The organism is Hyphomonas sp. NPDC076881, from assembly GCF_050269995.1.
Taxonomy (GTDB): Bacteria; Pseudomonadota; Alphaproteobacteria; order Caulobacterales; family Hyphomonadaceae; genus Hyphomonas.
This window is the reverse complement of sequence record NZ_JBNNJJ010000003.1, coordinates 222,919-277,425: the sequence shown is the minus strand read 5'-3', so window position 1 is coordinate 277,425 and position 54,507 is coordinate 222,919. Positions and strand designations below refer to the sequence as shown.

Here is a 54,507-nt window from a genome sequence, read left to right as displayed (position 1 = left end):
GAAGGTTTGAGCTTCTATACAATTCTAAGCTGACAGCTTCTGAGGACTATGGCGTGCGCATCTTATCATTCTTTTCTTTACTTAGTTTCCTTCTAGCGTGCTCACATTCTCTTGTTGGAACTGCGCAAACTTCCCTTGGTGAGCCCACGCTGTCCAACTCTGAGCCCCCGACTTACTCCACCGAGGGAATCTTTGCTTATTTGGAGATAAGCCCAGAAGACGTGGTGCTATTCCGTGAAGAGCTGGCAGACGCACGTTCTCAAGATCGAAAAACTTATCTTGAAGAAAAAATGGGCCATCTCATAGCCGCTGTTGGCAATGCCAAAGCCTTCTCCAGACCGACTGACGAGTACATGCAGGGCATTTCAAGCTTTTGCTCTACTTTTAACATCTATCTCTCAGAACAATCGCCTGACGATATGGAGCAGCGCCTCGCGGACGCCAAACTCTTCATCATTGAGTCACTAAAGCGGGCAAGCCACAAAGAGCCTATACGAGAATTTGCAGAGGAATACAGAGCAGAAGGAAATCTGCGGTTAGCTGGAGAGTACGCGAAAACGGCGGATGCTCTGATGTCATCATCGGAAGTGTATGCGACCCATGTTCTATTTCTTGAGGATGGAAGGGAACACTGGGGTAACAATCCAGAGTTCATTGAGTCATCAACGCGCCTATGCGTTAAACAAGCCAGTGTTCAGCGAGATACCAATGAGCTCAATCGAGGTCGCCAGTAGCAGCACACCAAAACGCAGATTGCCAAAGCGCGCGTGAGACAAGGTATAGAGTTGGGCTTCAGATGATCGATACGATCGAAATTATATCGCAGTTTCTGAAGAAGGATTGATCAACTTCCCAACCTACCCTTTCCATCGTCACACTCGATGGCCGAAGGCCATCTGAGTGCCCAGCATCTGACCTGACCGGTTGCACCAACGGAAACGTTTGGAGATAGGCCCTCAGACGGGCTTTGCCCGTCGAGGGTGACGCACACGGAAAGGTTTGGAGATTTCTAAACCCCCGCCTCTTTCCAGCCGCCACGGTCCGTCTGCTGAAAATAGCGTGTCACCAATCCCGCATCTTTCGCCGCCTTGAACTGGGCGCGGGCTTTGTTGCGGGTTCCGGTGTCGGCGTCCTCGAACATCACCATGCAGCGCTTGAAGGGGGCGTCTACTGGCGCTTCGGTGCCGTCCATCAGCATCAGGGCGTCTGCATTGTTGGCGTTGGCGAGCTTGGCTGAGAGCAGCACCGGCTGGCGGGCCACATCCAGCCCCGGCGCATCGGCCTGGCCATGGGGCAGGAAGGAGGCGTCCTCAAACGTCCAGAGCACGGCGTCGAGCTTGGCGAGGCGCTCCGCCCGCGGAGAAACGGCCAGCACGCGCCAGCCAACTTCGAGGCATTTCTGCAAGAGCGGCGCGGCCGCCTCTTCCAGCGCGCTGCGCGAGAGATGGTAGAACCACCATTCGGGGGCCTGGTCTATGGTCATGTGTATGCCCCCAGCCTACTCCCGGAAAAGATCACTATGGGTTCCGGCGCGAATGAAAACAATCACGCCAGACCTTCCCGCAGAGTCGTCCACTTTATAAATCAACAGGAAGTCGCCACCGACATGGCACTCCCTGTATCCCGCCCATTCGCCTTTCAGAGAATGATCCTTCCATGCGGCATCCAGCGGGGCATCATTCGCAATGAGAAGGAGCATCACTTCCTTGAGGCGGTTCATGTCATAACGGCCAGAATTGGAAAGGCGTTCCCAATCTTTTGAGAACGCCTTAGCATAATCACACGCGCGAGGATGTTTCGCCCGTTTAGCGCTCTTAGCCATCCAGACCCGCCACCAACTCGTCACCATTGGTAAAGCGCGCCTTGCGCGTTTCAATGATGCCGTCCGCTTCAGCCATGGCTTCACGGGTAGCGGTGTTGGGAACTTTCAGTTCGAGCGGAAACGCCTGATCCGCGATGATCCGGTGGAACAGCAGACGCACGGCATCAGACGCTGTCAGACCCATTGCGGCCAAAGCGGCGGTGGCTTCCGCTTTGATCTCATCGTCCAGACGAATGTGGAGCATTGAACTACCAGCCATCACGACCTCCGTATCTCATTTGAGATACATATGCCGATTAGCGGGTTATTGCAAGGCGCCCGATCGAGGCCCCCGCCTCAAGCGGGGGCTCTCGGAATTTGCTCAGGCCGGTTACGCCTCGTAGTTATCCACAATCCAGCGGCTGAGCAGGCGTGGGCCATAGCCCGATGCCCAGCTCGGATCGGTGGGGGATTTCTCGCCTTCGACCCAGGCAACGCCCGCGATGTCGAGGTGGGCCCAGCGTACGCCGTCTTTGACAAAACGCTTGAGGAATTGCGCCGCCGTGATCGAGCCGGCCGCGCGGCCGCCGATATTGCGCATATCTGCGAACTTCGACTTGAGCAGCGAATCGTATTCCGAGCCCATCGGCAGGCGCCACACGCGCTCGCCCTCGGCCAGGCCCGCCTTGGTCAGCTCGTCGGCCAGGTCATCACTGTTGGTGAAAAGGCCGGCATGGTGATGGCCGAGGGAGATGACGATGGCGCCGGTCAGCGTGGCGAGGTCCACGATGGCTTTCGGCTTGAAGTGTTCCTGCGCGTACCAGAGCACGTCACACAGCACGAGACGGCCTTCAGCGTCGGTGTTCTGCACTTCGATGGTCTGGCCAGAGGCAGAGCGCAGGATGTCACCGGGGCGGATGGCGTTGCCATCGGGCATGTTTTCCACAAGGCCGATGAGACCGACGACGTTCACCTTGGCTTTCGCCTGGGCCAGCGCGCGGATGGTGCCGGTGACGGCGGCCGCGCCGCCCATATCGCCGCGCATCTCTTCCATGCCGGGGCCGGGCTTCAGCGAGACGCCGCCCGTATCAAAGCAGACGCCCTTGCCGACGAGGATCACCGGATCCTCGCCCGGCTTGCCGCCATTCCATTTCATGATGCCGAGTTGGCTTTCCTTGACCGAGCCCTGGCCGACGCCGAGCAGCGCGCCCATGCCAAGCTTGGCCATCTGCTTCTCGCCGAGGACTTCCACTTCCACGCCCAGATCGGCGAGTTCCTTGATCTTCTCGGCAAAGCTTTCCGGGTGAAGGTCGTTGGGCGGCATGTTGACGAGATCACGCGCCAGATAGGTGCCATCCGTGGCGGCATCCAGCAGGATAAAAGCGGCCTTGGCGGCCTTGGGATCGTCACACACGATGGTCAGGCCCGAAAGGCTGGGCTTCTGGTCGGATTTGAGTTTGGTGAAGTAGCTGTCGAAGCGATAGGCGGCGAGCTTGGCGCCTGCGGCGACACGGGCGGCTTCCTCAGCAGTGTGCACGGTGATGGAGGCCGATTTGAAGCCGGAGGAGGCAAACGCTTTGATGAAATGGGCGCCGATATTCTCCAGGGCGCGGGCGTCGCGCTTCTTCGGCTTGCCACCGCCCAGCACGACGGCGCGGCGCGCGTCCGACCCCTTGGGCAGCACAACCGCCACCTGCTGGCCAACCTTACCGTCGAATCGGCCACCCTCGATGGCTTCGGCGATCAGGCCGCCTGCGGCCTTGTCGAGCGCTTCTGCGCTGCCCGGCAGACCAGCCCCTTCATCTGCAATGAAAGCGGCGATGTCGGCCTTTGCGGCTTCTGCGAATGTAATCTTCATGTGTGGAAACTCCGTTTGGAGCGGAAACTAAGCATCGACGCGCCAAGCGCAACTCGTTAGCTAGAGAAATGCTGCCAATTCCGGTTCGATTTCTGGACGCTAGAGTGCCCGCGCCCCGCTTATGACCAAGATCCAGCTGCACCTCTTCCGGCAGGTCCTGCAGGCCGTGCTGATCATCGTGGGCAGCCTCGTGATGGTCGCGCTGCTGGCGCAGGGATTGTCACGAACCGATGTAATCCTGGAAAACCGGCAATCGGCGCTCACATATTTCTATATTGTCATGCTTGGCTCGCCGCAGGTGATTGCCCTGCTGTTGCCGCTGGCGCTGTTCGTCGCCGGGGTGTGGTCGCTGAACCGGATTCACAAGGATTCCGAAATCGTGGTGGCGCAGGCCGCCGGGATGACCCGTTGGCAGGTGGCGTCGCCGGTCTTGCGGCTGGCCGTGGTGTGCATGCTGGCGCATATGTCGGTGAACCTGTGGGTTCAGCCGATGTCCCAGCGGGCGATGCGCGAGGCGGTGGCCGATGCGCGGGCAGACCTTGCCGCAGCCCTTTTCCGGGCCGGTCAGTTCACCTCGAATGGCGAACGGCTCACATTCTATGCGCGCGACCAGGTGGGCGGGGAACTGCGCGGCGTTTTGATCTCGGATATGACCGATCCGGACTATCCGACCGACATTCTCGCCCGGTCGGCGGCTTTGGTGACGGTGGACGGGCACCCCACCCTTCTCTTGCGCGACGCGCTCAGCCAGCAGCTGGATGCCAACCAGCAGCTCTCGGTTCTGGAATTTGACCAGTACATGTTCGACCTGACGGACTTCATGAAGGAAGATTCCGAGCTGGTGCTGAAGGCGTCCGACAAATTCCTGTTCGAACTGCTGTTCGTGGACCGGAAGAATTATTTCGAGAGCAAGGAGGCTGACAGTTTCCTGGCCGAAGCCAATGCCCGGCTCACCTCGCCGCTGCTCAATATCGTCATGGCGCTGCTGGCGATCTTTGCCGTTCTGGGCGGGGATTTCAGCCGGCAGGGCTACAGCAAGCGGATCGGTATCGCGACCGGCGGGGCGATTCTGGTTCTGGTAGTGCATCTGGCGCTGCAATCGGCGGCGGCCGATGACCCACAGCTCAATATCGCCCTCTGGGCAGTGCCCCTGCTGACCAGCCTGATGCTGGGCTGGATCTATTTCGGACGCGGCGCCCGGATCGGGCGCAAACAAAGGATTACCCCGCCCCCGCACGGTTACATACCCGGAGTGCGCGCCTGATGCCCCTGTTTTCCCGCATCCAGCGCTATATCCTGCGCGAGTGCCTTTCCGGCCTCGCGCTGGTGCTGGCTATCCTGCTGCTGGCGATCATGATGATCGACGTGGTGGAACAGATGCGCACGATCGGCAGCGATGTGGAGATCACGCTGCTGGACGCCTTGCGCCTGTCGGCCATGAAACTGCCGATGATTGTCGAACAGACCCTGCCTTTCGCGCTTCTGGCGGCGACGATGATGGCTTTTACCCGGCTGAACCGGCGCTCCGAACTCTCGATTATCCGGGCAAGCGGCCTGTCGGCCTGGCGGTTTCTTACGCCGGTGATCGTGCTGGGCGTGATGCTGGGCCTGTTCTCATCCATGGTGCTGAACCCGTTTACCGCCAGCCTTGCCCAGTCTTATGAGGCTGAACGCGCCCGGTTGCTGAACATTGGCCGGGGCACGGTGGCGGTGGGCGAAACCGGCATCTGGCTGCGTCAGGGCGACGATACCAGCCAGTATGTGATCCATGCGCGCCGGGTTGAAGATGGCGGACGGACGCTGACCGGCGTGAAGATCATCGAGGAGCAGCGTCTTTATAATGGGCGCCAGCCAACCAATGACTTTGCCTTTGTGCGCCGGATCGACGCGCAGCGGGCCGTTTTGAACGATGGCTTCTGGCAGCTCGAGAATCTGGTCGAGAACCTGCCCAACCAGGTGCCGGAACGGCGCGCCACGCTGGCAATCCCGACCTCGCTGGACGCAGTTCGCCTGCTGGATGAGTTTGCCTCGCCCAACACGGTCGGTTTCTGGGAATTGCCGCGCTTCATTTTTGAAACGCGCGCCGCAGGATTGGACACTTCGCGTTATACGATGCGTTGGTTCACTCTTACGGCGACACCCGTGCTATTTACCGCAATGGCCCTTATCGGGGCGCTCGCCTGCCTGCGCCTGCAGCGTCTGGGGGGCACTTCCAGACTGCTGGCAACCGGCGTCATGGCGGCCATTGGGCTTTATTTTTTCACGCAATTTTCCTCCAGCCTGGGGGCAACCGGGGCGGCGCCCGCAGCGGTCGCGGCATGGTCTCCCCCACTGTTCTTCCTGTTCGTCAGCCTGGCCTTCATTGCCTACCGCGAAGACGGCTGACGCTGTCCCGGCCTTGACAGCCCCTGCCGTGGCAGACCATCTCTGCCGCCCTTGAAGAGGTGGACCCCCGCATGAAGCTTGTCGTCGTCGAGTCTCCGGCAAAGGCCAAAACGATCAACAAGTACCTGGGCAAGGACTATAAAGTCCTCGCTTCCTACGGGCATATCCGGGATTTGCCGTCCAAAAACGGCTCGGTTGACCCCGAAAACGACTTCGAAATGGTCTGGGAAGCCGACGCCAAATCCGCCAAGCGGATCTCCGACATCGCCAACGCCCTGAAAGATGCCGATACGCTCATCCTCGCGACTGACCCTGATCGCGAGGGCGAAGCCATCTCCTGGCACCTGATCGAAGCGCTGAAGAAGCGCCGGGCGCTGAAAAAGGACATGGCGGTCGAGCGGGTGGTGTTCAACGCCATCACCAAGAGCGCTGTCACCCAGGCGATGCAGCAGCCGCGCGGCCTGGACGAGGAACTGGTCGACGCCTACCTCGCCCGCCGGGCCTTGGACTATCTCGTGGGCTTCAACCTCTCTCCGGTTCTCTGGCGCAAGCTGCCGGGCTCGCGCTCGGCCGGCCGGGTGCAGTCGGTCGCGCTGCGCATCGTGTGCGACCGCGAGAACGAGATCGAGATGTTCCGGCCGCAGGAATACTGGAACATCGCCGCCGAGCTGCGCGCGCCCGATGGGTCGCATTTCGAGGCCCGGCTCCATTCTCTGGATGGCGAAACGCTGAAAAAGTTCACCCTGGGCAACAAGGGCGATGCTGACCGGGCGCTGGAAATCGTCAAGGCCGGCGGCTATTCGGTCAGCGCGGTTGAGGCAAAGCCGGTCAAACGCAACCCGCCCCCGCCCTTCATCACCTCCACGCTGCAGCAGGAAGCCAGCCGCAAGCTTGGCTTCTCGGCCAAGCGCACCATGCAGGCCGCCCAGAAACTCTACGAAGAAGGCCGCATCACCTATATGCGGACTGACGGCGTCAACATGGCCGAGGAGGCCTATGCCGCCGCCCGCGCCATGATCCAGTCCAACTATGGCGCGCGCTACCTGCCGGAAAACACCCGCCGCTATTCCTCGAAGGCGAAGAACGCGCAGGAGGCCCACGAGGCTGTCCGCCCCACCGACTTCAATCTGCGTCCGGAAGATTATCACGGCGACGGAGACCTGAAGAAGCTCTACACGCTGGTCTGGCGCCGCGCTGTAGCGTCCCAGATGGAAGCGGCCGTGTTCGAGCGCACCACCATCGACCTGATGTCGAAGGACAAGCGCGCGGGCCTGCGCGCCACCGGTCAGGTCGTCGTGTTTGACGGCTACATCAAGCTCTACACCGAAGGCCATGACGCCGGCGATGATGATGACGATGCCGAAGGGCGCCTGCCGAAGATGACGGAAGGTCAGCATGCAGACCTTCTGAAGGCGGAGGCCAACCAGTCCTTCACCCAGCCGCCCCCGCGCTATACCGAAGCCTCTCTGGTCAAACGGCTGGAAGAACTCGGCATCGGCCGCCCATCGACCTACGCCTCCACCCTCTCGACCCTGGAAGACCGCGGCTATGTCCGCATCGAAGGCAAGGCGCTCGTGCCCGAAGACAAGGGCCGCCTTGTCACCGCCTTCCTCGAAAACTTCTTCAGCCGCTATGTGGAGTATGACTTCACCGCCGGGCTGGAAGAAAAGCTCGACGTGATCTCCGACGGCAAGCTCGACTGGAAAGCCTTCCTGCGCGAATTCTGGCAGCAATTCGCTGCCGATATCGACGGAACGAAAGACCTGCGCGTGTCTGCCGTGCTTGACGCGCTGAACGAGGCGCTGGGCGCCTATGTGTTCCCGCGCCAGGACGCCGACGGCAACCCGATCGAGAACCCACGCCAGTGCCCCCTCTGCAAGGAGGGCGAACTGTCGATGAAGCTCGGCAAATTCGGCGCCTTTGTCGGCTGCTCGCGCCATCCGGAATGCAAATACACGCGCCAGTTTTCCTCCGAGGGCGGAGAGAGCGCCGCCATCAACCCGGACGGCAACGAACTTGGCGTTCATCCGGATACGGGCGAAACCATCTTCCTCAAATCTGGCCGCTTCGGCCCCTATGTCGAGATGGCAAATGGGGAAAAACCCAAACGCGCCTCGCTGACCAAAGCGGATAAGGACAATCTGGACGGCTTCACCCTGGCGCGCGCCGTCGAGCTTCTGATGCTGCCGCGCGAAGTTGGTCCCCACCCGGAAGATGGCGAGATGATCCTCGCCAATTTCGGCCGCTTCGGGCCCTATGTTCAGCATGGCAAGACCTATGCGAACCTGAAAGATCCGCGCGATGTGTTCACCATCGGCGTCAACCACGCCGTCGCGCTGATTGAGGACAAGAAAGCCCGCGGCTCCGCCCGCGCCGGCGCGGCCGCGCTCAAAACCCTCGGCGACCATCCCGATGGCGGCGCCATCGAAGTGTTCGAAGGCCGCTATGGGCCTTACGTGAAATGGGGCAAGGTCAACGCCACGCTTCCCAAGGACGTGACGCCGGACGCCGTGACGCTGGAACAGGCTATCGAGCTGGTAAACGCCAAAGGCGGCAGCGCGAAGAAAAAGGCGCCCGCCAAGAAAGCCGCCGCGAAAAAGCCCGTTGCCAAGAAAGCTGCGCCGAAGAAGAAGAAGGCGGCGGCGAAGAAGGACGAGGAATAGCGCATCTCAGCGGGAGGGCAATCGGAATGCCGCATCAACGATCTACCGCATTGACGGGTTCGGCAGGAGAACATTTCGTCGTCTGTGAGTTGTTGAAGCGCGGATATATTGCATCACTTGTGCCCGACGGAGTTCCAAACTGCGATGTGCTCGTCACAGACATAAGTGGCTCAAGACTCGCCGCAATTCAGGTCAAGACACGCTGGAACATAGGCAGCGACGGTGGCTGGCACATGAGCAAAAAGCATGAACACATTTCGGGTGAGCGTCTTTTTTATTGCTTCGTAGATTTCGGCAACTCACCAGATGATCAGCCGAACGTCTTTGTTGTGCCAAGCGAAGTTGTTGCTGATTTGCTAGGCCGAGCTCATCAGGCTTGGTTGTCTTCGCCCGGAGCAAAAGGGCAACAGCGCAAAGACACGGATTTGCGTCGGTTACGCCCAGACTATTCTCAAATCTTAATGGACGATGATCGTTTTCACGATGGTTGGATGGGCAAGTATAAAAGAGCGTGGCATTTGCTTGAACTAAATAAAATCACTGAGTAGCCATTCACCCTCCTTTCAGCTTCACTCTGTCCCTATGCGGAGGAATCTGACCGGAGGCCGCAGGCCATGCCCTTGCCCGCCCTGTTCTCCACCATCGCGCTGATGGCCTCGCCCGCCAGCGGGGCGAGTGCTTATGAGATGGAAGTCTACGTCCGTGGCAAGACGAGCGAGACCGTCTTCCTCGCTCCGCCGGAAATGGCCGCCGCGGGCACGCTGCCCGTCTTCCGCATCTGCTATCACAGCGCCGCCTCCACCCCCGCCCCGGAAACCCTCAGCGTACATATCGGCACGCGGATTCAGCTGCTCTCCCCCGGCAAGTGCAGCTTCTTCGCGGGCGACCAGATCGACCTCGCCGTCTGGAAGGGCGAGGGCACCCTGCGCGCCACGGTCACCCTGCTGCGCTGAGATTGACACCGCCGCTGCCGCAAGCAACCTCCAGCCTTATTGAGTCGTGGGGACATCAACCATCATGATCCGGAAAATCTTTCTAGCCGTCCTTGCCGCCATCGTCGCCCTGCCGCTGGCCGCCCGCGCCGATGTGCCCCCGCCCATCCGGGTCACCGCCAAGGGCAAGGAGGTGGTGCCCGTGCTGGTGAGCCAGCCGCTGCCCCAGGGCGCGCAGGTGCTGTCCACGCCGGTGCTGCAGGTGTGTCATGCAGGCGGCGGGGCGGCCAATGCGGTCATCCTCTCGGGCGATCCGGATTTTGACGAGGCCGACACGATCGAGACAGTGATCGTGCCCGGCCAGTGCGTGTTCATCTCCGCCCGTCTGGTCCGGCTGACCACGAACACCGCAGGCGGCAGCACCGCGATCCTGGTGCAACTGGTGCGCTGAAAAGGCGTTCCGCATAAATTCCCGCGCAATTGCGCCCGAATTACACTATATGCGGCCTCATGAGTTTTCCAGATAGACAGACTGTCCTTGATTTCCTGAGGGAAAATCCAGGCGCAACCAGTAAAGCCGATATTGCCCGTGGCCTGAAAGTGAAGGGCCGCGAGCGCGCCGTGTTGCGCGACGTGCTCAAGGAGCTTGAAGAAGAAGGCAAGCTGGAGCGTACCGGCAAGCGCAGCTTCGCCCAGGCCGACCGGCCCCCGCCGTCCGGCCTCGTCGAATTCACCCGCCTCACCAAAGATGGCGACCTGCTTGGCCAGTGTGTTGGCGATAGCGGCCTTTTCGGGCCAGAGCTTGTGTATGGCGGCCCCTCCGGCAAAAGCCGCGGCCGCGCCCCCGCCAAGGGCGACCGGGCGGTGTGCAAGATTGCGCAGCGGGAGAATGGCGAATGGCGCGCCTATGTCATCACGCTGCTCGAAAAGCGCCTCAGCGACCGCATCGTCGGCCTCTATGAACACGCCCCGCGCGGCGGCCGGGTCATCCCTGCCAGCCGCAAGGAACGCCGTGAACTGCTGATCCAGGAAGGCGACCGCAAGGGCGCCAAGGACGGCGATCTCGTCGTGGCCGAGCCAAAGCCGCAAGGCCGCCGCCAGATGGGCCCGCCGCTGGGCGTGGTCAAGGAAGTTATCGGCCACATCACGGACGCCCGCTCGGCCAGCCTCATCGCCATCTATGCGCATGACATCCCGGTAGACTTCCCCGAAGCCGCCCTGAAGGAAGCGCGCGAGAAGGAACCCGCAGACGTTCCGCGAACGGACCTTCGTGAAGTCCCGCTGATCACCATCGACCCGCATGACGCGCGCGACCATGACGATGCCGTCTGGGCCGAAGAGATGGAAGATGGCGGCTGGAAAGTTATCGTCGCGATTGCCGATGTCGCCGCTTACGTCACCGAAGGCTCGGCGCTGGACCGGGAAGCGGAAAAGCGCGGCAACTCGACCTACTTCCCGGACCGTGTTGTCCCCATGCTGCCGTTCGAGCTGTCGGCGGACGCCTGCTCGCTGCGCGAAGGCGAAGACCGCCCGTGCCTCGCCGTGGAGATGATCTTCTCCAAGGATGGCCACAAGAAACGCCACCGCTTCCTGCGCGCCACGATGCGTTCAGCCGCCAAGCTCTCCTATGAGGAGGCGCAGACCGCGATTGACGGCAATCCGTCGGGCAAGACGGGCGAGCTTCTGGAAACGGTGCTGAAACCGCTCTGGGGCGCCTATGCGGCCGTCTCCAAGGCGCGCGACATCCGCAGCCCGCTCGACCTCGACATGCCCGAGCGCCGGATCATGTTCACGCCCGAAGGCCAGGTTGATGGCATCACCACCAAGGTGCGCCTCGACGCGCACCGCCTGATCGAAGAGTTCATGATCCAGGCAAACGTGGCGGCGGCCGAAACGCTGGAGCAGAAGAACTCGCCGGTCATGTACCGCGTGCATGACACGCCATCTGACGCGAAAGTGGCGGCGTTCGCAGAGTTCCTGCAAACGCTCGACATGAAATGGAATATTGGCGAACGTCCGCAGACGCACAAGTTCAATCGCCTGCTCGCAGAGATACGCGGCGGGGATTATGAAGGCATGATCTCCCAGATGGTGCTGCGCACGCAGGCCCAGGCGATCTATTCGGAAGAAAACCTGGGCCACTTTGGCCTGAACCTTCCCAAATATGCCCACTTCACCTCGCCCATCCGCCGCTACGCCGACCTTGTCGTCCACCGCGCGCTGATCCGGGCGCATGATTTCGGCCCCGATGGTTTGTCGGAGCGCGCGGCCGTGCGCCTTGAGGAGATTGCCGAACACATCTCAATGACCGAGCGCCGCTCGATGGCCGCCGAGCGCGACGCAACCGACCGCTATCTGGCAATCTTCCTGTCAGATAGCGTCGGCGCCGAGTTTGAAGGCCGCGTTACGGGCGTGACGCCGGCGGGCCTCTTTGTGTCGCTCGCCGGGTCTGGCGCCGATGGCTTCGTGCCGATCTCGTCGCTGTCGGATGAATACTGGATTCATGACGAAGCCGCCGTCGCCGTCTATGCGCGCGGCTCGGGCAAAACCTTCTCCATCGGCCAGATCGTCCGGGTACGTCTTCTGGAGGTCACCCCGCTGCAAGGCGGCCTGCTGCTGGAAATGATCTCAGAGCCCCTGCCCGCGCCCGCAGGCCGCAAGGCCGCCCGCCAGGCCATCACCCGCGAACGCGGCGCGCCGCGCGGCCGCTCCGGCGGGGGTGGCGGCGCCGGCCGCAGCAGCGGCGGTGGTCCCCCGCGCCGCGGCAAACCAAAGTTCGACAAGCGCACCCTGCCCAAAGGCAGCAAGGGCAAAGGCAAGCGCCGGTAGGAATATTGGTTTCTCACGCTTCCCTGCAAAGCGGGGGTGAGGCGGAACAGGCATCGCACTGCGATGACCCGCCGAACGACGCGCCACAGCAGCGAGACGGAGGGGCGCTGGAGGCTAACCCAGCGTCACTGTTTTCAAAGGCTGCGGTCCGCCTGTAGGATTGCCATATGTCCGGCATGCTCAAAACTGCGTTCGATAAAGAAGAAGACGGCGATGTCGTCATCAAGGGCAAGCCGAGCCCCCGCCCCAGGGATGCGGCCACGCTGATCCTCGTGCGCCGCGATCAAACCCAGCCCCGCGTGCTGATGGGCAAGCGGGCCGGCACCAACGCCTTCATGCCGGACAAATACGTGTTCCCCGGTGGCCGCGTGGACCCGCATGACGGCAAGGCCCTCGCCTGGGAGGAGCTGCGTCCCGAGGTCGAGGCAAAGCTGCGCCTGCAATCGCGCCGCCTGCCCCGGTCGATGGCGTTGACGGCCATCCGCGAGCTGTTTGAGGAAACCGGCCTGATCATGGGCCGCTCCGCCGAGATGCCGGATGCCTGCCCCATCGGCTGGGAGGATTTCCACAGGCTGGATGTAGTGCCCAATCTGGCCCCGCTGACCTTCATCGGCCGCGCAGTCACCCCGCCTTACCGGCCCCGGCGCTTCGATGCGCGCTTCTTCATGGCCGAGGCCGAAGAGGCCCTGATCGACGAGCGGCCCCCGGTCGACGGGGCAGAGCTCTCCGACCTGCAATGGGTGACGCTGGCTGATGCCATGAAGCTCGACCTGCCCTCGGTCACCCGCTTCATGCTGGGAGAGATTGCCGAGCGTCTGGCCAAGCCCCAGGATGAGCATCGCCCGCCCTTCCTGCGATGGACCCGTACCGGTCACCAGACTGACCGCCTGTGACGCCGGAAGTGCCCGGATTTGTCACGAATTGTCCGGATTTGTCCGAAACTGTCCGCGAATTGGCACAGGACTGACCGTGTCTGCCGCTTGACTTCACCGGGAACCCTCGCCATTAAGCGCGTTTTCCGGATTCAACCCTGACTCAGAAGGGCCGCGCCATGGCCAAACCCGCAACCATCAAGATCCGCCTCAACTCGACGGCTGATACCGGCTTTTTCTATGTGACGAAGAAGAACCCGCGCACGATGACCGAGAAAATGGTCCAGCGGAAGTATGACCCGATCGCGAAGAAGCACGTCGAGTTCAAAGAAGGCAAGATCAAGTAAGGTCTTGTTCCTTTTGGAACTTTTCAAAAAACCCGCGCTTTCCGGCGCGGGTTTTTTCTTTGGGGCTCAAGCCTCCGGCCGCCCGTCATGCAGCTTGCGCGCATCCCGCAGCTTCGGGAACAGGAAGGCCGACAGCCCGGCCACGCCGACTGCCGCGATTCCCCCCGCCACCACGGTAAACACCGGCCCCAGCGCCGCCGCCATGAACCCTGCCCGGGTTTCCCCCAGCTCATTCGATGCCCCGACAAAGATCGAGTTCACCGCATTCACCCGCCCCCGCACCTGATCAGGGGTCCATATCTGCACGAGAATGTCGCGGATGTAGACTGACACCATGTCGAATGCCCCCACCAGCATCAACGCCAGGATCGACAGCCAGGCCAGCGTGGACGCGCCGAATACCGCTGTCGCAAGCCCGAACAGGGCCACGGCAACCAACAGGATCCAGCCGGCATAGTCGCGGATCGGGAACGCCGTGATCAATACAATGGCGATGATCGCCCCCACCCCCGGCGCGGCCCGCAAGAGGCCCAGACCGGCCTCGCCCACATCCAGAATATCCCGTGCATACACCGGCAGCAGCGCCACAGCCCCGCCCAGCAACACCGCGAACAGATCCAGCGTGATCGCGCCCAGCACGATCTTCTCCTTCCAGATATAACTGAAGCCGCCCAGCAGCGTTGAAAGCGTCGTGGGCGTCCGCTCGATCCTCTGGTCAGGCTTGGGAAGCGTCAGGATAAGCACGGCGCCCACGGTCAGCAGGCTCATGGCGGTGCCATAGGCAAAGGCCGGGGAGATACCCGCAAGCAGGCCGCCCGCCACGGGCCCGGCAATCGAGGCCAGCTGCCAGGAGGAGGACATCCACCCCACCGCGTTCGGGAAGGCCTCTTTCGGCACCAGATTGGCCACGAGGCTGGAAGAGGCCGGGCCATAAAAGGCGCGCGCAATCCCAAACACGGTGAGCACGCTCAGCACCGCAACCGGCTGGAACTGGTCTGTCAGGGCGAGGTAAAGGATCGCGCCCGCACAGGCCATCATCAGCAGCATGGAACTGGCCATCACAAGGCGGCGGCCCACCCGGTCGGCCACATTTCCGGTCACCACCACAAGGCCAAGCGCCGGCAGGAACTGCACCAGACCGATCCAGCCAAGCCAGATAGGATTGCGGGTCTCGTCATAGATCTGCCAGCCGATGGCAACCGACAGAACCTGCGTGGAAAAGGACGTGAAGAAGCGCGAGATGAAGTACCGGGTGTAGGACGGGTACCGGAACGCTTCGAAACGATCTGACATGAGCGCGAATAGGCTCCCTCACGGCTGGTCAGCCGCTGTGGGCCTCTGATGCTGCAAAGTCAATCAGGCGGCGATGCTCTCGACGCGGTTCCGCCCGCCGGTCTTGGCCTGGTAGAGCGCGGTGTCGGCGCGGTGCATCAGGTCGTCGATGGTATCGCCGCCCCCCTGAAGCGTGGAAACGCCTGCGCTGACGGTGATGCAAAGATCCTTTGTGCCGCCCAGCACCGGAAACTCCGCTGCAGCCACCGCCTTGCGGATACGCTCAGCGGCGGCGCAGGCCAGATCGCCCGGCGTGTTGGGCATCAGCACGACAAACTCTTCTCCGCCCGTCCGGCAGACGACATCGGTGGGCCGGACATTCGCGCGCAGGCGTTTGCCGATCTCGCGCAACACATCGTCCCCGGCCTGGTGGCCGTGCGTATCGTTGACGGACTTGAAATGATCGATGTCCGTCATCATCAGCGACAAGGGCTGGTTGCCACGCACGGCGCGCTGCATGAACTGCTCAAGCTGGCCGTTCATGTAGCGCCGGTTATGCAGCCCGGTAAGCTGATCGATGACCGACAGCTCGAGGCCCCGGTCCACACGCTGGCGCAGGATATCGATATAGCGTGTGCGGCGCGTCTGGGTGCGGATGCGCGCAGCCAGTTCCTGACGGTCAATCGGGATGGTGATCATGTCACTGGCGCCGATCTCAAGCCCGCGCAGGGCCTTCGCCTTGTCATGCGGATCACAGATCAGAATGACCGAAATGGACCGCGTTACCGGGTTCATCTTGAAATGGGCGATCAGTTTCAGCGGATCGAAGCTGCGGGCAAACAGGGACAGGATCAGCACATCGACGCGCTCGGTCGCCAACTCGCCCATGTCGCCAGCCTCCATGAGGGTCGTGGCCTTGTGCCCCTGCGCGCGCAGGGTGTTGGCAAGGCGGCCGGAGGAACGCGCATCGTCATCCACGATGAAGATGCGGGAGGGCCGGTCGATCTCTTCGCGGCTGAGTTCTTCCATCGCGCCGGAGCGCAGGCCACTTGCCTCCCGCTGGCGGAGCTCGGACGCCACGGTGTTGTACCGCATCAGCGCAGTGATCCGGGAGTTCAGCAGGAAATCATCGACAGGTTTGGTCAGGAAGTCTTCCGCGCCGGCGTCCAGCCCCTTCACCCGGTCTTCCAGCTCGCTGAGCGCGGTTACCATGACGACCGGTATGTAGGAGGTTGCCGGGTCAGCCTTGAGCCGGCGGCAGACTTCATAGCCGTCCATGCCAGGCATCATCACGTCCAGCAGGATGATCTCGGGATGCTCCAGGCGGGCAACTTCCAGCGCCTGTGGGCCGTTCTCCGCCAGAAGCACGGTATGATACTGCGCCTCCAGCTTTGCCTGCAGCAGACGCCGGTTCGCCTCGATATCATCGACAACGAGGATGCGGGCTGTCATGCCGCCGGCTCTTTCGGCATCAGCGCCTCAACGGCGCGAATGAAAGAGGCGATCTGGATCGGCTTGGAGAGATAGCCCTCACAGCCCGCTTCGCGCACGCGCTGCTCGTCAGCGCGCATGGCAAAGGCGGTCACGGCGAGGACAGGGATATGGGCGACCTTCTTGTCGTCCTTCAGCCAGCGGGTGATGTCGAGCCCCGACACTTCCGGCAGCTGGATATCCATGATGATGAGATCGGGAAGCTCCTTGCGCGCAATCTCGACGGCTTTCGCGCCGTCACGGCACTGGAAGGTCGTGAAGCCGTATGCGCCCAACAGGTCGCAAAAGAGGCGCATGTTGAGTTCATTGTCCTCAACAACAAGCACCTTTCCGGATCGCTTCTTGACCATCGAAATCCGATTAGTTGACGATTCGCACGGGCGCGGGTGCGCCAGCTTCAGCTATACTGCAAAATATTAACGCGCCTTTACGCCTGCGGCAGGGCGTGTTTGCGGCAGGCCCCGGAACATGGCAGGAACATATCTGTCATGTCGAGTCTTTGCCGCGATTGCCAGCACCGGAGCGAGGCCGAACTCGCCGCCTGCCCTGCCTGTGGCAGCCGCAGGATCGTGACCCATCCGGCGCTTTTCAGCCTCTCGATTGCACATGTGGACTGTGACGCCTTCTACGCGACCGTGGAAAAGCGGGACAATCCAACGCTCAAGGACAAGCCGCTGATCGTCGGAGGCGGCCAGCGAGGCGTCGTAACCACCTGCTGCTATATCGCCCGCCTTTATGGCGTGCGCTCAGCCATGCCGATGTTCAAGGCGCTGAAACTCTGCCCGGACGCGGTCGTCGTGCCGCCGGACTTCCGGAAATACCGGGACGCAGCCAAAGCGATTCGGGCCGAGATGGACCATCTGACCCCTCTGGTGCAGCAGGTTTCCATTGATGAGGCCTATCTGGATCTCTCCGGAACCGAGCGCCTGCATAGCGCCCCGCCCGCCGCCAGCCTTACCCGGCTGGCGAAGACCGTGGAGCGGGAAGTGGGCGTGACGATCTCCATCGGCCTTTCGGCCAACAAGTTTCTTGCCAAGACGGCCAGCGAACTCGACAAGCCGCGCGGCTTTGCCATCATCGCGCCGGAGGAGGCCGAGGCATTTCTGGCGCCCCACCCCGTCAACTTCCTGCATGGGGTCGGCCCGAAATTCGCCGAGTCGCTGAACAAGGACGGGTTCTACACCATCGAAGACATCCAGCGGGCAGACCTCAAAACCCTGATCCGGCGCTATGGCGAAACCGGCGACTGGCTGAAACGCTGCGCCCATGGACGGGACAACCGAAAGGTAAATCCGCACGAGGACCGCAAGTCGGTCTCCAGCGAGACAACCTTCTTCGAGGACACTGCCGACCTGAACATCCTGGAGGACCACCTCTGGCGCCTCAGCGTGAAGACTGCGGACCGGGCCAAGGCGGAAGGCGTCTCCGGCCGCGTGGTGACGCTGAAGCTCAAGACCGCAGACTTCCACCCGCTGACCCGGCGCCTCTCGCTGGCCGAGCCGACCCAGCTGGCTCAGGAAGTGTTCCGGGCCTCCCGGCCGCTGCTGATCAAGGAGGCGACCGGCCGGGTGAAATACCGGCTGATCGGCGTCGGCCTTTCCGAGCTTTCCGACTACCGGGCAGATGCCGTGGACCTGATCGACCCCAGGATCGCCAAGCGCGCCGCCGCCGAGCGCGCCTCCGACAAGGCCCGCGCCAAATTCGGAACCGGCGCAGTGGTGACAGGGCGCGCTGCGAAACATGTGAAGAAACCTGAGGGCTGACTCTGCCGCCACGGCAGGTTAGGACGGGCGCGAACGCTTTACAGGAGTAGCCCCATGTCCACACCCGAAGCCCGCCTTGATGCCCTTGGTATTGCCCTGCCGACGCCGATGAAGCCGGTCGCCACCTATGTGCCCTTCGTGATCACTGGCAACATGCTGTTCGTGTCCGGCCAGGTTTCCGCCACGGCTGAAGGCCGCATCATGGGCCGCTTAGGCGAGAACATGGAACTCTCCGCCGGCCAGCAGGCCGCGCGCATTTGCGGCATCAACCTGATCGCGCAGGCCAAGGCGGCCGTCGGCGACCTTTCGCGCATCAAGCGCGTTGTGAAGCTGGGCGGCTTCGTCAATTCGGCGCCGTCCTTCGTGGATATTCCGCAGGTGGTGAATGGCTGCTCGGACCTGATGGTGGATGTGTTTGGCCCGGAAGTCGGCGCCCATGCCCGCTCTGCCGTAGCCTGCCCCACCCTGCCGCTTGGCGTGGCCGTTGAAGTCGACGCCATCTTCGAGATCGCCTGATCCCGATGGCCCGCCGCTTTGCCCTGAAGGACTTTGCCTACGCCCATCGCGGGCTGTGGACGAAGGACGGCCTGCCGGAGAATTCCCTCGGCAGTTTCAGGGCAGCGGCGGAAGCCGGCCTCGGCATCGAGTTTGACCTGCGCCCCTCGGCCGATGGCGAGGTGATGGTGTTCCATGATCCGGATCTGCAACGGATGACCGGCGCAGCAGGCGCGTTTGAAACCCTGCCGGCCAGCACCCTCAAGACCCACAATCTGAACGGCGGGGATGAGCCTCTGCCCTCCTTCCAGGATCTGCTCTCCCTCTGGCCGCAGCACCTGCCGATGCTGGCGGAGATGAAAATCGATGGCAGCACCGATCCCGCCGCCTTTGCCCGCAAGGTGGGCGAGCGGTTGATGGACTGGCCCGGCCTTGCCGCGGCGATGAGCTTTTCCGACATCGCCGTGCGCGCGCTGCCCGAGAGCCTGATGCGGGGGCAGCTGATCGCGCCCAGCGCGCAGTATGGCGAAGCTTATTTTGACGCCTTTGCCGAAGCCGCCATTGCTGATGAGATCGACTATCTGGCCGTCCATTACACGGATGCTGCCCGCGCCGCCGCTGCGCTGGAGGGGCGGGATATGCCCTTTGTGGTGTGGACCGTGCGCACAGAGGCAGACCTTGCCGCCCTCAGGCCGCATCAACCTGCCGTGATTTTCGAACACTTCAGCCCGGCGCTGGCGCTGGGCGCGATCGCGCCCTAGATTTGAGGGCCATGGACGCCGCCCTCCCCCAGATCAGCTCTGTTTCCTCCCTCTCGGGAATTGATCCAGCCGAATGGAACGCCGTCGCCAATCCGCCCGGCGCTCCCTATGATCCGTTCCTGACCTGGGAATTACTTGAAGCGATGGAAAGCTCCGGCGCGGCCACCCCGCGCACCGGCTGGCGCGGCGCGCATGTGCTCGTGCGCGATGGCAATGGCCGGCTGCGGGCGGCCATGCCGATGTGGTTCAAATACCATTCGCGCGGCGAATTCGTGTTTGACCAGAGCTGGGCTGAAGCCTGGGAGCGGGCCGGCGGGGCATACTACCCCAAACTGCTGTGCGCGGTGCCGTTCACGCCGGTGACCGGGCGCCGCCTGCTGGTGGGGCCGGGGCCCGACGCCAACGCCTATCACGCAGCCCTGCTGGACGGCGCGTTGCAACTGGCCGAGCAGACGGGCGTATCCTCGATGCACATCAACTTCATCGAGGAGGCCGAAGCGCCCTTCCTTGAAGCGGCCGGCCTGCTGATCCGCACTGACCAGCAGTTTCACTGGCAAAACGACAGATACGGATCATTTGACGATTTCCTCGCTACGCTTTCCTCTGAGAAGCGCAAGAACCTCCGCAAGGAACGCGCCAAAGCCCAGGCCGGGCTTACCTTCCAGCATGTGCGCGGGGCGGAGATCACCGAGGAACACCTCGACATCTTCTTCGAGTTTTACATGGACACCGGCAGCCGCAAATGGGGCTCGCCTTACCTCACGCGGAAATCCTTCTCGATGCTCCGGGAACGGATGGCTGACGATCTTCTCTTCATCTTTGCCTGCGAGGAAGACCGCATCATTGCCGGCGCGATGAACCTTGTCGGCTCAGACACGCTGTATGGCCGCTATTGGGGCACGCTGGACGGGCGGCCGATGCTGCATTTCGAGACCTGCTATTATCAGGCGATTGATTACGCCATCGCGCACGGCCTCAAAACGGTGGAGGCTGGCGCGCAGGGCGGCCACAAACTGGCCCGCGGCTATGGCCCCGTCCTCACCCGCTCTGCTCACTGGATCGCCCATCCCGGCTTCCGCGACGCGGTGGCAGATTATCTGAAGCGCGAGCGCGCGGCGGTTGACGAGGATTTGGACTACCTGAAGGAGAGAACACCGTTTAAGAAAGGGGAATGAGCGGGGCTGTCATTATCAGGAGATGCGCAAGCGCAGAGGAAGCGGCGATTGTCTGCGCCCTGCTGAATGATGCGGGCATTCCCGCGAGTCTTGAAAACTGGCATCATGCAATGATCGACTGGGGCGCCCTTCAGGCATTGGGCGGTGTTGGCGTTCTGGTGCCCGCCGGTCAGTTCGACGCCGCCAGGCGGGCGATCATCGAATACGCCGAGAGTGCCGACGATCGCCTGTCTGCCGAGTTTCCAACACTGGAAGACTACCCGCTGAAACCAAAACGGCTTCGCTACTACATCCTTCTCAGCTACTATACCGGTCTGGCCGCTCTGCCGCTGATCGTCATCCCTGCGTTGATCATAGGGGTCCTCAAAGTCCTCGCCGACGCAAGAATCTACGGTTTTGACTGGTCGCTCATACCCTTGCACTTTGAGTGGAGAAATTGGCTGGCGCTAGCCCTCGCGCAAATAGCCGCCGCAGCTTACTTCCTTGTCCCTCTATCGGTTTTCGTGTTTCTTGCACGCCGGTTCCTGAATCAGAGAGCAAGGCAGAAACACTCCGCATGACCCTTCACGCAGCCTACGATCCCGACAACATCTTTGCCAAAATCCTGCGCGGCGACATGCCGAGCCTGAAAGTGTTCGAGGATGATGTCGCCCTCGCTTTCATGGATGTGTTCCCGCAGAGCGAAGGGCATACGCTGGTGATCCCCAAGGGCGTCCAGGCGCGCAATTTTCTCGATATGCCACCCGACTATCTCGGCAGCTACATGCTCCGCGTGCAGCGGGTCACCAAAGCGGTCGAGTGGGGCCTGAAGCCGGACGGGCTGCGCGTGATGCAGTTCAACGGCGCGCCCGCAGGGCAAACCGTTTTCCACCTGCACTTCCACATCATCCCGATCTGGGAAGGCCGCGAGCTTGGCCGCCATGGCGGGGGCACAATGGCAAAGCCGGAAGAGCTCGAGCCGGTGGCAGCGAAGATCCGCGCCGCGATTTGAACGGTACTTCTAACCCCCTCGCCCCTCTGGGGAGAGGGGGTTGGGGGTGAGGGGCTCGCCCTCTCCAACCATCAGCAGATACGTTGCAATATGCCTCGCCCCCCCCTCACCCCTGCCCCTCTCCCCGAGGGGGAGAGGGGTTCAAGGAAGGAAACGGATCAAATCCCCAGCTTCGCCTTCAGAATGTCGTTCACAGCCTTGGGGTTGGCCTTGCCGCCCGAAGCTTTCATCACCTGGCCGACGAACCAGCCGAGCGTCTGCGGCTTGTCTTTCACCTTGGCAACCTGATCGGGATTTGCGGCGATGATCTCGTCAACCACCTTCTCGATCGCCCCGGTATCGGTGACCTGTTTGAGGCCGTGCTTTTCGACGATCTCGGCTGCCTCGCCCTCGCCCGAAATCATCCGGACAAAGACATCCTTGGCGATCTTGCCACTGATCGTATCATCCGAGATGAGCGCGATGAGGCCGCCAAGCGATTCTGCCGAAACGGGGCTCTGCGAAAGCTCCAGCCCCTCTTTGTTGAGATAGCCGAACAGTTCCTGCGTCACCCAGTTGGCCGCAAGCTTCGGATCGCGCCCCTTGGCAACGATCTCGAAATACTCGGCCTTGTCCGCGTCAGAGGTCAGCACGCCGGCATCATAGCGGGAGAGGCCGTAGTCCTTCTCGAAGCGTGCGCGCTTCTGGTCGGGCAGCTCCGGCAGAGACGCGCGGATTTCCTCGATCCAGGCCTGTTCGACTTCCAGCGGCAGAAGATCCGGGTCCGGAAAATAGCGGTAGTCGTGCGCGTCTTCCTTCGAGCGCATCGAACGGGTCTCGCCTTTCACCGGATCGAACAGGCGGGTTTCCTGATCCACCTTGCCGCCGCTTTCGATGATCTCGATCTGGCGGCGGGCCTCATATTCGATGGCCTGCTGGATGAAGCGGTAGGAGTTCATGTTCTTCAGCTCGCAGCGCGTGCCGAGATGTTTGAAATCGCCCGTCTCGCGGAACTTCTCATACTGGCCAAGGCGGCACACGGAGACGTTCACGTCCGCCCGCAGGTTCCCCTTCTCCATGTCGCCGTCGCAGGTGCCCAGCGCGATGACGATGGCGCGCAGCTTCTTCACATAGGCAGCGGCCTCGGCGGGCGAGCGCACGTCTGGCTTGGAGACGATCTCCATCAGCGCGACGCCCGAGCGGTTGAGGTCCACATAGGTCGAGTTCGGGTCCATGTCGTGGATCGACTTGCCAGCGTCCTGTTCCAGGTGAAGGCGCTCGATGCGGCAGGGGAAGGAATAATCCTCCTTGCCGGGCACTTCGACATCCACCTCTATCTCACCCTCGCCCACGATGGGGTGGGCGAACTGGCTGATCTGATAGCCTTGCGGCAGGTCAGGATAGAAATAGTTCTTCCGGTCGAAGCGGCTGTAGGTGTTGATCTTCGCTTTCAGGCCAAGGCCGGTGCGGATGGCCTGCTCAACGCAGAATTTGTTGATCACCGGCAGCATGCCCGGCATCGCCGCGTCCACGAGGGAAACGTTGCAGTTCGGATCAGAACCGAAGGCCGTCGAGGCGCCCGAGAAAAGCTTGGCGTTAGAGGCCACCTGCGCGTGGATTTCGAGCCCCATGACGACTTCCCAGTCGCCGGTTTCGCCTTTGATGCGGTAGGGGGTGCGCTCGGTCATCGCTTCTCTCAATCAATACCTGCAATTAGGGCGCCCTTCTAACCCCCGCCGGCGGGCCCTGTCGAGATACGCTGACACCGCACCGCGCCCGCCTTTCCAACGCCGCCAAAAAAGGGCTTCAAATTATCCCCGGATGGCGCAAAATCAGCCCGGCCGCACAAGGAGCCGGCCCGGCGATGCTGTTCAAGATGATTCTCGATGGCGCGAAGGCAGAGGAACGGCCGATCGCGCGTGGCTTCCTCAAGCATATTGTGGCGGGATTTGCCTGCGGCCTTGCGCTTGGCACGGCGCTGGTGGCGGGCATATTCCTGAGTTTCAGCCATCTGGAACTCAACGTGCCGTTCGTGTTCGTGGCCGCCATGCTGGTGCAGTTCGGGCCGATTGGCGGCCTGATCGGGGCCGGCGTCTATCTCTCGCGGATCACGGATCGCAGCCGGGGCGAGGCAGAAGCCTCACAAGGCGATGACGATGATGAAGGCCGCCCCGGCGGCGGCACGAAGGCTCCGGTCACGCCGGCGAAGACCGCGTCCTCGCCCCGCGCGCCTAGATCTTCCCCTCTTCCCGCGCCCGCCTGACACGCTCGGCGCGCGCGGCCATTTTTTCCTTCATGGTGGCGGTGGAGGCGGCGCGCGTGGGCGCTTCCGCCTGAGGGGCAGATTCCGGCGCGAGTTGGGGTTCCGGGGCGGCGGGCTCTTCTTCCTGCAACTTGCCTTCCTGGATGAGGCGGCGCCGTCTGGCCGCCACGCGGGCTTCCCGCTCGCGCAGCGCGCGGCTCTTTCCGCCGGTCAGCGAGCCCAGACCGAAAGCAACGGGCTTTTTGCTGCCGCCCTCGCTGGGGATCGCGTCTTCCTGGCGGCGGCGCAGGACATTGGAAATCCGCCACGCCACATACAGCGCCACGGCGATACAGACGGCGATCATCGTCTGCATTTCAGGGGCAAACATGCTGTAGCCGTTCTGGGTAAGCACGCTGGCCATCAGGGTGAACGCAATGCCCAGCGTGATGGCGAAAATGATAAGAAATCGGGTCATAAACCCAATATTACCACCAGCGCTCCGGCTTGGCCACAAAGCCTGCTGCATCTTCCAGGGCGCCGCCCACGCGGAAGCAGGCGCTTTCGTCCAGCGCCTTGCCGATCACCTGCAGGCCAAGCGGCAAGCCATTGGCCGAAAGGCCAGCAGGCACCGCAATGCCCGGCAGGCCAGCAAGGTTTGCCGTCACCGTGAACACATCCATGAGATACATTTCTATCGGATCGCCGGACTTATCGCCAAAGGCAAAGGCAGTCGATGGACAAGCAGGGGTCAGGATCGCGTCGCACGTTTCGAAAGCGTCTACGAAATCCTGCAAAATCTTTGCACGTACCTTCTGTGCCCGGAGATAGTAGGCATCGTAATAGCCCGAGGAGAGCACATAGGTGCCGATCATCAGGCGGCGCTGCACTTCCTTGCCGAAGCCGCCCGCACGGGTTGCTTCATATGTCTGCGTCAGGTTGTTCCCCTCAACGCGCGCGCCATAGCGCATGCCATCATAGCGGGCTAGGTTTGACGAAGCTTCTGCAGGCGCCACGATATAATACGCCGGCAGAGCATATTTCGTATGCGGCAGGGAGATATCTACGATCTCCGCGCCGGCCGCTTTCAGCCAGGCGATGCCTTGCTGCCAGAGGGCGTCGATCTCTTCGGACAGCCCTTCGATGCGGTATTCCTTCGGAATGCCGATCTTCATGCCTTTGACGCCCTTGCGCACATCGCTGCGCCAGTCGGGTGTTTCGATGTTCAGCGAGGTGGAATCTTTTGGATCATGGCTGCACATGATCTCGAGCAGCAGGGCGCTGTCTTCCACCGTCTTGGCAATCGGCCCGGCCTGATCGAGCGAGGAGGCGAACGCCACCATGCCATAGCGGCTGGCCCGGCCATAGGTCGGCTTGATGCCGACCGTGCCGGTGAAGGAAGCAGGCTGGCGGATGGAGCCGCCCGTGTCAGACGCGGTGGCTGCCAGGCAGAGATTGCCCGAAACAGCCGCTGCCGAGCCACCCGACGAGCCGCCCGGTGTCAGCCCGGCATTGTCGCCCTTGCGGCGCCAGGGGTTGATCGGCGGGCCAAAGCGCGAGGTCTCGTTGGACGAGCCCATGGCGAACTCGTCCATGTTAAGCTTGCCCAGCATCACGGCGCCTTCGTCCCAGAGGTTCTGGGTGACGGTCGACTCATAGGTGGGAGTGAATTCGCCCAGGATGTTGGAGCAGGCGGTCGTGCGGACACCCTTGGTGCAGTAAAGATCCTTGATGCCCAGCGGCGCGCCTTCCAGCTTGCCACCCTCGCCCTTGGCGAGCTTGACGTCAGACGCTTTCGCCATTTCCAGCGCCTTTTCCGGCGTCTCGACGACATAAGCGTTGAGGATGCGGGCCTTTTCCATGGCCGACAAGAATGCCTGCGTGATCTCGACCGAGGAAAACTGCTTGGATTTCAGCCCATCCAGCGCGGCAGCGAGAGTCAGGTCGGTCAGGTCGGTCATCGGGAAATCCCATGGATAATAACCCCCGCCTGCTAGGCCCCAATGCCCAAAAGTTCAAGTGTCCGTGAGGCCGCTTGCTGCGGTTCCGGGGCAGGTGCAGAGTATGGCTTAAGCCTCCCCTGCCCCTGGAGTTCCCCATGCTGAGATCCGCAGCCCTCATTTTCACCACAGCCCTGCTGGCCGCCTGCCAATCCGCGCCCGGCACAGGAACGCCCCAGGGGATTGCCGCCTATGCCGACGACCCGCGCCTCGGCGAGCCGGCGGATCGCATCTGTTTTGCCTCAAGCATCGACGGTTTCAGCGACAACAAGCGCAACACAGTCATCCTGCGCGAAGGGCGCGATGAATACATGGTCGAAGTGTTTGGTGCCTGCCCGGACCTTGAATATGCCCAGAGCATAGGCATCGATTCCGCCACCGGATGCCTGACCCGGAGCGACGCCCTCATTGTCGGCCACAGCCTCGGCGGCACCGGCATGGGGCCGCAAAGGTGCCTTATCAGGGAAATCCGCAAATGGGACCGGAAAGCGGAAAAGCCCGCTGAACCTGCCGCAGAATCTCCGGCCGAATAATTTTCCTTACCCCCCGGATGGCGACAGCCTCCGGGCGTGCTAAACACCCCGCTCATGGCCACATCATCTGGGGGCGCGCGCGTCGAGGTCAAAACCTCGCCCCTTCACGGACGCGGATTGTTTGCTTCAACCGACATACCGGCCGGCGCGCTGCTTGGTGTCTACCCGCTGCTCATCCTGTCGCATGAAGACACCGGGCGGCTGAAGACCACGCGGGTCTATCATTACGTTTTCTATGTCGACGAGCGTGAGGAAGACGGCACTGTTCGCGCCGCTGTCGCCTTCGGCAATATCTCGATGTGCAATCACAGCCCGGATGCAAACGCAGACTTCTACGTTGACGCCGAAGCAGAAACCGTCACCCTGACATCGCGCGTCGCCCTGAAAGCAGGCGATGAAATTCTTATTGATTACGAAGACTTCGCTGACGAGGCGATCTGAAATTTGGCTGCGCTTCAGGTCAGCCTGCCCGAGCGCCAGCCATCGTAAAAGGGCAGCAGATCTTCTGGAATTCCGCTCTCAAAAACTTCATCTAACGGGTATTGGGGCATCACCGCTTGGACAGCGTTTAGCAGGGCAGTACCTTGCCGCCTATCCTTTGGGCGCTTTAACGGATTGCGCTTTGCCTGCTCCGACATCCAAAGCTTCTGAAGCGCAAACCACCGGGGATCAGGAGCAACAATCCTGACCGGCGTGCCGTCGCGGCAGACAGCAACCTGATCTACCGGACTTCCCAGCAGCAACCATTCCTGCTCCGGCAGGGGCACTGGCTTTGGCTGATCATTGCGTCCCATGGTGGCATGTCTTGAGGGCGCCACGAGAATCTCGACCTCATAAGCCTTTGCGTTGCGCGCCTGAAACGTACGCTCCGTATTCACCGTAAATGTAGGGTCAACAGCTTTCAGCATTGTCCAGACAGGAAGCTCTCCTTCCTGAACTTCCGTCGCAGACCAGGCGAGATCAAAGTCATCCGTCTCATCCGGCGCACCTGTTAGAAAGCCTGCCGCTTCGATCGAATACGCCGCAAGCGCATTCGTACCCACCACAAGCAAATGGCTGCCAAGAAGTGCTCTTCGGTCGCACTCCTGAAGGATCGGGCCAGCGCCACTGGAAAGCATTGGCAAACGCAGCGCCCGGTACATGCGGGCGCTTTCATTCAACATCGACCGAGCAGCGTCCCGCTGGATCTGCGCGCCCTGCTTTGCTTCCCGATATGCACTGAAACGCTCCTCGAGCGCATCATTCATGCGGCCAAGGCTACGCCCATTGCCTCTATGATCAAAGATTTCATAGAGATAGGTCTTGCCATCGACCGTCTTGCGCCTCAGGTCATACGGCATATCCGCCAACCGGCGCTCAGCTTCCATCCACACATCATAGCGCTGGCGCAGATTAATGAGGGTTCGAAGCTGCTCATCAGAAAAGGGTTTGACTGCCACCAATTTATCCCATGATTTTGTATTTTTTATTATTATGGGATAAATTTATAAAAATCAATATATTGGATTGACCGGCATCATTGTTTCCCGATGGTACGGCCAGACACCAAAAATGGAGGAAAGAATGTCCCAAACTGTGCCTGCAACCGGCCTGCAACTGCGCAGCCTTGTCACCAAAGACGGCAAGCTGGAGCTGTCACTGGCAGAAGTGGCCGTGCCGGAGCCCGGCCCGGATGATGTGGTGATCCAGGTGGAAGCGACGCCGATTAACCCGTCTGACCTTGGCCTCCTCGTCGGCGGCGCCGATATGCGCACAGCCAAGGCCTCCGGCACGAAAGACCGTCCGGTGATCACTGCAGATGTGCCCCCGGCCGCCCTGCGCGCCATGGCGGCCCGGCTCGACCAGTCAATGCCCGTTGGCAATGAAGGCGCCGGTCTTGTGGTGAAGGCAGGCACCTCGCCCGCAGCCCAAGCCCTGCTCGGCAAGCGGGTCACGGGCCTCGGCGGTGAGATGTACGCCCAGTACCGGATGCTGAACGTCGCCCAGGTGATGGAGCTTCCCGCTGGCGCCACCTCGCGCGATGGCGCCTCCTGCTTCGTCAACCCGCTGACCGCGCTCTCTTTCGTGGAGACGATGCGCATGGAAGGCCGCAAGGGCATCGTCCACACGGCCGCCGCCTCAAACCTCGGCCAGATGCTGGTGAAGATCTGCCAGAAGGACAATGTCCCGCTAGTGAACATCGTCCGCAAGAAGGAACAGGCTGACCTCCTGAAGGGTCTCGGCGCGAAATACATCGTCGATTCGACCTCGCCCAACTTCATGGAAGAGCTGATCACCGCGCTCGCCGAAACCGACACCACGCTCGGCTTCGACGCCATCGGCGGCGGCCCGCTCGCCGGCCAACTGCTGATCGCGATGGAAGCGGCCGCTAGCCGCAAGATGAAAGAGTTCAGCCGTTATGGCTCAGGCCAGGAAACGCAGGTGTATATCTATGGCCGGCTGGACATGTCGCCGACCATCGTGCCCCCCGGCGTAGGCTTTGCGTGGAACATGTCCGGCTACCTGCTGACCCCGTTCCTGCAAAAGGCGGGCGCCGAAATCCGCGCCAAAATGCGCCAGCGTGTGATGGACGAACTGACAACCACCTTCGCCAGCCACTACACCGCCGAAATCTCGCTGGCCGAAGCCCTCGATCTCGACACCCTCCACGCCTACAACGCCAAGGCCACGGGCACGAAGTACCTGATTAATCCGAGCAAGTAAGACGTCCCCATTATCGTCTCCCTCGACCGGCGCAAGCCGGTCTGAGGGCTATCTTCCGCCTGTTCCCAGCCCCAACTCAATGAATTCCAAGACCGACGACATCGTGCTTGCGGTTTAGGTCAGAAGTCAAGAATTGAACCGATCCCATGGAATTAGGAACAGAGAATCTGAACCGCGCGATTTCAGTTTATGTCGGATGGAAGATTAGCCCTTTTCCCAAGCCGGACGAGAAACGTGTTCTCGACCATTTCGGGCAAGCTGAAGGCGCCATTTTACTCTTAAGTCTCCGTGCTCTCATTCGGGAGCTGGAAGCCATAAGACCTAACTGGGACGAACACGACCTCTTAAGCGCTTCAAAGTGGGCTGTTGAAGAGTTGGTCTCACGCCATCATCAGATAGCCGATGAGGGAAGAGCTGCCTTGGAATGGCTGTACTCATGGTGGTGGAAGTAGGCCTAACTCAAAAATGGTAACCACACATGGTTACATCTACAATTGGTCAGAACCTGACGAAGGAAAATTCGTACTTCTAGGTGCAATAAGCGCGCCTACTCCACAGCCTTCGGCACTACAAAAAACCCGTGCTCGCTGCGCGGGGCATTCGCCAGCACCTGGTCCTGGATGTTGCCATCCGTCACCACGTCGTCGCGCATCGGCAGCTTCGTCTCGACCACGGAGGTGAGCGGCTCCACGCCCTCGACATCCACTTCGTTGAGCTGATCGATCCAGCCGAGGATGCCATTGAGTTCCCCGGCAAGCTCGTCCAGCCGCTCTTCCGGCACCGCGATGCGGGACAGGCGGGCAACTTTGCGGACATCGTCGCGGGTAACGCTCATGGGCCGGATTCCTGAAGAAACTTCCTGATACTCCCTGCCCCATACGCCATAGGCAGAGGGCCATCAAGGCTGTAAGGGACGCGGGATTATGGCTGTGGTGGATCTCTTCGACCTGCCCCGCGAGGGCGTCCTGCTGGGCATTGACCCCGGCACCGCCACCATTGGCGTTGCCGCCACAGACCGTATCCGCATGATGGCCTCGCCGGTCGAGACGATCCTCAAAAAGAAGCTCGCCCCCGCGCTGGACCGTCTGTTCCAGGTCTACGACCAGCGCGAAGCCGTCGGCCTGATCGTCGGCCTGCCCCTGAATGTCGATGGCAGCATGGGCCCGCGCGCCCAGTCCGTCCGCACGCTGGTGTCCAGTCTCCTGAAGGTGCGCGACCTGCCGGTCGCCTTCCAGGATGAGCGCTATTCCTCCGCCGAGGCGGGCGATGTGCTGCGCGCCGCCGGGGCCTCCCGCCGCCACCGCGAAGCGGGAATCGACGCCGCCGCCGCCGCCATCATCCTGCAAGACGCCCTCTCCCGTCTGGAGCAACGCAAGTGAACGCCTTTCTCATCGCGCTGCTGCCGGTCATCCTGATTGTCGCCCTCGGCCAGCTGCTATCGACGCGCCGCTGGATACAGCCGGAAGCCTTCCGGGCCATCGACCGGCTCTCTTTCCTTGTCCTTCTGCCAGCCCTTATCGTCCGGGCTCTGGCGAATGCAGAGTTTGACACCGCCCCCTGGCAGATGGTGGCCACGCTGGTGGCCGCCCAATGTGCAATGGGCGTGGTCGGGCTGGCCGCCTATGGCTGGCCCGGCATTGACCGCCCCGCGATCGGCACGATCATCCAGTCAAACGTACGCTGGAATACGATTATCGCCCTCTCCCTCGGCGCAGCGCTGTTTGGCAATGAGGGCGTCGCCCTTGTGGGCCTGGCCGCGGCTGTCATGATCCCGGCAGCGAACGTCATCTCGGTCTACGCCCTCACCGCACATGCAGACCGCCCGCCGGGCACAAAGCCGCGGCCCTTTCTCGCCATGACGCGCAATCCGCTGGTCATCGCCTGCATCATCGGCATCGCGCTCGCCGCCGCGCATATCCGCATTCCCGCCGCCATCGACGAAACCCTGAAAGTCCTCGCCAATGCCGCCATCGCCACGGGCCTGCTCAGCGCCGGGGCGGGGGTTGACCTCAAGGCGCTCACCCGCGCGGGCCTGCGCACGTTCACCTGGTCGTTCATCCGCCTGTTCGGCATGCCGGCGCTGGTTCTAGCGATCGGCTTGCCGCTGGGGCTCTCCGGGTTGCCGCTAGCCATTGCCCTCCTCTGCGCAGCCACCTCCACCGCCCCGAACTCCTATGTTCTGGCCCGCGAACTCGGCGGTGACACAACGCTCGCCGCAAACTTCATCGCGGTTCAAACCGTGCTGGCGAGCCTCACCCTGCCGCTGACCTGGGCCCTGATCCTGTGGCTTGGGGCGGTGTGAAGCCGCCCCCAAAGCTCATCCTCGGTGAAGTCGAAGGATCGGGCGGGCTCACCCGCGCAGCTCGAAATCCACCACCACCCCGAAATGATCCGAACGCACCAGCCCCTCTGGGCTGACCGCAGATCGCCCTGCCACACCGGTCACCCGCACCGCGCCCGCAACCGCCACATGATCCACAGTCTGCGCTTCAATGCCGGGAAGCTTTCCGCGCGTAGCGATCTCATATCCCTCAAAGGCCCGCTCCAGCATCTCGTAGGAGCGAAGCGAGCCATAGGTGCGCGGCATCCGGCGATTGAAATCACCCATCACGATCACCGGCCCTTCCTGTCGCCAGCGGGCAAGGCCTGGGGTGAGGGCTTCAATAAACCGCTCATGCTGCGCCCAAGGCGCCGCCTTCTCCGCCTGCCTGTAAGGCCGGGCCATGTGATAGGGGATGCAGATACCCGCAACGCGCACCCGGCGCCCGCCCACCTCCGTTTGTCCGGACATCACGCCTCCCACGGCGGCGGCGGATTCCACAGGGTCCACATCGGTCCAGGGGTTAGCCGACCAGAGCAACACCTTGCGCTCCCCCGCCGCCTGCCGGCTCCACGCAACGCCCCGCGCCGCAATCACATGCCCGCCCATCTCCGCAAGGGATGCCTCCCAGCCTTCCGTCACGCAGATCAGGTCAGGGCCAAGACCGCAGATTTCCCTTACCAGAGAAGCCGATCTCGCCGAGCCGGGCCGGTTGCGCTCAATATTCCAGTTCACCAACCTCATCGCCCGCCCTGCGCCCCTCCGGATCCATCGCGCTACCGGTGACCGGAAACGACTTGCGATTATCTGAAGCATCCTTCCGGATGTGACCATACCCGGCAGTTGCCCGGCAATTCCGTGAGGGTCAGACTAGGCGCCGCGCCGGGCGGAGCGTGCCCCTCCGAAAGAGGCACACGCCCGCCTTTGCTTCAGCCCATCAGGCACGCGCGCCGATATACATTAGGGGATCGCTGTATCCGGGCTTCCCGTCTTCCACGCGGCCTGCCAGCCGCAACACGGCGCCCTGTGTCTTCACGGTGAAATCATACCAGCCATAGCTGTCCGCCACCGCCCAGCGTGCCTTTCTGCCCGCGCCTGCCGCCAGCACCAGAGGCTGGTCCGCATTCTCAGCATAAAGATCTTCACCGACTACCACATCCACGGCCCCAGCGCCCTTGTTTGCGATCTCAAGATCAAGCGCCGCACCACTTTTGTCGTAGCGCGCAGTCAGTACCGGCAGCGTTGCGCCCGCCGCCAGCGCAATGCCGCGCATGAAGCCGTTCGGCCCCAGCACCACAAGGTCGATGCTACCATCGGCAGCGGCCTTCCACCGGTCGTCCAGCGCTTTCCCGGCCTCCACGCAGTAGCGCCGTGGCAGTTTGCCGAGATCGTTCTTGTCATACACGTGGAAGGCCACCCCCACCGAGCCTTCATTGATGAAGCGGAGCGCAACACCCGCATCATCCGTATGCGCATCAACATGCAGCACATAAGGCAGCGGCCGGGCGCGGCGCAGGCCCTGCTCCTGGAACAGGTCTTCGGCCGCGCGCGGCGGCAGCAGGCGGGGCCGCTTGAGGTGTTCGGCAAGCACCGCAACCGAGCCCTTGGCGTCTGGCAGCGGCGGGAATTCGCGGTCCCCCGCCAGCGAGAAATCGAAACAGGAGGTCAGGTCACCACACATCCGGCGATGCCAGGGGCTGATCGCAGGAATGGTGATGTCGAACCGCTTTTCGAGAAACCGGCCAACGGCCGTGTGGTCGAAGGTCTCCGAATTGACCCAGCCACCCTTGCTCCACGGAGAGACCACATAGAGCGGCACGCGCGGACCAAGGCCCCAGGGCCGTGTCGTGCCCGTCGCATTGTCGTCGCGCGAGGTGTACTTGTCCTCATGGTCATCGAAATACTCGCCGGCGAGATCAAAGGTGGCCTTGCCCGCCAGCGTGCCATCAGGATTGAAGGACGGCGGCGCAGGCGGCGCCAGATGGTCGAACAGGCCGTCATTCTCATCGAATGTTTGCAGGAAGACAGTGCTGGCCCACACATCCGGATTGGAGGTCAGCGCCTCCAGAACGCGGGCCGTGAACTCCGCCCCTTCGATGGGCGTCGAGGCGCTGGGATGTTCCGACCACTCCTTGGGCGGCAGCACCCATGAAACCGCCGGCAGCGTGCCATTCTTCACGTCTTCTTCCAGTTGCTCCAGCGACCAGTGGCGCATGCCCCGCTCGTAAAGGGCGTCGCCGGGCTTTGACTCGCGGAAACCGGTGAAGGCGAGACAGCCATGCATCGCCCCGGTCCAGTTGTCGTTGGGGTCCTGATAGATGCGCCAGTCGATGCCGTGCTGTTCCAGCACTTCGGGAATGGTTTCCCACTCCAGGTCATTGCCCTGATAGGTATAGCCCGGCTCAGGCAGCGCGCCCTTCACCCAGCAGCGCAGGTTATTGGGCTCGGACTTGTCGTCACGGCAGTTGCGGCCGGATGCCTGTTCGCGCGGATCATGCGCCGAACCGGACCAGAAAACGATGCGGTTTGGATCAGTGCCCGTGGTGATGGAGCAATGATAGGCGTCGCAGATGGTGAAGGCCTCGGCGAGCGCGAACTGGAAGGGAATATCTTCGCGCTCATAATAGCCCATCGAATAATCCGTCTTGTACTTGGGCCACAGGCCAAAGCTGCCCTGGTTCCAGGCCGCCTGCGCATCCGAAAAGCTGTGCGGCGTGCCGGGCACCTTCATCGCATTGGTCTTCGCGGTATCCAGCCGGAATGGCGGCAGCACCCGCGCGCCGTTCGACTGTTCCCACACGGTCCGCCCGCCGGGCAGCGGCACCGTATGCCGGTCCCCGAAACCGCGCACGCCCTTCATCGTCCCGAAATAGTGGTCGAAGCTGCGATTCTCCTGCATCAGGATAACCACATGCTTCACATCCTTGATGGTGCCGGTGGCGCGCTGGGCAGGAATGGAAAGCGCCCGCGCAATGCTGGCGGGCATCGCGGCGGCCGCGCCGATAAGTCCTGCGGCCTTGAGAAAGTCGCGTCTGTTGTTCATCACCATGTTCGGAAATCCTTGCGTTTGATCGAAATTGGACGAAACGTTGCCGCGTCATGGCGGAAACTGGCCCCTTCCCCGGATCAGAGCGCCTCGGATTTCCTTAGAATCGTGATGTGACAGCCGAGTGAAGCGTTTGCTTCCATCGTGCGACAACCAGCACTTGCCCCGCCGGAGAATCCCGCCTACACCGCCGCAAATCTGAGGTATTCCGATGGCGCCGCGTAGGCCAGACTACACCTTCACGCACGAGCATCTGCTCGGAATCGAAGGCCTTCATCCTCTCGACATTGCCCATATTCTCGATCTGGCAGACAGCTATGCCGAGAAAACCCGTGCGGGCATCCGTCCCGAACCGGTGCTGACCGGAAAGACGGTGGTAAACCTCTTCTTCGAGAATTCCACCCGTACAATGTCGAGCTTCGAGATTGCCGCCCGTCGCCTTGGCGCGGATGTAGTCTCCATGCCGGTGGCCAATTCTTCGGTGAAGAAGGGCGAAACGCTGATCGACACGGCGATGACCCTGAACGCGATGAAGCCGGACGCGCTCGTCGTGCGCCACTCCGCTTCGGGCGGGGCAAAGCTCCTCTCCCGCAAGGTGGACTGCGCGGTGATTAATGCTGGCGACGGCACGCATGAACACCCCACCCAAGCACTGCTGGACCTGCTGACCATCCGCCGTGTCAAAGGCCGCATCGAAGGCCTCAAAGTGGTCATCTGCGGCGACGTTGCCCACAGCCGCGTTGCCCGCTCCACCACGATGGCGCTCCACCTGATGGGCGCGCGCGTGCATCTCTGCGGACCCAGAACTCTAATCCCTCCGGGTACGGACACCTGGGGCGCCGAAAGCGCCGGCACGGATTTCGACGCTGTGCTGAAAGGCGCTGATGTCGTAATGATGCTGCGCCTACAGCTGGAGCGGATGAACGGCTCCTTCCTGCCCAGCCGCCGCGAATATTTCCGCTATTTCGGCCTCACCGCCGAGCGTCTGGCCCTTGCCAAGCCCAACGCCACCGTGATGCATCCCGGCCCGATGAACCGCGGCGTGGAAATCGAAAGCAAGATTGCCGATGGGCCAAGCTCGGTCATCACCCAACAGGTCGAAATGGGCGTCGCCGTGCGCGAGGCTGTCCTCCACCTACTCGCGGGAGGCCGCGCATGAGCCTGCAGATCATCAATGCCCGCCTGCTTGATCCGGCAACGGAGCTTGACGCGCCGGGCGCCATCCTCGTTGAAAACGGCCGGATCAAGGACATCCGCGAAGGCGTTGAAGCGACATTCACCGGCGCAACAACAACCATCGACGCCGCAGGCCTCTGCCTGGCGCCGGGTTTGATCGACATGCGCGTCAAAACCGGCGAGCCCGGCGACGAGCAGAAGGAAACTCTGGAAACCGCTTCCCGCGCGGCCCTCTCCGGCGGCATCACCAGCTTCGTCGTGATGCCGGATACGCGCCCCGTCATTGATGATGTCGCCCTCGTCCAGTTCATCGCCGAGCGCGCGCGGGAAACCTCCAAAGCCCGCATCTATCCCGCTGGCGGCCTCACCGTGGGGCTGACCGGCGAAGCGATGGCGGAGCTTGGCCTGATGGCAGACGCTGGCGCCATCCTTTTCACCAATGGCGATATTCCAGTCGCCAATGCGCAGGTGATGAAGCGCGCGATGGCCTATGCTGCCAGCCGCGGCGCCATCGTCATGTCACGCCCGGACGAGCGCGCGCTCACCGGCAGCGGCGTGATGAATGCTGGCGCCTTTGCCGCGCGCGCAGGCCTCTCCGGCATTCCGGCAGACGCCGAATGGATCGGTGCCATGCGCGATGTGACACTGGCCGAGCAGACCGGCTGCACGCTGATCCTCGATCAGGTGTCCACCGCCCGCACACTGGAAATCGCCACCGCCGCCCGCAAGCGCGGCGCGAAGGTTTACACCACCGCCGCCGCTCATTCCCTGTTCTTCAACGAGCGCGACGTTGGCGACTATCTCACCTATTGCAAGGTAAACCCGCCCTTCCGGGATGAGACCACCCGTCAGGGCCTGATCGCCGCCCTGAAAGCCGGCGAGATCGACGCGGTCGTCTCCGCTCATGATCCTCAGCCCCCGGAAGAAAAACGCCTGCCTTTCGGCGAAGCGGCCTTCGGCGCGGCCGGCCTTGAAACCGTGCTCTCGGCCCTGCTGAACCTGCACCATGACGGCCCGCTCACCCTGCTCGAAGCCATCGCCCCGGTCACCCTTGGCCCAGCCACCATACTCGGCCTCCCGCAGGGCCGCCTTGCCAAGGACGCCCCGGCAGACCTCATCCTCTTCAATCCCGGCAAGCCCTGGCTTTGTGAGCGCGAAGACCTCCTCTCCCGCTCCACCAACTCCCCCTTCGATGGCCGCCGCCTTCAAGGCCGCGTGATGCAGACCTTCGTGGGCGGCGAGCGGGTGTTCAAGCGGTAAGGGAATGCAGAAGCGCAACAACCTCACTACCGGCCCCATCGGCCCGGCGCTGATCGCCTTCACGCTGCCCACACTCGCCTCCTCCATCCTGCAGTCGGCCAATGGCTCGATTGACACGATCTGGGTCGGCCGCCTGCTGGGCGAAGATGCTGTCGCCGCGACGACCAACGGAAACCTGGTCGTCTTCCTGCTGACGGCGTTTGTCTTCGGTTTCGGCATGGCCTCTACGATCCTGATCGGCCAGTCGATGGGCCGTAGCGATGTCACGGCTGCCCGGCGCGTTGTGGGCACGGTGATCGGCACCTTCCTGCCCGTCTCCGCCGCGCTGGCCATTGCCGGCTGGTTCCTGGCGCCCGCGCTGCTGGGTGTTCTGGAGACACCGGCTGAGGTCGTGCCGCTGGCCATCCAGTTTCTCCAGATCATCTTCCTCGCTCTGCCGGCCGTCCTTATCATGACAATGCTGATGATGGCCCTGCGCGGGGCGGGCGACGCGATGACACCGCTGATCTTCATGGCGGTGGCTGTCGTCATCTGCGCGTCGCTGAACCCGTTTCTTATTCTTGGCATCGGCCCTTTTCCGCGTCTCGGCATCGGCGGGTCGGCCCTGTCATTGACCATCGCCAATTATATCAGCCTCGCCGCCATGCTGGTTTACGTCTACTGGCGCGACATGCCCCTCCGCCTGCGCGGCCCGGAACTGGCCTACCTGAAGCCGGACCTTTCCATTCTGCGGCTGATGGTCGTGAAAGGCTTGCCCATGGGCCTGCAGATGATCGTTATCTCCGGCTCGCTGCTCGCCATGATGTCCCTCGTCAACCGGCAGGGCATCGATACCACCGCCGCCTTCGGCGCCACGCAGCAGCTCTGGACCTATGTTCAGATGCCGGCCATGGCCATCGGTGCCGCCGTCAGCGCCATGGCCGCCCAGAATATCGGCGCAGGCAGGTGGGACCGGGTAGACCAGATCACCCGCACCGGCATCCTGTTTAACCTTGCCCTCACCGGCGCGCTGGTCATGCTGCTTCTGCTGACGGACCGGGCGGCGATGATGATCTTCCTCGGCGGCGCCAGTGACGCGGTTGCCATCGGCCAGAACATCGCGCGTCTCGCCACCTGGGGCTTCATACCCTTTGCCGTCACCATGGTGCTGTTCGCCACGGTGCGTGCCAATGGGCAGGTCATCTGGCCGCTGATCATCCTCTTCATCTCCATGTTTCCGGTACGCCTGGGCTTTGCCTATGGCTTGCAGGGCTGGCTCGGTTCGGATGCCATCTGGTACAGCTTCCCGGCGGGCATGGTCGTCACCATGCTGCTTGCCATCGTGCTTTACCGGTTCGGCAACTGGCGCAGCGAGCGTGACATGCGCGTGCCGGATGCCGATACCGCTGAAGCGTCTGCCTTGGCGGCCACCGTTTCAGGCGAAACCACCTCTTCCATCGGCGCCGCGGCCAATCCGCCGCGCCGGAAGAGTGAAGACTAGGCTGCGCACAGTGTTGGCGCGCTGGATTCCCGGGATATAATCGGCTCAAATTCTTTTACGCCGCTAATCAGGAATGCCCGAATGACCAGCACGCCCGACCTCATCAGCCGCTACTACGCCGCCTTCAACGCCAAGGACTGGAACTCCATGGCGGGCTGTGTTTCGGAAAATATCAATCACTTCGTCAATGAGGGCGACAAGCGTGGCGGGCGCGCAGCCTTTGCAGACTTCATCGCCCATATGGATGACTGCTATGACGAGACCCTGACCGACATCGTGGTGATGGCCTCACCGGATGGCACCCGCGCCTCGGCGGAGTTCATCGTTAACGGCATCTACAAGAAGACAGATGCCGGCCTGCCCGAAGCCACCGGCCAGACCTACCGCCTGCCCGCCGGCGCCTTCTTTGATGTGGAGGATGGCGAGATTCAGCGCGTCACCACCTATTACAATCTCAAAGAATGGATCCGGCAGGTATCATGATCGTCCGCCCTCTGACGGGAGAAGACCTGGAGCGCGCCCTGCCCGCGCTCGCGCGTCTGCGGATCGAAGTGTTCCGCGCGTTTCCCTATCTCTATTCCGGCACGGAAGAGTATGAGCAGAAATATCTGCGTACGTTTGCAAAGGCGCGGGATGCCTTAATCGTTGCTGCAGAAGAAGAGGGGCAGATCGTCGGCTGCGCCACAGGCTCTGCCATTGATGATCATCACGGGGAGTTTGCCGCGCCCCTCAAGGCCGCCGGGTTTGACCTTTCTTCCACATTCTATTTTGGAGAGTCTGTGTTGAAATCCGGCTTTCGCGGCGGGGGGCTCGGCCATGCCTTCTTCGATGCCCGCGAAAAGCACGCGCAGGATCGCGGCTATGCCCGCGCCTGCTTCTGCGCGGTTGATCGGCCCGCCAGCCACCCCCTGCGCCCGGCCGATTACAGCCCCCTCGACAGTTTCTGGCAGAAGCGGGGCTACCGCAAGCTGCCGGGCCTTGTTACGGAGTTCGCATGGCCCACGGAGCCCGGCGGTCCAGACCTGCCCCACCCCATGACCTACTGGCTACGCGAATTCTGATCCCGGCGCCTCACTTCAAGAAAGACTGCTGAATGTCCCGATCCCTGCCAAGCCTCGTCCTCGCCGCCGCCCTGGCGCTCAGTGCCTGCGCGCCCGCCGCGCCCCCGCCGCCGCCCACACCGGCAGAGCTGCCGGAAGCCAATGCGGAAAACATCCGTGCCGATATGGAATTTCTGGCCTCGGACGATCTGGAAGGCCGCGAAGCGGGCACGCCCGGCTTTGATCTGGCCGCAGACTATGTTGCCGCCGAGTTTGCTGAAATCGGCCTGAAGCCTGCGGGAGACGCGGGCAGCTATATGCAGACGATCTCCTTCCTGCGGTCCGTTCGCGCACCGGAGGGCCGCCTGATGGAAGTCACCAATACGGCGACTGGCGCCACCATTCCGTTTACGGAAAATGTTGACTACGCAATGGGCAATTCGCTCTCCGCGCCCGTGAGCGATGTGACAGGCGAAGCCGTGTTCGTCGGCTTCGGCATCGTCGCGCCGGATCTTGGCCGGGATGACTATGCCGGGCTCGACCTCAACGGCAAGATCGCCGTGATGCTCTCAGGCACCCCCAAGGGTATCCAGAGCGAGGAGCGCGCCTTCTATGGCAGCCGCAAGTTCGTGAACGCTTCCGAGCGCGGCGCCATCGGGATCGTCACCCTGGAAACGCCTACCTCGCGCGGCGTTTACCCGTTCGAACGCCTTATCCGCGAAGGCCGCCTGGATGGCGCAGGCCTCACCTGGATCGGCGCAGACGGCACACCCTTCGACCGGGCCCCAAATATCAAGGCAGGCGCCTCCGTCTCCATGGAGAGCGCAGCGAAACTGTTTGAAGGCACCGGCGAAAGCTGGCCCGCCATCCTGGAAACGGCCGAAGCCGAAGGTGGCAACGTAAATGGCTTTGCCCTGCCCTACACCATCCACCTCACGCAGACGTCCACGCATGATCAGGTCCAATCCGCCAACGTCATCGGCATGATTGAAGGCGCCGATCCCATCCTCAAGAACGAAGTCATCGTGCTGACGGCGCACCTCGATCATATCGGCATCACAAAAGGCATCGAAGGCGACCAGATCAACAATGGCGCGCTCGACAATGCCAGCGGCATCGCCACATTGCTTGAGGCCGCCCGCATGCTGAAGGCCGGCCCCGCGATGAAACGCTCCGTCATGTTCATCGCCCTGACCGCTGAGGAGAAGGGCCTGCTGGGCGCGCAGTATTTCGCGCTGAACCCAACCGTGCCCAAAGGCAACATCGTCGCCAACGTCAATCTCGACATGCCGATCCTGACCTATCCCTTCACCGATCTCGTTGTCTTCGGCGGCGCCCGCTCCACCATCATCGAGGAAGTCGAGAAGGCAGCTGCGGAGATGAAGATTACCCTGAGCCCGGACCCTGTGCCGGATCAGGGGCTTTTCACCCGGTCAGACCATTTCCGCTTCGTCGAAGCGGGCATCCCGTCTGTCTATCTCATCCCCGGCTGGCAGAATGGCGGCGCCGAAGAGTTCGCCCGTCACATGACGACCAACTATCACCGCCCGTCAGACGACATGACCAACGCCATCGACTTTGACGCCGCCGCCCGTTTTGCCGCCATCAAGGCGCGCATTGCGCTCGCCCTCGCCAATGCCGACCAACGCCCCCTCTGGCGCAAGGACGACTTCTTTGCCCGCCAGTTCAACGGGCCAATGGAGCCTTGACCCCTCTGCTGCCCGGCCCTGCAGAGGGCCGGGCATGTCCCTCCCGCCGGTAAGGCACTGGAATCGCAGGCCCTCTCGTTAGGTCAGTCGTGGACAGTCCCTTAAGGGCCGTTAAAGTCCGCCGCGAGACGAAGCGGGCGCCTCTGCGCACAGGCTTCACACCCGGAGGAGATACGTCATGCACCCCTGTCATCACGCGCGGACCCATCCCGATAAACCCGCCATCATCATGGCCGGATCGGGCGAAACCATCACGTTCCGCCAACTGGACGAGCGCTCCAACCAGATCGCCCACGCCCTGCGCGCGGCAGGCTGCCAGCCCGGCGACACCATCGCCATCTTTGCGGAAAACTCGCCGCGCTATTTCGAAATCTGCTGGGGCGCCCAGCGGGCCGGTCTTTACTATGTCTGCATCTCCTCGCGGCTCACCGCGCCGGAAGTGAAATACATCATCGAAGACTCCGGCTCCAAGCTGCTCATCGCGGGCGCCAACAAGGCGAGCGTTGCCCTGGAGGCCGCCAAGGCCGCTGGCTTGAAAGACCTCTGGTCCATTGACGGCGAAGTTGCCGGCTTCACCGCTCTGGAGGCCCACGCCGCCTCCTTCCCCAAGACACCGGTTGCCGACGAGATGGCAGGCACCGACATGCTCTACTCCTCGGGCACCACCGGCCGCCCGAAAGGCATCCGCCCGCCGCTGGAGCGGAACCTGCCGATCGATGCCGACAACATCCTCGTCCAGATCGCCCGCGCGATGTCCGGCGCCAGTCCGGACTCCGTCTATCTCTCGCCCGCCCCGCTTTATCACGCTGCGCCGCTGCGCTGGTGCATGACCTTCACGCGCATCGGCTCGACCGTCATCGTGATGGAGAAATTCGATCCGGAAGACTTCCTGAAAGCGGTCGAGAAATACAAAGTCACGCACACCCAGGTCGTGCCGACCATGTTCGTGAAGATGCTGAAACTGCCCGAAGACGTCCGCAAGAAATATGACGTCTCCAGCATGACCTTCGCCATCCACGCCGCTGCGCCCTGCCCGGTTCCGGTCAAGGAACAGATGATTGCCTGGTGGGGCCCGGTCATCGACGAATACTATGCCGGCTCTGAAGGCAACGGCATGACCTATGTGAAAAGCCCTGACTGGCTGACCCACAAAGGCACGGTCGGCCGCGCCATCCACGGCAAGGTTCACATCTGCGACGAGGAAGGCAACGAGCTTCCCATCGGCGAAGAAGGCCAAGTCTACTTCTCCGGCACCACGCCGCCGAATTATCACAACGATCCGGAAAAGAACAAAGCCGCGCTTAACCCCAAGCATCCCGACTGGTCGTCCCTCGGCGATGTCGGCAAGCTGGATGAAGACGGCTTCCTGTATCTCACCGACCGTAAGGCCTTCATGATCATTTCCGGCGGCGTGAATATCTATCCGCAGGAAACCGAGAACGTCCTGATCACCCACCCGAAAGTGGCCGATGTGGCGGTGATCGGCGTGCCGGATGAGGAGTTCGGCGAGGCGGTGAAGGCCGTGGTCCAGCCGATGCCGGGCATTGCCCATTCCGAGGAACTGGCAGCCGAGTTGATGGCCTTCGCGCAGGCAAATCTCTCGAAGCTGAAATGCCCCAAGAGCATCGACTTCGATCCCGAACTGCCGCGCCACCCGACCGGCAAGCTCTACAAGCGCCTCATCCGTGACCGCTATTGGGGCAACAAGAACAGCCGCATCGTCTGATCGCGCGGCGGCTTTATCAGAATCAGAATTCAAGGGCCGCAGCCGTGCGGCCCTTTTTTTACGTCACAGCAGCCAGCTATCCGGGTTTTCCACCATCTCGCCGGCGGCAAGCGCCTGCAAGCCCTTCACGATCCGCACGATGTACCAGACCAGCGCCGCCAGGAAGAGCAGGAGCCCGATCAGCAGGAAAGTCAGCAGACCCGAGATCACGCAATACAGCAGCATCTTCCAGAAGATGTTGATCTGGTTGCGATAATGGTTCTCTACCAGAGCGTCTCCCTTGCCCTTGCCGAGATAGGCCATCACCACGCCGATCAGCGCCAGCACCTGAAAGAAGACAGGTGCCACAATGTAGAGAAAATAGATAAGGTTGGCATTGCCCCGGTTACCGGGTTCAATCGAAATCGTTGGCGACTCGGCCATTTCTGCCTCCCTCGTCAGCCCTGCCACGCCCATGGCGGCAGCCCGCATTAGGCTGTTTGGGGTTGACGCTCAGTTAACCTTGCAGATTGGCCCGCGCCGCGCCACAAGAAGTCTTATACATTCAAGGAGGAATCCCATGGCCAATCCGCGCAAAATTGCCTACGCTGATCTCGAATCCCTGGCTGGACAGGAAGTCGGTGTGTCCGACTGGCACGTCATCGACCAGGCCCGGATCAACCTCTTCGCTGACGCCACCGGCGACCATCAGTGGATCCATGTGGATGAGGAAAAAGCCAAGCAGATGATGGGCTCCACCATCGCCCATGGCTTCCTCACCCTGTCGCTGCTCCCGATGCTCGGCGCCGAAGTGCTCCGCGTGGAAGGCGTCACCCGCGGCATCAACTACGGCTCCGATAAAGTCCGCTTCACCAACATGGTGCCCGTGAACTCCAAGGTTCGCCTCCGCCAGAAATGCCTGTCGGTCGAGGCCAAATCGGGCGGCAAGCAGATGAAGATGGAAGCCACCGTCGAGATCGAAGGCCAGGAGCGCCCCGCCCTGATCGCTGAATCGATCACGGTGCTTTACGGCTAAGGGCCAGCCCGTCTGATTGCCAGACAAACAAAGGGAGGCGTTTCGCCTCCCTTTTTCTTTGCCCTCAGATTTCGCCGCGATTGAGCGTCAGCGCACGCCGCAGCGCCCGCGCGTCCCAAAGCGCGTTGTGCTGAATGGCGCCTTCAAGGTCACTCGGCCAGGCGGACACCTGCATCAGCTTCAGCGTCAGATCCGGTATCCGCACCATCTGTCCCGGCGACAGGATCAGGCATTGCATCAGATGCGTCAGGTCTTCCGGCCAGTCGGCAATCACGCAAGGGGCGGTTTCGTTCTTCAGGAAGGCCTGAATGGCGCGCCCGAACGCCTCCTGCGGTAACACCACCGGCCGCGCCCCGCCCACATCCAGCAGCGGCAGAACATGCTCCTCCACCCATGGGTGCAGGCCCAGCGTCTCAAGCTCAGCATGCGGACGGCAGAGGTAGAGCTCACCAGCCTCACCCGACAGGGCAAGGCTGATGAGCTCTCCGCCAAAACCGTTGAACTCGCAATCTAGGCAGTAGAGCAAGCGCCCTAGTCCTCGCGCGCGATCTTCAGATTCTCTACCTTGCCGACAGCCGCCAGAGCAAAGGCATACTCTGTGGCCACTTCCTTCAGGCCCTCAAACCGGCCCGAAGCGCCGCCATGCCCGGCATCCATATTGATGCGCAGGAAATACGGGCCAGCGTCCGGTGCCTCGTGACGCAGCTTGGCGGCCCATTTCGCCGGCTCCCAATACGTCACCCGCGGATCGGTCACGCCACCCGTGATCAGCATCGCCGGATAGGGCTTGTTGTTCACCTGGTCATAGGGGCTGTAGGCGAGGATGGTGTCATAGGCGGCTTCATCCGTCAGCGGATTACCCCATTCCGGCCACTCCGGCGGGGTCAGCGGCAGGCTTTCATCCGACATTGTGTTCAGAACGTCCACGAACGGAACAGCCGCAATGATGCCACCGAACAGCTCCGGATCCATGTTCGCCGCAGCGCCCATCAGCAGACCGCCGGCCGACCCGCCATGAGCCACCACGCGGCCCTTGGCGCTATAGCCCTGGGCAACAAGATATTCCCCGGCAGCCACGAAGTCTTTGAAGGTATTGGTCTTCTTCTCCAGCTTACCGTCCAGATACCATTGATAGCCCTTCTCCATGCCGCCCCGGATATGGGCGATGGCATAGATAAAGCCGCGGTCCACAAGGCTGAGACGCCCCGTGCGGAAGTCTGCTGGCATCGACATGCCATAGGAGCCGTAGCCGTAAAGCAGCAGCGGCGCCGTGCCATCCACAGGCGTATCCTTGTGGCGCAGGATTGTGACCGGCACCTCCGCCCCATCCCAAGATGGCGCCATGATCCGCTCAACCACATAGTCGGCGGGGTTATGGCCCGAGGGCACTTCCCGCGTCTTGCGCAGGGTCTTCTCGCGCGTGTTCAGATCATAGTCGAACACCTGGTCGGGCGTGGCCGGTGAGGCATAGTCAAAGCGCAGGATCGGCGTCTGATAGTCATACCCGCCTTCCAGCCCCAATTCATAAGCGGCTTCGTCAAAGCTGATCGAATGGGTCGAGCCATCAGCGCGCGCCTGGATCACGATGCGCGGAAGGCCATTCTCGCGCTCCATGATCGTCAGATAATCCTGCTGCGCCGTGATACCCATAAGCAGCGTACCCGGACGATGCGGGATAACCTCTTCCCACTCAGCCGGAGACATGGCGCTGAGCGGCGCCTTCATCAGCTTGTAGTCCACTGCCCCATCCATATTGGTGATGATGTAGAACTCACCATCCCATTGGGTCACGGAATATTCGTGATCCGTCACGCGCGGCGCAACCGTGCGCAGCTTCGGGTTCAGTTCATCAGAAGGGAACCAGTGGATTTCCGACGTCGTATGGCCGGACGCATTGACAAGGATCAGTTCCTCGCTCTCGGTCGTGGAGATGCTGACGAAGAAAGCCGGATCCTGCTCCTCATAGATCAGCGTGTCCTCGCCGCTTTCCAGGCTGCGCTGGTAAACCGCGTTCGGGCGCCCATTGGAATCGCGCGCCACCCAGAAGATCGCCTTGCCGGTCTTGCTCCACTCCATCGGCCCGTAAGCGTTCTCGATCAAGACGCCGGTATCTTCGCCCGTCTCGATATTCTTTACCCGGATCTCGTAGAATTCGCTGCCTTTCAGGTCCGTGCCATACGCGATGAAGTTATGGTCCGGGGAAACCTCAATGTCTCCAAAGGCGAAATAGTCCTGCCCATCGCCCAGCGCGTCACCGTCCAACAGCAACGTCTCGGGCGCCTCGGGATTGAACGCATCCGCCGCCGGCCGGCGTGCAAACACGGCATACTCACCCCCTTCACGGAAGCGCGTATAATACGCCCACGGACCATCAATATCCGGAACCGAGCTGTCGTCTTCCTTGATGCGCCCGCGCATCTCGGCAAACAACTCCTCGCGCAGCGCCGCCGTCGGATCTTCCAGAACGGTCTTGGTGAAGGCATTCTCCGCCAGCAGGTAATCGCGGATGTCGGCGCGCAGCAGCGACGGCTCGCGCATCACCTCCTGCCAGTTCTCATCCTTCAGCCAGTTATAGGGGTCGTTCCGCGTGCGGCCGAGCTGCGTGATCTCGTGATCAATGCGCGGGGCCACTGGCGGGGCCGGCCATGAGGCCGCCGGCGTGTCTGCCACCAGCGCCGCAGACGTGTCCGTCTCTTCGTTCACTGTCATACATCCAGTTAAAAAGGTTGTTGCGGCCACCAGGCCGGCGAGATTTGCAGCAAGGCGCATGGGGGGCTCCGCTTATCGATATTCGAAATATCTGAAGCGAGCTGCCCCCAATTGTCCAGCCCTTCCTTACTCGGCGGGCCTGAAATCCAGCACGATCCCGTTGATGCACCAGCGCATACCCGTCGGCGGCGGCCCGTCATTGAAGACGTGCCCCATATGCATGCCGCAGGTGGCGCAATGGCATTCGGTGCGCGCCACGCCGATCTTGTAGTCGGTCTTGGTGCCCATCAGGCCCTCGCCAATCGGCCGCCAGAAGCTCGGCCAGCCCGTACCGGAATCAAACTTGTGCTCGGACGACCAGAGCGGCGTATCGCACCCCTTGCAGTGATAGATGCCCTTGCGCTTCTCGTCCTGATAGTTGCCGGGGGTAAAAGCCCGCTCAGTGCCTTCGCCAAAGCCCACGGCAAACTCCTGCTCGGTCAGCCGTTCACGCCATTCGCGCTCGGTGCGGGTAATTTTCGGCATCGCCATAGCGCGCTCTCCTGTCTCGGTTTCCCGCCTAATATAGGCATGACCAGCGATCTTCCACCCTCGCGCCCTCAGCCTATTCGCGAGCCGGTACAAAATTCCGCTGTTCTTAACCCGCAATAACCCGTTGCGGCGCCGGTGGCCTTTGCCTATACAGCGCCTCTCGGTCGGAGCGTGGCGCAGCCCGGTTAGCGCACTAGTCTGGGGGACTAGGGGTCGGAGGTTCGAATCCTCTCGCTCCGACCATGAAATTTCCGGGGAAAACAGAGACACAAACCCCGGCGTGTCATCCCGGCCAAGGCCGCGCAGCGGCCGCAGAGCCGGGACCTTCTTTCATTAAAAAGCGAACTTGAGCACCTACTTGGGATAGCCCGTTCACCGAAACGATCCCCGCGCGCAAAAGTTTAGGCGCAAAGTCAAAAAGTACCGCGTCAGGGTTTTCCCAACGCAGTACTGGTTGGACTTCTACTTTCGCAACAGGCGGATAAGCTCGGTGATCAGTGCATCCAAGTACTGAACCACCGAAAACTCCCGCGCGCCCAATTCTAGTGTCTCGTCATGATGCGGTCCGCCTACCGGACCAGATCGGTGAACCGCACCCGCGTCTATATCTTCAATAATACCGTAGCTAATAGCTCTCTCATACTGAGACCATTCGAGAAGCTGATGTAGTTCTTTCATTTTGAACAATCCTTGTTCGTCCGAGCATTGTTGCTCGAATCGAACATGGCATGGAGTGCGTTGACCCACGGTGGACCGCCTTGCGGGCTTGGTTCAGCACCCGCTCGCAGCACGTAAAAGCGCAAACGCGCAACCAGTCTTAAAAGCGAAATGCGTCAGCCCTCTCGCCGCGCCCGCAGCGCGTCGAGCTTCGCCTTCAGCTCCGACAGCTCGTTCAGTGTTTCGTTCAGCCGCTCGCGGCGGGCCTCCGGGGTTGCCGGCACATCGCCATAGGCGCGGGCGAGTGTTTCCTGAAGCGCGCGGGCGTGGCCAGCGGCGGGGCTCATGTCCGGCGTGATCGCGGCGGTGCCTTCCAGAACAGCGGCTACGCCCTGCTCGGTCAGCACGGCCTTGGCGCCTTTCAGCGTCATGCCCCGCTCATGCACCAGAATGCGGATCGCCCGCAGCGCGTCGAGATCCTGCGGACGGAAGAGGCGGCGCCCATCGGGCCGCTTCACGGGGCTCACCTGTTTCGGAAAGCGTGTTTCCCAGTACCGCAGCACATGGGTTTCCAGGCCGAGTTCAGCTGCGGCTTCACCGATGGACCTGTAGGCATCTGCTGATTTCTCAATCCGGGCTTTAAGTGCCGTCATGCAGGTGCCTCCTTGGTTGCCTAGTCTCCGCCGACTTGCGATTTCAGCATCGGCGAGGGACGGAACGTCACGACCCGGCGGGCGGCAATCGGGGCCTCTTCGCCGGTTTTCGGGTTGCGTCCTTCACGGGCCGCCTTGGAGCGGACCACGAAGTTGCCGAACCGCGCCAGCTTCACTTCCTGTTCCTGCTCCAGCGCCGCCCCGATCAGGTCCAGCGTTCTGTCCAGCAGGTCAGCGGATTCCTGACGGGTCACGCCCACTTCTCGGACGATGGCATCAGTCACTTCAGCGCGGGTAAGTGTACGGTCGCTCATTCTGTCAGCCCGTTTCTCTCAATGAAGCCTAAGCCCGCAATCTTAACGAATTCCTAGCAGAGGCGTTAGCTAAATTTGTGTCAGATTTCTTCCGAATCAAAGCCGGAAGAGGCTGGCGCCCCAGGAGAAACCGCCGCCCATCGCTTCTGACAGGACCAGATCGCCCGGTTTTGCGCGGCCCGAACGCACAACATGGTCCAGCGCCAGCGGGATAGACGCTGCCGACGTATTGGCGTGTTCGGTGACCGTGACGACCACCTTCTCCTCCGGAATGCTCATCTTTTTGGCGACCCCGTCGAGGATGCGCTTGTTGGCCTGGTGGGGCACGAACCAATCGATGTCGTCAGACGTCAGCCCGGTTTCCGCCAGAACGGCCTCAATGGCAGCGGAGATATTGGTCACCGCATGCTTGAACACCTTGTTCCCCTCCATCCGCACATGGCCGATGGTGCCGGTGGAGCTGACGCCCCCGTCAACGTAGAGCAGGTCCGATTTCGTCCCGTCGGTGCGGATATGGTGGGTGATGATGCCGGCATCGTCTGCCCCGTCCCACTCCACCGCTTCCAGCACCACCGCGCCGCCGCCATCCCCAAACAGCACGCAGGTGCCCCGGTCAGACCAGTCGAGAATGCGGGTAAATGTCTCCGCACCGATCACCAGCGCCTTGTTGAACAGGCCCTGCTTCATCAGCGAGTCTGCCGTGGCCAGCGCAAACAGAAAGCCAGAGCACACTGCCTGCACATCAAACGCCGCGCCGGGCCCAGTGCCCAGCTTCGCCTGCACCGCCGTCGCCGTCGCCGGAAAGGTCTGGTCCGGCGTCGTCGTCGCCAGCACGATCAGGTCGATCTCTTCAGGCTTCATGCCCGCCGCGTCCAGCGCCCGGCGCGCCGCCTGCACGGCAATGTCGGAGGTCAGCTCACCATCGGCCGCAATGTGGCGCTTCTTGATACCGGTACGCTCCTGGATCCACGAATCGGTGGTCTCGACCATCGTGGAGAGTTCGTCATTCGTCAGAACACGTTCAGGCAGATAGCTGCCGGTGCCACGGATAAAGCTGCGCTTTCCCATTCTGCGTATCCTCGTCTGGCGCCCGGCGCCGTTACTCTGCTGCCAGACCGCCGGTTCCGACGCGGGCAAGGTTTGCCGCAATCTCGGTCCGGTAATCACTCAATGCCAGGTCAGCGGCCAGCACGCAGGCGCGCGCGAACCCGCGGGCATCTGCCCCGCCATGGCTTTTCACCGAAACCCCGCCAAGCCCGATCAGCACGCCGCCGTTCACATTGCTGGGATCCATGAAATCCTTCAGACGCTTCAGCCCGTTCATGGCAAGCGCTGCGCCCATCTTCGAGCTGAGATTGGCCGTGAACGCTTCCCGCATCCGGCTCGCCAGCATCCGCGCCACGCCCTCGCCGGTCTTCAGCGCCACATTGCCCGTGAAGCCATCGGTCACCACGACATCCACCGCCCCTGCAGAGATGTCATCGCCCTCGACAAAGCCGCGATAATCCATCTTCAGCGGTGAGTTGCGCAGCAGCTCATGGGCTTCGCGCACCTCCTCATGGCCCTTCATCTCTTCCGAACCGATATTCAGCAGGCCCACCGATGGCCGCTCAACGCCCAGCGTCGCACGGGCAAACGCCTCGCCCATAATCGCAAAGGTCACCAGCTGCTCGGCATCGGCCTCCACATTGGCGCCCACATCCAGCACCACTGTGCGCCCGCGCAGCGTCGGCCACAGCGCGGTCATCGCCGGGCGGTGGACGCCCTCCATCTTGCGCAGCTGCAGCATCGAGATCGCCATCAGCGCCCCGGTATTGCCCGCAGAGACTGACGCATCGGCCCGCCCCTCCTTCACCGCTTCCACGGCATTCCACATCGACGTGCCCTTGCCCCGGCGCAGCGCCTGGCTGGGTTTCATGTCGCTCGTGATCTTCTCGGCGGCGTGAACAATGGTCACCTTCGCCGCCAAGCCCGGCTTGGCCGCCACCAGCGGCGCCAGCAGCGCCTCATCGCCGTGCAGCAGCACATGCGCATCCGGCCGCTCCGCGAGAAACTCGGCGGTTCCGTCAATGGTGACGCCCGGCGCGGCATCACCGCCCATGGCATCAATCGAGAGCGTCAGTTTGCGCTGCATGGAGAAAAGACCGCGGTTACGGCGTTGTGCGTATTTTTGCGTGGTTTAAGTGGCGCCGCCCCTCAAAGCAACGGGAGAGATGCGGTGCGCCACACCCGATTGTAGTTCAGACCGCCGGCGCACTCCCGCCACAGGCGAACCCGCCGGAGAGGATTTCCGTGTCGCTCTGGCCCGCAAACAGCGCCTGATACCGGCGCAGCGCCGCTGCCAGCGCGCCTGCCGTGTCCGCCGCCGTCACCCCGTTGCGCTGCAACACCGCTGCCAGCACCTCGTCCGAATCATCTTCCCGCAACGCCTCCACCAGCGCCCGGCCCAGCCCCGAATGGGCTTCCGCCAGCGTGCGCACCTTGCGGGCGATGGAATGGTCGCCCACACCTTTCTCCCGGAAGGCGGCATCAAATCCGTCCAGCACCCTGGCGTTCAGCCGCTCCGTCAGCTCCGCCGCCAGCGGCCCGCCCACCTCGGCAAACCGGGCACAAGCCAGCGCCGTCATCGCCGTCACCATCTGCGCGCGGCCCTCGAAAGTGTCGGGCACGCCGCGTGTCTCGTAGTGGACCGGCATCAGGGCTTCGCGCACAAGCCGGCCATGCGCCTGGGCCACAGCCTTTTTGAGTGCCCCGGGCCTGCGGAACCAGCTGCCTGAAAAAGCGATCACCCCTGTACTCCAATGCTTGCCAAGCCCGGTTACCTGTCGCTAGGTCTGCGGTCAAAGCCTATAGGAGCCATAAATGGCGCGTCTTTCCCTTGTAGCCGCTGGCCTTCTTGCCGCACTGCCGCTGACAGCCTGCCTCAGCCCGGCGCGGGATTTCCACGGCTATATCGCAGATGAAGTCCAGCCGATCGACATCAAGCCGGGCGAAGACACCCGCTCAACCGTTCTGGCCCAGCTTGGCTCCCCCTCCACAGAGGGCCTCTTCGACACCAACATCTGGTTCTACTACTCTGACATCCAGGAGCGGTTTGCCTTCTATCGCCCGAAAGTCGTTGAGCGCAGCATCGTCGCCATCCGCTTCACCGAAGACGACGCCGTGGATGAAGTTGTCCGCTACAATGTCGAAGACGGCCAGATCGTCTCCTACGCCTCGCGTGAAACCCCCACCCGCGGCCGCGAACTCGGCTTCTGGGAACAGATCTTCGGCACCGTCGGCGCCATGCGCCTGCCCAATACGGACGAGCGCACACCCGACAACCCGACTGGCCGCCGCTGAGGCTGACGCACTTCCAGAAAATCCAAAGGCCGCAACCGGGACCCCGGCTGCGGCCTTCTTCGTTCAGAAGGGGCAAGCGGCGGCCGCCAGTGGCCACCGGGGCATCCCTTGACGCTTGGCGTGTCAACGGTGCCCCTACCGGGGCCTCGTTTGTCCTGCTGAACCTCCCGGCGCCGCATTCTGGCGGGCGGCGCTTCTGCATCGAAAAAGAATAGCCGCCGCCGGGGCCACGCCCAATCGAAAGCGTCATGCCCCGTCATAGAATTTGCCGATATGTGCGCCGCACAAAGAAAAACTCCCGGAGTTGCCCCCAGGAGTTTCCGTTGATATTTCCACTGAAGATCAGTGTCCGGCAAGAACCGCCAGCATCAGAAGCGCCACGATATTCGTGATCTTGATCATCGGGTTCACGGCTGGGCCGGCGGTATCCTTGTAGGGATCACCCACCGTATCGCCCGTCACGGCGGCCTTGTGGGCTTCAGAGCCCTTGCCGCCATGATGGCCGTCTTCGATATACTTCTTGGCGTTGTCCCATGCGCCGCCGCCCGAGGTCATCGAGATGGCAACAAACAGGCCCGTCACGATCACGCCCAGCAGCATGGCACCCACAGAGGCCAGCGCCGCGCCCGATCCGCCGATCAGCAGGATCACACCAAACAGCACGACCGGCGAGAGCACCGGCAACAGCGACGGCACGATCATTTCCTTGATCGCGGCCTGGGTCAGCATATCCACGGCGCGGCCATAATCGGGCTTCACTTCGCCCTTCATGATGCCCGGCATTTCGCGGAACTGGCGGCGCACTTCTTCCACCACGGACTGGGCCGCGCGGCCCACAGCCATCATCGACATACCGCCGAAGAGGAATGGCAGAAGACCGCCGAACAGCAGGCCGACCACGACATAGGGATTGGCAATCGAGAAATCGACATTGACCCCATAGAAGAAAGACCCCTCTGTCGCGCGGGCGGCAAAGTAATTCAGATCTTCTGCATACGCTGCAAACAGCACCAGCGCGCCAAGACCGGCAGAGCCGATCGCATAGCCCTTGGTGACAGCCTTGGTCGTGTTACCCACTGCGTCCAGTGCGTCCGTCGTTGTACGGACGTCCGAAGGCAGCTCCGACATCTCGGCGATGCCGCCCGCATTGTCCGTCACCGGACCAAATGCGTCGAGCGCGACGATCATGCCAGCCAGCGCCAGCATCGTCGTGGTGGCAATGGCAATGCCGTAAAGGCCCGCCAGATTGTAGGTCAGCAGGATGCCGCCGATGATGATCATCGCCGGCAGCGCGGTCGCTTCGAGCGAAACGGCAAGCCCCTGGATGACGTTGGTGCCGTGGCCCGACTCCGAGGCTTTCGCGATGGAGCGCACCGGGCGGTACTTCGTCTCGGTATAGTAGGCCGTGACAACCACGATCAGCAGCGTCACGAAGAGACCGGCCACACCGCACGCAAACAGCTTCCAGCCCGTGATCTGGGCTGCTTCGCCGGTTACCGGGTCAACAAGGCCGAGCAGCGCGCCGGCGCCCTCCAGCGTGCCGCCAAGGCCGCCCGGAAGAACGGTATGGATGGCAAGCGCCAGGCCGCCGATGGACAGCACCCCCGTCACGTTAAGCGCCTTGTAGAGCGCGCCCATGACATTGGTGGACCCTTTCGACAGGTTGGCAAAGAAGGTGCCGATGATGGACGTAACAATGCAGACCGCGCCGATGGCGAGGGGCAGCATCATGATCTCGGCGATGTAGGGCGTGGCCGCGAAATAGATCCCGCCCAGAACCATCGTGGCAACCAGGGTCACCGCATAGGTCTCGAACAGGTCAGCCGCCATGCCGGCGCAGTCGCCCACATTGTCGCCCACGTTGTCGGCAATGGTTGCCGGGTTGCGCGGATCGTCTTCGGGGATACCGGCTTCCACCTTGCCCACCATGTCGCCGCCGACATCTGCACCCTTGGTGAAGATGCCGCCGCCGAGACGGGCAAAGATCGAAATGAGCGAAGCGCCGAAACCGAGCGCCACCAGCGAGTCGATGATCTCTCGCTTCTGGCCCTCATCGCCAAGGCTGAGGCCCATCGGGCCGGTCAGCAGGCCGTAATAGCCAACGATGCCGATCAGCGCGAGGCCGACGACGAGCATGCCCGTCACCGCGCCGGATTTGAACGCCATCTTCAAGCCTGCATTCAGGCCCTGCCGCGAAGCTTCCGTCGTCCGCACGTTCGCGCGCACCGAAACCAGCATGCCGATATAGCCAGCCGCGCCCGAAAGCACCGCGCCGATCACGAAACCGACCGCCGCCTTCCAGGTAAGCAGAACCACCAGCGCAATCGCCACCACGACACCAACAATGCCAATCGTGCGATACTGCCGCTTCAGATAGGCGTTGGCGCCTTCCTGAATGGCGGCTGCAATTTCCAGCATCCGGGCGTTGCCCGCTGGG

Annotated in this window: 56 protein-coding genes, 1 tRNA gene and 1 pseudogene (2 of these 58 cut by a window edge); 33 read left to right on the top strand and 25 right to left on the bottom strand. The window is 62.2% G+C overall.

All coding sequences use genetic code 11. The annotated features are described in order from the left end of the window. Together ACQKI2_RS05035 and ACQKI2_RS05030 are read left to right on the top strand one after the other, a co-directional pair. Positions 1 to 10, top strand: partial view of a zinc ribbon domain-containing protein YjdM gene (locus ACQKI2_RS05035; RefSeq protein WP_427378610.1) — the final stretch only. 329 nt of this gene lie to the left of the window's left edge; the window shows 10 of its 339 coding nt (coding positions 330-339); its start codon lies off the left edge, out of view; the stop codon is at positions 8 to 10. Between the two features lie 43 nt (positions 11 to 53). Then, positions 54 to 734, top strand: a complete 681-nt coding sequence (locus ACQKI2_RS05030) for a hypothetical protein (protein WP_427378609.1) — start codon at positions 54 to 56, stop codon at positions 732 to 734. A gap of 275 nt (positions 735 to 1,009) precedes the next feature. On the opposite strand, the gene ACQKI2_RS05025 is transcribed toward ACQKI2_RS05030, so the two are convergent. From ACQKI2_RS05025 to ACQKI2_RS05010, 4 genes and pseudogenes are all read right to left on the bottom strand, one after another. Then, entirely contained in the window at positions 1,010 to 1,483 is a 474-nt protein-coding gene (locus tag ACQKI2_RS05025) for a DNA polymerase III subunit chi (RefSeq protein ID WP_427378608.1), read from the bottom strand. A gap of 15 nt (positions 1,484 to 1,498) precedes the next feature. Then, positions 1,499 to 1,822, bottom strand: coding sequence for a type II toxin-antitoxin system YafQ family toxin (locus tag ACQKI2_RS05020; protein WP_427378607.1), 324 nt, complete (start codon positions 1,820 to 1,822; stop codon positions 1,499 to 1,501). Continuing rightward, positions 1,815 to 2,081 carry a type II toxin-antitoxin system RelB/DinJ family antitoxin gene (locus tag ACQKI2_RS05015; RefSeq protein WP_427378606.1) on the bottom strand — a complete coding sequence of 89 codons (267 nt, stop codon included), beginning with the start codon at positions 2,079 to 2,081 and terminating at the stop codon, positions 1,815 to 1,817. The genes ACQKI2_RS05020 and ACQKI2_RS05015 overlap by 8 nt, the downstream gene beginning before the upstream one ends. Positions 2,082 to 2,192: 111 nt before the next feature. Further along, a pseudogene (locus ACQKI2_RS05010) lies at positions 2,193 to 3,665 on the bottom strand (leucyl aminopeptidase); the annotation flags it as partial. 115 nt (positions 3,666 to 3,780) lie between these two features. Between ACQKI2_RS05010 and ACQKI2_RS05005 the strand changes: the two are divergent. The 9 genes from ACQKI2_RS05005 (at position 3,781) to rpmG (ending at position 13,687) form a co-directional block, all read left to right on the top strand. After that, on the top strand, positions 3,781 to 4,923 hold the full coding sequence (locus ACQKI2_RS05005) for an LptF/LptG family permease (RefSeq protein ID WP_427378605.1): 1,143 nt from the start codon (positions 3,781 to 3,783) through the stop codon (positions 4,921 to 4,923). Then, the gene (gene lptG, locus ACQKI2_RS05000; RefSeq protein ID WP_427378604.1) at positions 4,923 to 6,044 is read left to right on the top strand and encodes an LPS export ABC transporter permease LptG; all 1,122 of its coding nucleotides are present in this window, start codon (positions 4,923 to 4,925) and stop codon (positions 6,042 to 6,044) included. Before ACQKI2_RS05005 ends, lptG begins: the two co-directional genes overlap by 1 nt. 71 nt (positions 6,045 to 6,115) lie before the next feature. Beyond that, positions 6,116 to 8,707 carry a type I DNA topoisomerase gene (topA, locus tag ACQKI2_RS04995; protein WP_427378603.1) on the top strand — a complete coding sequence of 864 codons (2,592 nt, stop codon included), beginning with the start codon at positions 6,116 to 6,118 and terminating at the stop codon, positions 8,705 to 8,707. Positions 8,708 to 8,733: 26 nt separating this feature from the next. Continuing rightward, positions 8,734 to 9,255 carry a hypothetical protein gene (locus tag ACQKI2_RS04990; protein ID WP_427378602.1) on the top strand — a complete coding sequence of 174 codons (522 nt, stop codon included), beginning with the start codon at positions 8,734 to 8,736 and terminating at the stop codon, positions 9,253 to 9,255. Positions 9,256 to 9,321: 66 nt separating this feature from the next. After that, positions 9,322 to 9,660, top strand: a complete 339-nt coding sequence (locus tag ACQKI2_RS04985; protein WP_427378601.1) for a hypothetical protein — start codon at positions 9,322 to 9,324, stop codon at positions 9,658 to 9,660. Positions 9,661 to 9,724: 64 nt separating this feature from the next. Next, positions 9,725 to 10,090, top strand: coding sequence for a hypothetical protein (locus ACQKI2_RS04980; RefSeq protein WP_427378600.1), 366 nt, complete (start codon positions 9,725 to 9,727; stop codon positions 10,088 to 10,090). A 59-nt stretch (positions 10,091 to 10,149) separates the two neighbouring features. Further along, a complete protein-coding gene (gene rnr, locus ACQKI2_RS04975) occupies positions 10,150 to 12,468 on the top strand; it encodes a ribonuclease R (protein WP_427378599.1) in 2,319 nt (772 codons plus the stop codon). 167 nt (positions 12,469 to 12,635) lie between these two features. Continuing rightward, positions 12,636 to 13,361 carry an NUDIX hydrolase gene (locus ACQKI2_RS04970; RefSeq protein WP_427378598.1) on the top strand — a complete coding sequence of 242 codons (726 nt, stop codon included), beginning with the start codon at positions 12,636 to 12,638 and terminating at the stop codon, positions 13,359 to 13,361. Between the two features lie 158 nt (positions 13,362 to 13,519). Further along, positions 13,520 to 13,687 carry a 50S ribosomal protein L33 gene (rpmG, locus tag ACQKI2_RS04965; protein ID WP_035594522.1) on the top strand — a complete coding sequence of 56 codons (168 nt, stop codon included), beginning with the start codon at positions 13,520 to 13,522 and terminating at the stop codon, positions 13,685 to 13,687. Between the two features lie 66 nt (positions 13,688 to 13,753). On the opposite strand, the gene ACQKI2_RS04960 is transcribed toward rpmG, so the two are convergent. From ACQKI2_RS04960 to ACQKI2_RS04950, 3 genes are all read right to left on the bottom strand, one after another. Further along, the gene (locus ACQKI2_RS04960) at positions 13,754 to 14,980 is read right to left on the bottom strand and encodes an MFS transporter (RefSeq protein ID WP_427378597.1); all 1,227 of its coding nucleotides are present in this window, start codon (positions 14,978 to 14,980) and stop codon (positions 13,754 to 13,756) included. A 63-nt stretch (positions 14,981 to 15,043) separates the two neighbouring features. Beyond that, positions 15,044 to 16,411 carry a PleD family two-component system response regulator gene (locus tag ACQKI2_RS04955; RefSeq protein ID WP_427378596.1) on the bottom strand — a complete coding sequence of 456 codons (1,368 nt, stop codon included), beginning with the start codon at positions 16,409 to 16,411 and terminating at the stop codon, positions 15,044 to 15,046. Then, on the bottom strand, positions 16,408 to 16,800 hold the full coding sequence (locus tag ACQKI2_RS04950; RefSeq protein WP_035592468.1) for a response regulator: 393 nt from the start codon (positions 16,798 to 16,800) through the stop codon (positions 16,408 to 16,410). The genes ACQKI2_RS04955 and ACQKI2_RS04950 overlap by 4 nt, the downstream gene beginning before the upstream one ends. Before the next feature lie 138 nt (positions 16,801 to 16,938). Here ACQKI2_RS04950 and ACQKI2_RS04945 point away from each other — a divergent pair, with 138 nt between their 5' ends. Genes ACQKI2_RS04945 through ACQKI2_RS04920 form a run of 6 tightly spaced genes read left to right on the top strand, consistent with a single transcriptional unit; the run spans position 16,939 to position 21,635 of the window. Beyond that, the gene (locus ACQKI2_RS04945) at positions 16,939 to 18,213 is read left to right on the top strand and encodes a DNA polymerase IV (RefSeq protein ID WP_427378595.1); all 1,275 of its coding nucleotides are present in this window, start codon (positions 16,939 to 16,941) and stop codon (positions 18,211 to 18,213) included. 54 nt (positions 18,214 to 18,267) lie between these two features. After that, positions 18,268 to 18,729, top strand: coding sequence for a RidA family protein (locus tag ACQKI2_RS04940; protein ID WP_427378594.1), 462 nt, complete (start codon positions 18,268 to 18,270; stop codon positions 18,727 to 18,729). A 5-nt stretch (positions 18,730 to 18,734) separates the two neighbouring features. Continuing rightward, complete coding sequence (locus ACQKI2_RS04935) at positions 18,735 to 19,469, top strand: glycerophosphodiester phosphodiesterase family protein (RefSeq protein WP_427378593.1); 735 nt, start codon at positions 18,735 to 18,737, stop codon at positions 19,467 to 19,469. An 11-nt stretch (positions 19,470 to 19,480) separates the two neighbouring features. Continuing rightward, positions 19,481 to 20,644, top strand: a complete 1,164-nt coding sequence (locus ACQKI2_RS04930; RefSeq protein ID WP_427378592.1) for a GNAT family N-acetyltransferase — start codon at positions 19,481 to 19,483, stop codon at positions 20,642 to 20,644. Beyond that, positions 20,641 to 21,204, top strand: a complete 564-nt coding sequence (locus ACQKI2_RS04925; RefSeq protein ID WP_427378591.1) for a hypothetical protein — start codon at positions 20,641 to 20,643, stop codon at positions 21,202 to 21,204. Before ACQKI2_RS04930 ends, ACQKI2_RS04925 begins: the two co-directional genes overlap by 4 nt. Then, entirely contained in the window at positions 21,201 to 21,635 is a 435-nt protein-coding gene (locus ACQKI2_RS04920; RefSeq protein ID WP_427378590.1) for an HIT family protein, read from the top strand. The genes ACQKI2_RS04925 and ACQKI2_RS04920 overlap by 4 nt, the downstream gene beginning before the upstream one ends. 158 nt (positions 21,636 to 21,793) lie before the next feature. On the opposite strand, the gene gatB is transcribed toward ACQKI2_RS04920, so the two are convergent. Then, positions 21,794 to 23,302 carry an Asp-tRNA(Asn)/Glu-tRNA(Gln) amidotransferase subunit GatB gene (gene gatB / locus ACQKI2_RS04915; RefSeq protein WP_427378589.1) on the bottom strand — a complete coding sequence of 503 codons (1,509 nt, stop codon included), beginning with the start codon at positions 23,300 to 23,302 and terminating at the stop codon, positions 21,794 to 21,796. A gap of 176 nt (positions 23,303 to 23,478) precedes the next feature. On the opposite strand from gatB, the gene ACQKI2_RS04910 reads away from it, so the two are divergent. Beyond that, the gene (locus tag ACQKI2_RS04910) at positions 23,479 to 23,877 is read left to right on the top strand and encodes a hypothetical protein (RefSeq protein WP_427378588.1); all 399 of its coding nucleotides are present in this window, start codon (positions 23,479 to 23,481) and stop codon (positions 23,875 to 23,877) included. Here ACQKI2_RS04910 and ACQKI2_RS04905 read toward each other — a convergent pair. Both ACQKI2_RS04905 and gatA read right to left on the bottom strand, forming a co-directional pair. Further along, the gene (locus tag ACQKI2_RS04905; protein WP_427378587.1) at positions 23,846 to 24,334 is read right to left on the bottom strand and encodes a hypothetical protein; all 489 of its coding nucleotides are present in this window, start codon (positions 24,332 to 24,334) and stop codon (positions 23,846 to 23,848) included. The genes ACQKI2_RS04910 and ACQKI2_RS04905 overlap by 32 nt on opposite strands. A gap of 10 nt (positions 24,335 to 24,344) precedes the next feature. Next, positions 24,345 to 25,817, bottom strand: a complete 1,473-nt coding sequence (gene gatA / locus ACQKI2_RS04900) for an Asp-tRNA(Asn)/Glu-tRNA(Gln) amidotransferase subunit GatA (protein WP_427378586.1) — start codon at positions 25,815 to 25,817, stop codon at positions 24,345 to 24,347. Positions 25,818 to 25,954: 137 nt separating this feature from the next. Here gatA and ACQKI2_RS04895 point away from each other — a divergent pair, with 137 nt between their 5' ends. Both ACQKI2_RS04895 and ACQKI2_RS04890 read left to right on the top strand, forming a co-directional pair. Beyond that, positions 25,955 to 26,389, top strand: coding sequence for a DUF6491 family protein (locus ACQKI2_RS04895; protein WP_427378585.1), 435 nt, complete (start codon positions 25,955 to 25,957; stop codon positions 26,387 to 26,389). Positions 26,390 to 26,443: 54 nt separating this feature from the next. Further along, positions 26,444 to 26,830, top strand: a complete 387-nt coding sequence (locus ACQKI2_RS04890; protein ID WP_427378584.1) for an SET domain-containing protein — start codon at positions 26,444 to 26,446, stop codon at positions 26,828 to 26,830. A 14-nt stretch (positions 26,831 to 26,844) separates the two neighbouring features. On the opposite strand, the gene ACQKI2_RS04885 is transcribed toward ACQKI2_RS04890, so the two are convergent. Continuing rightward, positions 26,845 to 27,828 carry a GSU2403 family nucleotidyltransferase fold protein gene (locus tag ACQKI2_RS04885; RefSeq protein ID WP_427378583.1) on the bottom strand — a complete coding sequence of 328 codons (984 nt, stop codon included), beginning with the start codon at positions 27,826 to 27,828 and terminating at the stop codon, positions 26,845 to 26,847. A 124-nt stretch (positions 27,829 to 27,952) separates the two neighbouring features. Here ACQKI2_RS04885 and ACQKI2_RS04880 point away from each other — a divergent pair, with 124 nt between their 5' ends. Beyond that, on the top strand, positions 27,953 to 29,092 hold the full coding sequence (locus tag ACQKI2_RS04880) for a zinc-binding dehydrogenase (RefSeq protein WP_427378582.1): 1,140 nt from the start codon (positions 27,953 to 27,955) through the stop codon (positions 29,090 to 29,092). A gap of 547 nt (positions 29,093 to 29,639) precedes the next feature. On the opposite strand, the gene gatC is transcribed toward ACQKI2_RS04880, so the two are convergent. Further along, positions 29,640 to 29,927 (bottom strand): Asp-tRNA(Asn)/Glu-tRNA(Gln) amidotransferase subunit GatC, encoded by a 288-nt coding sequence (gene gatC / locus ACQKI2_RS04875; RefSeq protein WP_220987334.1) that lies wholly within the window; start codon positions 29,925 to 29,927, stop codon positions 29,640 to 29,642. Positions 29,928 to 30,015: 88 nt separating this feature from the next. Here gatC and ruvX point away from each other — a divergent pair, with 88 nt between their 5' ends. Together ruvX and ACQKI2_RS04865 are read left to right on the top strand one after the other, a co-directional pair. Next, positions 30,016 to 30,471, top strand: coding sequence for a Holliday junction resolvase RuvX (gene ruvX, locus ACQKI2_RS04870; RefSeq protein WP_427378581.1), 456 nt, complete (start codon positions 30,016 to 30,018; stop codon positions 30,469 to 30,471). Further along, positions 30,468 to 31,394 (top strand): AEC family transporter, encoded by a 927-nt coding sequence (locus tag ACQKI2_RS04865; RefSeq protein ID WP_427378580.1) that lies wholly within the window; start codon positions 30,468 to 30,470, stop codon positions 31,392 to 31,394. Before ruvX ends, ACQKI2_RS04865 begins: the two co-directional genes overlap by 4 nt. A gap of 48 nt (positions 31,395 to 31,442) precedes the next feature. Here ACQKI2_RS04865 and ACQKI2_RS04860 read toward each other — a convergent pair whose 3' ends face one another. Next, entirely contained in the window at positions 31,443 to 32,147 is a 705-nt protein-coding gene (locus ACQKI2_RS04860; RefSeq protein ID WP_427378579.1) for an endonuclease/exonuclease/phosphatase family protein, read from the bottom strand. Between the two features lie 202 nt (positions 32,148 to 32,349). Further along, positions 32,350 to 34,461, bottom strand: coding sequence for a phosphocholine-specific phospholipase C (locus tag ACQKI2_RS04855; protein ID WP_427378578.1), 2,112 nt, complete (start codon positions 34,459 to 34,461; stop codon positions 32,350 to 32,352). Between the two features lie 208 nt (positions 34,462 to 34,669). Between ACQKI2_RS04855 and ACQKI2_RS04850 the strand changes: the two genes are divergently transcribed. The 7 genes from ACQKI2_RS04850 to ACQKI2_RS04820 all read left to right on the top strand — a co-directional run bounded on the left by ACQKI2_RS04850 (position 34,670) and on the right by ACQKI2_RS04820 (position 42,849). Further along, positions 34,670 to 35,617: an aspartate carbamoyltransferase catalytic subunit gene (locus ACQKI2_RS04850; RefSeq protein ID WP_427378577.1), complete on the top strand. Its 948-nt coding sequence runs from the start codon at positions 34,670 to 34,672 to the stop codon at positions 35,615 to 35,617. Beyond that, positions 35,614 to 36,894, top strand: a complete 1,281-nt coding sequence (gene pyrC / locus ACQKI2_RS04845; protein WP_427378576.1) for a dihydroorotase — start codon at positions 35,614 to 35,616, stop codon at positions 36,892 to 36,894. The genes ACQKI2_RS04850 and pyrC overlap by 4 nt, the downstream gene beginning before the upstream one ends. Positions 36,895 to 36,898: 4 nt before the next feature. After that, complete coding sequence (locus tag ACQKI2_RS04840; RefSeq protein ID WP_427378575.1) at positions 36,899 to 38,374, top strand: MATE family efflux transporter; 1,476 nt, start codon at positions 36,899 to 36,901, stop codon at positions 38,372 to 38,374. Between the two features lie 81 nt (positions 38,375 to 38,455). Then, positions 38,456 to 38,857, top strand: a complete 402-nt coding sequence (locus ACQKI2_RS04835) for a ketosteroid isomerase-related protein (RefSeq protein ID WP_427378574.1) — start codon at positions 38,456 to 38,458, stop codon at positions 38,855 to 38,857. Further along, positions 38,854 to 39,435, top strand: coding sequence for an N-acetyltransferase family protein (locus ACQKI2_RS04830; protein WP_427378573.1), 582 nt, complete (start codon positions 38,854 to 38,856; stop codon positions 39,433 to 39,435). The genes ACQKI2_RS04835 and ACQKI2_RS04830 overlap by 4 nt, the downstream gene beginning before the upstream one ends. Before the next feature lie 32 nt (positions 39,436 to 39,467). After that, a complete protein-coding gene (locus ACQKI2_RS04825) occupies positions 39,468 to 41,123 on the top strand; it encodes a M28 family metallopeptidase (RefSeq protein ID WP_427378572.1) in 1,656 nt (551 codons plus the stop codon). A 178-nt stretch (positions 41,124 to 41,301) separates the two neighbouring features. Further along, positions 41,302 to 42,849: an acyl-CoA synthetase gene (locus tag ACQKI2_RS04820; protein WP_427378571.1), complete on the top strand. Its 1,548-nt coding sequence runs from the start codon at positions 41,302 to 41,304 to the stop codon at positions 42,847 to 42,849. 63 nt (positions 42,850 to 42,912) lie between these two features. Here the strand turns inward: ACQKI2_RS04820 and ACQKI2_RS04815 are convergent, their stop codons facing one another. Continuing rightward, the gene (locus tag ACQKI2_RS04815; RefSeq protein WP_427378570.1) at positions 42,913 to 43,272 is read right to left on the bottom strand and encodes a DUF4870 family protein; all 360 of its coding nucleotides are present in this window, start codon (positions 43,270 to 43,272) and stop codon (positions 42,913 to 42,915) included. 136 nt (positions 43,273 to 43,408) lie between these two features. Between ACQKI2_RS04815 and ACQKI2_RS04810 the strand changes: the two genes are divergently transcribed. Beyond that, on the top strand, positions 43,409 to 43,864 hold the full coding sequence (locus tag ACQKI2_RS04810) for a MaoC family dehydratase (protein WP_427378569.1): 456 nt from the start codon (positions 43,409 to 43,411) through the stop codon (positions 43,862 to 43,864). A 64-nt stretch (positions 43,865 to 43,928) separates the two neighbouring features. On the opposite strand, the gene ACQKI2_RS04805 is transcribed toward ACQKI2_RS04810, so the two are convergent. The 3 genes from ACQKI2_RS04805 to msrB all read right to left on the bottom strand — a co-directional run bounded on the left by ACQKI2_RS04805 (position 43,929) and on the right by msrB (position 47,104). Then, positions 43,929 to 44,390, bottom strand: a complete 462-nt coding sequence (locus ACQKI2_RS04805) for a hypothetical protein (RefSeq protein ID WP_427378568.1) — start codon at positions 44,388 to 44,390, stop codon at positions 43,929 to 43,931. A 5-nt stretch (positions 44,391 to 44,395) separates the two neighbouring features. Beyond that, entirely contained in the window at positions 44,396 to 46,633 is a 2,238-nt protein-coding gene (locus tag ACQKI2_RS04800) for a S9 family peptidase (RefSeq protein ID WP_427378567.1), read from the bottom strand. Between the two features lie 66 nt (positions 46,634 to 46,699). Further along, on the bottom strand, positions 46,700 to 47,104 hold the full coding sequence (msrB, locus tag ACQKI2_RS04795; RefSeq protein ID WP_427378566.1) for a peptide-methionine (R)-S-oxide reductase MsrB: 405 nt from the start codon (positions 47,102 to 47,104) through the stop codon (positions 46,700 to 46,702). 165 nt (positions 47,105 to 47,269) lie between these two features. Here msrB and ACQKI2_RS04790 point away from each other — a divergent pair. Then, positions 47,270 to 47,347, top strand: a tRNA-Pro gene (locus ACQKI2_RS04790). Between the two features lie 219 nt (positions 47,348 to 47,566). Here the strand turns inward: ACQKI2_RS04790 and ACQKI2_RS04785 are convergent. The 6 genes from ACQKI2_RS04785 to ACQKI2_RS04760 all read right to left on the bottom strand — a co-directional run bounded on the left by ACQKI2_RS04785 (position 47,567) and on the right by ACQKI2_RS04760 (position 51,517). Beyond that, entirely contained in the window at positions 47,567 to 47,782 is a 216-nt protein-coding gene (locus tag ACQKI2_RS04785) for a hypothetical protein (RefSeq protein ID WP_427378565.1), read from the bottom strand. Between the two features lie 155 nt (positions 47,783 to 47,937). After that, positions 47,938 to 48,414, bottom strand: a complete 477-nt coding sequence (locus ACQKI2_RS04780; RefSeq protein WP_427378564.1) for a MerR family transcriptional regulator — start codon at positions 48,412 to 48,414, stop codon at positions 47,938 to 47,940. A 20-nt stretch (positions 48,415 to 48,434) separates the two neighbouring features. Further along, positions 48,435 to 48,728, bottom strand: coding sequence for an integration host factor subunit alpha (locus ACQKI2_RS04775; RefSeq protein ID WP_035594445.1), 294 nt, complete (start codon positions 48,726 to 48,728; stop codon positions 48,435 to 48,437). A 96-nt stretch (positions 48,729 to 48,824) separates the two neighbouring features. Continuing rightward, positions 48,825 to 49,796: a beta-ketoacyl-ACP synthase III gene (locus ACQKI2_RS04770; protein ID WP_427378563.1), complete on the bottom strand. Its 972-nt coding sequence runs from the start codon at positions 49,794 to 49,796 to the stop codon at positions 48,825 to 48,827. Positions 49,797 to 49,827: 31 nt separating this feature from the next. After that, complete coding sequence (gene plsX, locus ACQKI2_RS04765; protein ID WP_427378562.1) at positions 49,828 to 50,862, bottom strand: phosphate acyltransferase PlsX; 1,035 nt, start codon at positions 50,860 to 50,862, stop codon at positions 49,828 to 49,830. Between the two features lie 106 nt (positions 50,863 to 50,968). Then, on the bottom strand, positions 50,969 to 51,517 hold the full coding sequence (locus ACQKI2_RS04760) for a ubiquinol-cytochrome C chaperone family protein (protein WP_427378561.1): 549 nt from the start codon (positions 51,515 to 51,517) through the stop codon (positions 50,969 to 50,971). 73 nt (positions 51,518 to 51,590) lie between these two features. On the opposite strand from ACQKI2_RS04760, the gene ACQKI2_RS04755 reads away from it, so the two are divergent. Continuing rightward, positions 51,591 to 52,070, top strand: coding sequence for an outer membrane protein assembly factor BamE (locus ACQKI2_RS04755; protein ID WP_427378560.1), 480 nt, complete (start codon positions 51,591 to 51,593; stop codon positions 52,068 to 52,070). 342 nt (positions 52,071 to 52,412) lie between these two features. Here the strand turns inward: ACQKI2_RS04755 and ACQKI2_RS04750 are convergent, their stop codons facing one another. Continuing rightward, positions 52,413 to 54,507: the 3' portion of a sodium-translocating pyrophosphatase gene (locus ACQKI2_RS04750; protein WP_427378559.1), read on the bottom strand. It continues 83 nt past the right edge of the window; 2,095 of the gene's 2,178 nt are visible here — the last part of the coding sequence; its start codon lies beyond the right edge, outside the window; the stop codon is at positions 52,413 to 52,415.

Coding starts and splice junctions, on each gene's coding strand:
- ACQKI2_RS05025 (WP_427378608.1), bottom strand. CDS start 1,483: ATGACCATAGACCAGGCCCCCGAATGGTGGTTCTACCATCTCTCGCGC.
- ACQKI2_RS05020 (WP_427378607.1), bottom strand. CDS start 1,822: ATGGCTAAGAGCGCTAAACGGGCGAAACATCCTCGCGCGTGTGATTAT.
- ACQKI2_RS05015 (WP_427378606.1), bottom strand. CDS start 2,081: ATGGCTGGTAGTTCAATGCTCCACATTCGTCTGGACGATGAGATCAAA.
- ACQKI2_RS05005 (WP_427378605.1), top strand. CDS start 3,781: ATGACCAAGATCCAGCTGCACCTCTTCCGGCAGGTCCTGCAGGCCGTG.
- lptG (WP_427378604.1), top strand. CDS start 4,923: ATGCCCCTGTTTTCCCGCATCCAGCGCTATATCCTGCGCGAGTGCCTT.
- topA (WP_427378603.1), top strand. CDS start 6,116: ATGAAGCTTGTCGTCGTCGAGTCTCCGGCAAAGGCCAAAACGATCAAC.
- ACQKI2_RS04990 (WP_427378602.1), top strand. CDS start 8,734: ATGCCGCATCAACGATCTACCGCATTGACGGGTTCGGCAGGAGAACAT.
- ACQKI2_RS04985 (WP_427378601.1), top strand. CDS start 9,322: ATGCCCTTGCCCGCCCTGTTCTCCACCATCGCGCTGATGGCCTCGCCC.
- ACQKI2_RS04980 (WP_427378600.1), top strand. CDS start 9,725: ATGATCCGGAAAATCTTTCTAGCCGTCCTTGCCGCCATCGTCGCCCTG.
- rnr (WP_427378599.1), top strand. CDS start 10,150: ATGAGTTTTCCAGATAGACAGACTGTCCTTGATTTCCTGAGGGAAAAT.
- ACQKI2_RS04970 (WP_427378598.1), top strand. CDS start 12,636: ATGTCCGGCATGCTCAAAACTGCGTTCGATAAAGAAGAAGACGGCGAT.
- rpmG (WP_035594522.1), top strand. CDS start 13,520: ATGGCCAAACCCGCAACCATCAAGATCCGCCTCAACTCGACGGCTGAT.
- ACQKI2_RS04960 (WP_427378597.1), bottom strand. CDS start 14,980: ATGTCAGATCGTTTCGAAGCGTTCCGGTACCCGTCCTACACCCGGTAC.
- ACQKI2_RS04955 (WP_427378596.1), bottom strand. CDS start 16,411: ATGACAGCCCGCATCCTCGTTGTCGATGATATCGAGGCGAACCGGCGT.
- ACQKI2_RS04950 (WP_035592468.1), bottom strand. CDS start 16,800: ATGGTCAAGAAGCGATCCGGAAAGGTGCTTGTTGTTGAGGACAATGAA.
- ACQKI2_RS04945 (WP_427378595.1), top strand. CDS start 16,939: ATGTCGAGTCTTTGCCGCGATTGCCAGCACCGGAGCGAGGCCGAACTC.
- ACQKI2_RS04940 (WP_427378594.1), top strand. CDS start 18,268: ATGTCCACACCCGAAGCCCGCCTTGATGCCCTTGGTATTGCCCTGCCG.
- ACQKI2_RS04935 (WP_427378593.1), top strand. CDS start 18,735: ATGGCCCGCCGCTTTGCCCTGAAGGACTTTGCCTACGCCCATCGCGGG.
- ACQKI2_RS04930 (WP_427378592.1), top strand. CDS start 19,481: ATGGACGCCGCCCTCCCCCAGATCAGCTCTGTTTCCTCCCTCTCGGGA.
- ACQKI2_RS04925 (WP_427378591.1), top strand. CDS start 20,641: ATGAGCGGGGCTGTCATTATCAGGAGATGCGCAAGCGCAGAGGAAGCG.
- ACQKI2_RS04920 (WP_427378590.1), top strand. CDS start 21,201: ATGACCCTTCACGCAGCCTACGATCCCGACAACATCTTTGCCAAAATC.
- gatB (WP_427378589.1), bottom strand. CDS start 23,302: ATGACCGAGCGCACCCCCTACCGCATCAAAGGCGAAACCGGCGACTGG.
- ACQKI2_RS04910 (WP_427378588.1), top strand. CDS start 23,479: ATGCTGTTCAAGATGATTCTCGATGGCGCGAAGGCAGAGGAACGGCCG.
- ACQKI2_RS04905 (WP_427378587.1), bottom strand. CDS start 24,334: ATGACCCGATTTCTTATCATTTTCGCCATCACGCTGGGCATTGCGTTC.
- gatA (WP_427378586.1), bottom strand. CDS start 25,817: ATGACCGACCTGACCGACCTGACTCTCGCTGCCGCGCTGGATGGGCTG.
- ACQKI2_RS04895 (WP_427378585.1), top strand. CDS start 25,955: ATGCTGAGATCCGCAGCCCTCATTTTCACCACAGCCCTGCTGGCCGCC.
- ACQKI2_RS04890 (WP_427378584.1), top strand. CDS start 26,444: ATGGCCACATCATCTGGGGGCGCGCGCGTCGAGGTCAAAACCTCGCCC.
- ACQKI2_RS04880 (WP_427378582.1), top strand. CDS start 27,953: ATGTCCCAAACTGTGCCTGCAACCGGCCTGCAACTGCGCAGCCTTGTC.
- gatC (WP_220987334.1), bottom strand. CDS start 29,927: ATGAGCGTTACCCGCGACGATGTCCGCAAAGTTGCCCGCCTGTCCCGC.
- ruvX (WP_427378581.1), top strand. CDS start 30,016: ATGGCTGTGGTGGATCTCTTCGACCTGCCCCGCGAGGGCGTCCTGCTG.
- ACQKI2_RS04855 (WP_427378578.1), bottom strand. CDS start 34,461: ATGGTGATGAACAACAGACGCGACTTTCTCAAGGCCGCAGGACTTATC.
- ACQKI2_RS04850 (WP_427378577.1), top strand. CDS start 34,670: ATGGCGCCGCGTAGGCCAGACTACACCTTCACGCACGAGCATCTGCTC.
- pyrC (WP_427378576.1), top strand. CDS start 35,614: ATGAGCCTGCAGATCATCAATGCCCGCCTGCTTGATCCGGCAACGGAG.
- ACQKI2_RS04840 (WP_427378575.1), top strand. CDS start 36,899: ATGCAGAAGCGCAACAACCTCACTACCGGCCCCATCGGCCCGGCGCTG.
- ACQKI2_RS04835 (WP_427378574.1), top strand. CDS start 38,456: ATGACCAGCACGCCCGACCTCATCAGCCGCTACTACGCCGCCTTCAAC.
- ACQKI2_RS04830 (WP_427378573.1), top strand. CDS start 38,854: ATGATCGTCCGCCCTCTGACGGGAGAAGACCTGGAGCGCGCCCTGCCC.
- ACQKI2_RS04825 (WP_427378572.1), top strand. CDS start 39,468: ATGTCCCGATCCCTGCCAAGCCTCGTCCTCGCCGCCGCCCTGGCGCTC.
- ACQKI2_RS04820 (WP_427378571.1), top strand. CDS start 41,302: ATGCACCCCTGTCATCACGCGCGGACCCATCCCGATAAACCCGCCATC.
- ACQKI2_RS04815 (WP_427378570.1), bottom strand. CDS start 43,272: ATGGCCGAGTCGCCAACGATTTCGATTGAACCCGGTAACCGGGGCAAT.
- ACQKI2_RS04810 (WP_427378569.1), top strand. CDS start 43,409: ATGGCCAATCCGCGCAAAATTGCCTACGCTGATCTCGAATCCCTGGCT.
- ACQKI2_RS04800 (WP_427378567.1), bottom strand. CDS start 46,633: ATGCGCCTTGCTGCAAATCTCGCCGGCCTGGTGGCCGCAACAACCTTT.
- msrB (WP_427378566.1), bottom strand. CDS start 47,104: ATGGCGATGCCGAAAATTACCCGCACCGAGCGCGAATGGCGTGAACGG.
- ACQKI2_RS04785 (WP_427378565.1), bottom strand. CDS start 47,782: ATGAAAGAACTACATCAGCTTCTCGAATGGTCTCAGTATGAGAGAGCT.
- ACQKI2_RS04780 (WP_427378564.1), bottom strand. CDS start 48,414: ATGACGGCACTTAAAGCCCGGATTGAGAAATCAGCAGATGCCTACAGG.
- ACQKI2_RS04775 (WP_035594445.1), bottom strand. CDS start 48,728: ATGAGCGACCGTACACTTACCCGCGCTGAAGTGACTGATGCCATCGTC.
- ACQKI2_RS04770 (WP_427378563.1), bottom strand. CDS start 49,796: ATGGGAAAGCGCAGCTTTATCCGTGGCACCGGCAGCTATCTGCCTGAA.
- plsX (WP_427378562.1), bottom strand. CDS start 50,862: ATGCAGCGCAAACTGACGCTCTCGATTGATGCCATGGGCGGTGATGCC.
- ACQKI2_RS04755 (WP_427378560.1), top strand. CDS start 51,591: ATGGCGCGTCTTTCCCTTGTAGCCGCTGGCCTTCTTGCCGCACTGCCG.